Raw genomic sequence first — 57,671 nt, forward strand, 5'->3', positions numbered from 1 at the left:
CTGGTTAAAAAGAATATGGAAAACACTGGCATTGCAACACTTGAAACAGGCATGGCGTGGTGGTGGCCAAATTGGCGTATTAAGCGTGTTTATGGCTCAGTAAAAGGCCTTGAACATTTTGACCAAATTCAACAATCCGGGAAAGGTGTATTATTACTGGTACCACACATTTTGCATCTTGAAATGGCGAGTCGTGTAATGGGAATTCATCATCAAGGCGTTGGCTTTTATCGCCCTCACAATAATCCGTTGATGGAATTTTTTATGACCCGTGGCCGATTACGTTCAAACGAATATTTAATCGGCAAACGTGATGTGAAAGGTCTTTTAAAAGCACTCAAAAACAAAAAGGTTTGTTACTATTTACCCGATCAAGACTATGGTCGAAATCGCTGTGAGTTCGCTCCTTTTTTTGCAGTCTCAGAAGCCGCCACTACCACGGGTACACTCCTATTTGCTGCAAGCAAAAATTGTGAAACAGTCAGTTTAATCAGTCGTCGTGATAAACATGGTAAATATCACTTAGAAGTACTTCCTGCTTTAGATAATTTTCCCAGTAGTGATGATAAAACAGATGTAACGCGTGTTAACCAACGCATTGAACAAGCTGTAAATGCCGCTCCAGAACAATATATGTGGTTACACCGACGATTTAAAACACGCCCAGATATTAACGCGCCCTCTTATTACAAGTGACAATTTCTCGTTAATATGCTTTTATAAACAAATATCAATACAAGGGTATTAGCCATGTGGTTTTGGGTTAAGCATTTATCATTAGCTGTTATTTTAATAGCTGCAGCTATCTATTTTTTATTTGGTCATGGTCCAGTTGTCGATATAAAAGAGACACAAAATGCTGCAGCTCAAGGTTTATCACGCTTTTATGCATCTTTACGTAATCAGGTAAATAAAAGTAATGAACGTGACAAATACGTACTTACTTTGCCAACGCCTGAAATGGGGATTGATGAAGTATTAACTGATCGTGCAAAAGTGGTTGATCCCTCTTCACCTAGCTGGTCAGGAGCTGTAACTGCACGTCGCTTTGAAAACGGCTCAACATTAAGAAAAGTGCTTTCTGACTATGCTCGCAGCGAAGATATCGTGCTGTATTGGTATTTAAGCAAAGATTATGTTGTTAAAGATCATTTTCGTGTTGATAGTAATTTCAACTCGACGTTATATCAGGTTGGTCGCGCCATTAACGATGATTTTGAAAACGAAGTGTATACTTTTTTTTGTTATAGACAGCGAGCAGCGGTGATCACCGAACTGCCCTCTGAATATGTACGTCAAAACTGTAGGCGCCTAAAGAGCTAGTTGAAATATCTGCTGCCACGTACGAGTAACAAACGAAATATGTGTGGCAAACTCATCTCTTGTGACACATCGCCCTCGTTGATCTAAGCTTAATACGTGGTAGCACGAACGATAGTCAATATAGGCTGCAATAAGCCCTTCTTTTGTGTCATTGCTAATACACCCAAGGCGTGCGGCATCCGTTAAAATTCTTACATTGTCCGAATAAGTAGTCAGTTGTTCAAATGTATGGGCATTACTGAGCACCAAATATTGAGTGATAAACTCAATATCAGCCATCCCCCCAGCATCTTGCTTTAAATCAAACAGCTCACTATCACCTTTAGCCAAATGCGTGCGCATCTTTTCTCGCATGTTGATTACATCATCTTTTAGCTTTTGTGGTTCTCTTTGATCGCATAAAATACCTAATCTAATCTGTGCAAAACGTTGTTGTAACTCACTTTGCCCTAAAATCATGCGAGAACGCACCAAAGCCTGATGCTCCCACGTCCACGCTTGAGTTTGCTGGTAATGATTAAAACTCTCTAGATTGATTGCCATTAACCCTGAAGCACCCTCAGGGCGCAATCGGGTATCTAGTTCATATAAAATCCCCGATGCTGTACGTGTATTAAATAAGTGTAATAAGCGCTGTGCTAGTTTTAAATAAAATTGACGAGAATCGATAGCTTTGCTTCCGCTTGTTTGATCTGTCCCGTCATGATTATGCACAAAGACTAAATCCAAGTCTGAATCATAGCCCACTTCAAAACCACCCGTTTTACCATACGCGATTACCGCAAAGCCTTTATTTTCGTCATCTGTATTTGGTGGTATACCAAAGCGTTGTGCCATTTGATGCCATGCAATATTTACTGCTTGCTCAACAATCGCTTCTGCAAGTGCTGTTAAATGATCGCTGACTTTCATCACATCTAAGACACCCGTTGCATCAGCTGCAGCAATTCGTAATTGGTGAGTTTGTTTGAATTGTCGCAATGCTTCCATCTGTAATTCTAAATCAGCACTGTCTATACGTAAAAAGTACTGTCGAATTTCATCCTTGTAAGCAGATAAAGGCGTTGGCTTATACAACACTGCTGGGTCAATTAACTCATCAAGCAAAATTGGATAACGTGAAATATGCTCGCCAATCCATTTACTATGACAGCATAGTAAAACGAGTTGCTTTAGTGCACCTGGATTTTCATACAACAGCTCTAAATAAGCGGTTCGAGAAATCACCTTATTTAATACTTGGCAAATCATACCAAATACAGCGCCACTGGCTTTTTCGTTAGTAAGTTGCTTAAGTAAAAGTGGCATTAATTTATCTAAAATATCACGCCCACGCGTACCTATCTTTGTTTTGGTTAATCGTGATTTAAAATCATCAAGCGCACTTTGCCAATCTTCATTAGGTTCGCTAAGCACACTAATATCTGTATGTTCCCACGCGCTAACAAACGCCCCTTCACAAGGATCAACAGGCTCACTCTCATAACCAATGACATATTCAAATTCACTGTGAATGCCCGCCATTATTTTTTCAATAAAGACTAAGCAATGGCTAAAATCAACTTGATTAAGTAGATAATTTAAACGCGATTGATTAAGCTCGTCATCGGGTAGTGTTTGCGTTTGTTGATCACTGAATATCTGCAAGTACTGCTCAATACGCCTAAGTATTAAATAGTTACGCTCTAATAATTTAGCCTCAGCTTCGCCGATAACTTTTATTTGATTCAGTTGCTTTAGTGCTTTTAACAATGATTGGGTTTGTAAATTTGCATCACGACCACCACGCACCATTTGTAGTGCCTGCACTACAAATTCAACCTCGCGTATACCACCCGCTCCTAATTTAATATTATTAGTTAATCGTTTGCGGCGTACCTCTTGCGCTATCATTTGCTTCATTTTTCTTAGTGATTCAATCACTGAAAAATCAATATAACGACGATACACGAACGGCTTGAGTAGTTGATAAAACTCATCGCTATAACGAGTTTGAGGGCCAATCAAGCGACCTTTTAGCATCGCATAGCGCTCCCATTCACGCCCTTGTTCTTGGTAGTAGTCTTCTATGGCATTAAAACTCATTACCAAAGGACCACTTTCACCAAACGGGCGTAAGCGCATATCCACTCTAAATACTTGCCCATCTAACGTTGTTTGATTAAGTGCTGCAATCAGTTTTTGTGCAACTTTATTATAAAAAACCTGCGCCTCTAAAGAACGTCGCCCACCTTGGGTTTTAACACTGCGTGGATAAGAGAATATTAAGTCAATATCTGATGAATAATTAAGCTCTTGTCCACCTAGTTTACCCATTCCCAAAACCATCATGGCCAGCGGCTGCTGCTGTTCATCTAAGGGTTTACCATTGACTTGAGATACTTGCGTAAACGCCCAATTATTAGCACTGTTGATGAGTTCATCGGCTAACTTAGAAATATAACCTATACTATCGGCAATCTCATTTTTATAACATAAATCTAAGCAGGCTACTTTTAACCAATAGCGCTCACGGTAATGGCGTAATATTCGATGACACTGCGCCTCATCAACGTCGCTTAGTATTAAATCTTGAAATGGATTTGGTGCATCACGCAACGCCATTTCTGCGTCGTTAATTAACATATCACTTAACGCTGGTTGTGACTGTAGAGCACGCCAGGCAAAGTCACTCAATCCCAGTAAGTTAATAATTAACTCATTCGGTGCCTGTTCTGGATATAGCTCAAAAAAGCGCTCGCTACCGAGGGTGTAAAGTGGTGTTGGGAGTTGCTTGCCAAGTGTCATCAAATACTCTCTTTTATCTAAGCCATAACCGTACTAAAATGAATCACATAATAATAACCAACTAAGGTTTTACATGTCATATTTGTCTTTATCTAACACTAGTTTACTCGCGATTGCTATTAGTTTTATCGTTATTTGTTTAACCGTTATTTTCCTGCGCATCGTAAGTCAGCTCAAAGCGAAACAAGCGCTCAAAGAAGAGCTTGCCCAACATGACAACTTTGCAATGGGGATCAGCTTTGCATCTGAAATTACGGTCGTAATTACAACCATTGCTTTTTTATTCGATGAAATTAGCCTCAGTGCAGCACAATCCAACCCATTAAAAGTTGTCTTTTTAGTCGTATTATTATTTGCGTTTATTAAATTAGGGCACTTAATTCACCGAAAATGGATTCTCCATAGATTTAATGAAGAAGCAGCCATATTAAAACAAAACGTCTGCGCTGCTTTGGTTGATTCAGGTATGTTATTGGCTAATTGTATTATCACATTAGGCTTATACAGTTGGTCACATACTCAAGGGTATAGCAGTTTACTTATTGTGTTTGTTAGCTTCTTTTTATTACAGGGCATTTTTGCGTTAGATAGCAAAATACGTGAATATCGTTTTGCTCACGCAAATCAAGGCGCATCGCTGCAAAGTAACTTTAATTTAGAAAACACATCAATTGGGATTCGTTATGCGGGTAAATCTATTGGTCTTGCTTTAGCCGTCTATGCAGGTTTAGCAAGTGCAACGTTTCATAGCGGTAAAATGGTAGAGAATTTATTCACATTAGCTTTACATTGCGGCACTATGTGGTTATTACTGTATCTACTAACTAGTATCATTAAATTTATTTCATTGCCAAATATTGATACGGCACTTGAAATTGATCATCAAGATAACATTGGAATTGCTTGTATTGAATTTGCTGTTTTCAGCGCTATAGGCTATTTACTAATAAGTATGTTTTCAATTTAGCCATGAAAAGTTCCAAAATATGTGGGGCCCTATGCCGTTTGAAGTAAAGAATTATCTACTGATAGATAACGATAGTGAATTCAGTCGGCAATTTACTGAGTCTTATTTTGCCAAACCAAACGCAAAGGTCCCAAGCACATTAGTTATCGCAGGTGCTAATACTCGTCACTTAGTAAAGCTGATGTTTGATGAACTAATCAAAGACTATTGCTATTGCGATTTTAATAATGAAATTAGCGTATCAGAACTTGCCAGTTATCTGCATGAGCATCACGATATTGCAGGGGTATTATTTAACCAAACTGACTATTTGCTCGCCGATGAAAAGCAACGCTTTATATTTAACTCGTTACACTCAATTCGTTTTTTAGTCTCAGAAAAAGAAGGAGGTTACCACTTTGAGCCCGTCACTGACGAAGCACAAAACAACCACCTTTCTTGCCAAACTGAAATAGCGGAAACCCCTCAAGATTTAGCCAAATTATACGAAAAGCTAAATAACTAATTACAGTCACGCCGCAATAAATATTTGCACCTAAGTGGTGACTTACATACCATAACGCCATTAACCCATTCTGTTAAAGGTCATCATGCGAGTTCCTCATATTTATCAAGCAAGCGACATAGTTATTTCAACTCCTCTTACTTTAGACGACGATGCCGCAGGCCACATTGGTCGAGTATTACGCATGAAAGTAGGTGAGCGTATATCGCTGTTTAATGGCTTAGGTGGTGAATACCTTTGTGAGCTTATTGAAGTGGGTAAAAAAACAGTGGTTGCAATGCCGCTAGAGTTTCATGACAAAGATGTAGAGTCACCATTGAACATCCATTTAGGCCAAGGAATTTCTCGAGGCGATAAAATGGACTTTACCATTCAAAAATCTGTAGAGTTAGGGATCACTGAAATCACCCCTATTTTTAGCCAGCGCTGCGGTGTTAAATTAAGCCCTGAACGACTAGCAAAAAAACACTTACAATGGCAAAAAATAGCCATTGCTGCAGCAGAGCAATCTGGCCGTAACCGTATTACCACTATCCACCCACCTATTGATATTAGCGATTGGCTTGTGCAAAGTAGCAACGAAATAAAACTTACTTTACACCCTCGCGCAGAGCACAGCATTAAAACAATTACAGTGCCTAGTAGCGGCGTACGCTTTTTAGTAGGCCCTGAAGGTGGCTTTACTGATGATGAAATAGCCCAAACCAAACAACAAAAATTTGTTGATATTCGGATTGGTCCTCGCGTGTTACGAACAGAAACTGCCGCTTTAACGGTCTTAAGTGCATTACAGCTACAATTTGGCGATTTAGCTAATTGAAATTAGTAGAACTACCCTCATATCAATAGCAACATATTCAGTAAGGCAAGCGAACATGGCAATTAAGTTAGGTATAATTTCAGATCCGATCAGCGGATTTAACATCAAAAAAGACACCGGATTTGCAATGATGATGCAAGCCCAAAGCCGTGGTTATGACATTTATTACATGGAAATGAACGATCTTTCATTACGTAAAGGCAAAGCCTATGCAACCGCAGCTAAAGCAACCGTATTTGATGATGAAAACCATTGGTATGAGCTTGAAGAAAAGGCCACTATTGCCCTAGCTGATTTAGATGTTATTTTAATGCGTAAAGATCCACCATTTGATACTGAATACATTTACGCAACTTATATCTTAGAACGTGCTGAACTTGAAGGTACACTTATTATTAATAAGCCACAAAGCCTACGTGATGCAAACGAAAAGTTATTCACCGCCTGGTTTAGTGAGCATACCCCTGACACTTTAGTTACACGTTGCAAGCACCAAATTCGTGCATTTTTGACTGAGCATAAAGACATTATTCTAAAGCCTTTAGATGGTATGGGTGGCGCATCTATTTTCCGCGTGACTGAAAATGATGCCAACATTGGCGTAATTTGCGAAACACTTACAGAACACGGTAGCCGCTTTGCAATGGCGCAAAATTATATCCCTGAAATTAAGCAAGGTGATAAACGTGTACTTGTAGTCGATGGTGAAGTTATTCCATATTGCCTTGCTCGTATCCCACAAAATGGTGAAACACGTGGTAACTTAGCTGTTGGTGGCCGCGGTGAAGCTCGCCCAATTAGTGACTCAGATCGCAAAATTGCCGAAGCAGTTGCGCCAACATTAAAAGCGAAAGGACTTATTTTTGTTGGTTTAGATATTATTGGCGATAAGTTAACTGAAATAAACGTTACTGCTCCTACGTGCGTAAAAGAAATTGAAGCAGCCTATGATATTTCAATCACAGGGCGCTTATTTGATGCGATAGAGAGAAAACTGAGCCATACTTAATTTTCAACATACTAAAGGGGTATCGTTATGCAATCATTAGAAAATCATTTTTTAATCGCTATGCCATCAATGCAAGACCCTTTTTTTAAACGTGCTGTTGCGTACATTTGTGAGCACAATGAAGACGGGGCGATGGGGCTGGTGATCAACCAGCCTATTAATATAACGGTTGGGGACTTACTCGATAAAATTGAAATTGATAACGATAAGTCTACACACGCTGCAAGCGTTGCTGTTTTTGCTGGCGGACCTGTAAAAACCGATCGTGGTTTTGTATTGCACTCACCCACACCTGGGTATGCTGCAAGCCAAGAGCTTAGCAGCGATATAATGATCACAACATCAAAAGACGTGCTCGCAAGCCTAACAACTCCTGACGCACCAGAGCAGTTTATTATTACGTTAGGTTACTCCGGCTGGGAACAAGGACAACTTGAAAAAGAATTGCTTGAGAACTCATGGCTAATTATAAAAGCTGACCCTGATATTATTTTTAATACTCCCATAGAACAACGCTGGGAAAAAGCTGTTGCAACGCTCGGCTTTGATATTAGCCAACTAAGCTCTGAAGCAGGCCACGCATAACAAGCCCTTATTTGGGCTTTAATTTCATAGAGACAACATGAGTAAAAAACAACTCAAACCCAAAGGCGAACGTACCGTTATGGGTTTTGATTTTGGCACCACCAGCATTGGTGTTGCTATCGGCCAAGAACTAACCGGTACTGCAACGAGCCTGACAGCAATTAAAGCCAAAGATGGTATTCCAAATTGGGACTTTATTAAAAAGCATGTAGATGAGTGGCAACCTGATTTACTTGTCGTTGGTTTACCGTTAAATATGGACGGAACCAATCAAGAAGTCACTTTTAAAGCCAAAAAGTTCGCTAACCGTTTGCATAACCATTATGGACTACCTGTAGAGACTCAGGATGAGCGTTTAACGACCGCTGATGCAAAAGCACGTCTATTTGAACAAGGCGGCTACCGCAGCTTAGGTAAAGGTAACGTGGATAATATGTCTGCGGTTATTATTTTAGAGAGCTACTTTGAGCAGGCTTATGGCTAACGGGTAAATTTATAATAAGCTTATCAGTCAAATCTGGAATAAAACCAGCTTGACGATAAGCTTTTTCAATTAGCCCTTGTTGACGTAATAATTGCAAGCCTTGTTGAAGTGATTTATAAGCCCGCTTGCCATCAGGATGAAGTTTTGAAACTACATAATGGCGACTATCATCTAGTAACATCAGCACCTTGGGGACGGCTTTTAAATTAATATTTTCAAGTATATAGTGATTATTTATTTCAGGCATTAGTGGCATTAGCATAAAATCAATCCATTGCATTGACACCATTCTAACTTGGCTTAACCATTCATCTTCACGCGTTAAACTTTTTAAAGGCAAAGCGGATAAAGTATCCCAATCAGTACGCCAACGCGGTGTTGATACACTTGTTAATTGACTAAAATCAGATAGGTGTTTTATTTCAAATACTTTACGATTACTTGGTGATGTAAACACCCCCGAAAAATACTCTCCTTTACGTATCACTGGATCGCTAATAAACACTTTATCACTCAGAGCATTAGCGTCCTGACTCCAGTAACTATCAAAACTAAGTAATAATTCACCTTGCTCCAATAATTTAGTGTTTCTAAAGTTGACTTTGCCAATTTGATAACTAAATTGTTTATTAAATCCACCAAGTAACAGAGCTTGTTGAGCAAGAATCATATCAACAACGTCTCGACGAATAAATTGCCCACTAAAATCATTGATATCTTGGACTTTTCGACCATTTAAAAAGCGCATGTAATCATGATAGACATCATCGCGAATATAAATTACAACGTTATTATCCGTAGTTTTAAAGTTCTTTATTGCCTCAGAAATCGCTACATCATCGCGCAATGCACTAACACTAAATGGCATACTCAATAAAAATATAAGTGCCGTAAAGAATAACCATTTAATGTTATTGATCATACTATGAACCTTTTTGATCTAACCCGTCGATTGTCACACCTTGTAGAAAACCAGCTCCTTGCTGTTCGTTATTTCTAAGTTTAATCATCAAGCGTAAATCATTTGGTGAATCGGCGTGATGCAAAGCATCAGCGTAATTGATACGCTGTTGCTTATAAAGTTCAAACAAGGCTTGGTCAAAGGTTTGCATGCCCATATCCTTGGCTTTTGCCATCGCCTCTTTAATACCGCCTATATCACCTTTTTTAATTAACTCGCCGATGATTGGCGTATTTAATAAGATTTCAATTGCAGCTACACGCGAGTTACCATCAGCTGTTGGCACTAGCTGCTGAGCAATAATGGCGCGTAAATTTAACGACAGATCATATTTTAACTTATCGTGTTTTTCTTTAGGCACTAAGTGCATAATACGGTCAATTGCTTGGTTAGCATTGTTTGCATGCAATGTAGCAACACACAAATGACCTGTTTCAGCAAAGCTTAATGCGTATTCCATTGTTTCTTGCGAACGTATTTCACCAATTAAAATAACGTCAGGTGCTTGGCGTAAAGAGCTTTTTAAAGCTGATTCAAAGCTTTCTGTATCAAGACCCACTTCTCGCTGAGTGATAATGCTTTTACGATGCTCATGCACAAATTCAATCGGATCTTCTATTGTAAGAATGTGCCCACGTTGATTACGATTACGATAACCAAGTAATGCAGCGAGTGAGGTAGACTTACCCGTGCCTGTACCACCTACAAACAACACTAAGCCACGTTTAGCCATTATCACATCAGTAAGTGTTGAAGGTAGCCCTAAATCAGCTACGTCAGGGATTTGAGTAACGATTCGGCGAATAACCATACCAGCGCGATCCCGCTGCCAAAAAGCAGATACCCTGAAGCGACCTTCTTCTGTCGCGATTGCAAAATTACATTCTTTCGAGCTATGAAATTCTGCTTTTTGCTTGTCACTCATCGCTGATTCAACGAACGCAAGCGATTCTTCGTCAGATATTTTTTCATCGCCTAACGCAATGAGTTCACCATTAATTTTAGCACTGACAGGAAGCTGGCTTGAAACAAATAAATCGGATCCTTGTTTATCGATCATCAGCTGCAAAAAGTAATTAAGAGAATGTGTCATTATAGTTCCTTATCGCTTTGCCTAACTGCCAAAGTTTGTTTTATCTTGTGCTTTAACACGCGCTTCAGCATTAGTAACAACACCATGATTAACTAAATTAATTAAACACTGATCCATGGTTTGCATTCCGTGCGATGCACCTGTTTGAATTGATGAATACATCTGTGCAATCTTGTCTTCTCTAATTAAATTACGAATGGCTGGAACACCTATCATAATCTCGTGCGCAGCAACACGCCCCCCTCCTACTTTTTTAAGCAGTGTTTGCGAGATTACCGCACGCAATGATTCCGAGAGCATCGAACGTACCATGTCTTTTTCATCACCAGGAAATACATCGATAATACGGTCAATGGTTTTTGGCGCTGATGTGGTATGCAACGTACCAAACACTAAATGGCCAGTTTCTGCTGCGGTCATTGCCAAGCGAATTGTTTCCAAGTCTCGAAGCTCACCAACCAAAATTACATCAGGGTCTTCACGCAGCGCACTACGTAGAGCTGCCGAAAAGCTATGCGTATCGCGGTGAACTTCACGCTGATTTATTAAGCATAACTTATTATCATGCACAAATTCGATCGGATCTTCGATCGTAAGAATATGGTGATGCTTATTACGATTAATATAATCAACCATCGCCGCTAATGTGGTTGATTTACCCGACCCCGTAGGACCAGTTACCAACACTAAGCCACGAGGGTTATCCGAAATAGTTTTAAAAATATCTGGCGCGCCTAAGTCATCAAGCGTTAATACTTCACTTGGAATAGTACGAAATACAGCAGCAGGGCCACGATTAGAATTAAATGCGTTAACACGAAAACGAGCAAGATTCGGGACTTCAAAAGAAAAATCCACTTCGAGGTTTTGCTCATAGTCCTTGCGTTGATTATCGTTCATAATGTCGTAAACTAGGCTGTTTACATCTTTGTCTTCCAGTGCTGGTATATTAATACGTCGCACATCACCATCGACACGGATCATTGGCGCAACCCCTGATGATAAGTGTAAATCCGATGCTTTATGCTGCACACTAAAGGCCAACAATTCGGTAATATCCATTTATGACTCCACAACTAACTGATAATTATATGGTTACAATAGCAGAACGACTTAAATCCGCCTATGCTAGAATTGCCATAGCGACAAAAAAATATCATCGTAATGAGCATGATGTCTGCTTACTAGCAGTATCCAAAACAAAACCTGCTGATTTCATTCTAGCGGCTTATCAACAAGGTCACCGAGAGTTTGGTGAGTCCTATGTTCAAGAAGCTGTCGATAAAATAACCCAATTAGCAAATTATAGCGATATTGTTTGGCACTTCATCGGTCCTATTCAATCAAATAAAACGGCCGCTGTTGCCGAAAACTTTGACTGGGTGCAAAGTGTTGATCGTGAAAAAATAGCCAAACGTTTAAATGATCAAAGGCCGATAAATAAGGCCCCTCTTAAAGTATTAATTCAAGTAAATATAAGCTTGGAAGACTCCAAATCAGGTTGCCACCCAGATGATCTAGCCGCATTAGCGCAGTTCGTTAACGACAGCCCCAATTTAGTTCTGCGTGGGCTAATGGCAATCCCAGCAAAAACTGACGACCCACAGCAACAAATACAATATTTTGAGCAATTACGTGCTTGCTTTGATAGACTTAAGGCCCAATATCCCCATATAGACACCTTGTCGATGGGGATGAGTGGCGATGTAGAAGCTGCAATAGCTGCAGGCTCAACCATGGTACGCATCGGCACGGATATTTTTGGCCAACGAAGCTAAGGTGATAACTAAGATATGTCAGATAAAACAATCGCATTCATAGGCACAGGTAACATGAGCTATGCCATCATTGGTGGCATGGTAAAAAAAGGATTTGCTGCCTCCAATATTATTGCAACAAATCGTAACCAAGAAAAACTCGCTAAGGTAGCAGCGGATTTCGGGGTGAACACCACCTCAGATAATAACGCAGCGCTTCGTGATGCCGACGTGATTGTCCTATCTGTTAAACCACAAATGATGGGGGATTTATGCAAATCATTCCAAGATTCAGGTGTAGACTTAAGCGATAAGCTATTTATTTCTGTTGCCGCAGGCTTAACAGTTAAACGCTTACGTGAAATGTTAGGTCAGGACGTTAAAATGATCCGCTGTATGCCTAACACACCATCATTGCTTGGTCGTGGTGTGTCTGGCTTATTTGGCGACGGTGAAACGGCCGATGAGCATGCTTTTGTACAACAAGTATTTGAATGTACAGGTATTGCGGTTTGGGTTGAAAAAGAGTCTCAAATTAACGATATCATTGCGGTTACCGGTTCATCACCAGCGTACTTTTTCTTATTTATGGAAGCCATAGAAGAAAAAGCCAAAGCACTGGGGTTTAGCGATGAAGATGCACGCCGCTTAGTGCAGCAAACCGCGCTAGGGGCTGCTGAAATGGCAGTATCACAACCTGATATCAGTATTTCTCAGCTGCGCGCTAACGTCACATCTAAAGGTGGTACCACACATGCTGCTGTTGAACATTTAAAAGCACAAGGTTTAACAGGTACCGTCGCTGATGCCATGGATGCTTGTATTGCCCGCGCAGAGCAAATGGAACAAGAACTTTAAACTTATCACTTAGTCATCAGGTAAAAAATATGGAAGCGATTAAATTTCTAATAGAAACAGTCTTTGACCTATTTTTAATGGTCATTCTATTACGCTTTTGGTTACAAACAGCCAAAGCTGACTTTTACAATCCATTGAGTCAGTTTGTTGTAAAAGCATCATCATTTGCTGTAAACCCTTTACGTAAAATCATTCCTGGGTTTGCGGGATTAGATATAGCTTCTTTGCTATTGGCCATTTTAATAGCTGTAACGAAGGTAAGTGTTTTAATGCTTCTCTTCAATGGAATCTGGCAGGCTCCTTCTGTAATTAAGTTTTCGTTTGTCACTTTAATAGATAATGCATTTTTTCTACTCTATGGGGTATTAATTATTAGAGCAATACTTAGCTGGTTAAGCCAAGGTTATAACCCAATGGAAGCTGTTTTTCATCAATTAACAGAGCCAATGCTTCATCCAATAAGAAAAGTCATACCTCCTTTAGGCGGGTTCGATTTATCTTTCATAGTACTCTTTATTGCATTGCAATTTTTACAAAAGCTTATTATGAGCTTTCTATTCATTTGATAAAAATATCCAAATGAGGCCATTGTGGCCTCTTTTTTTAAGAGTCATTTATGAAAAAACTAGCCAGTATTTTATTCTTCGCACTTGCGGGAATTACCTTTAGTGCTCACAGCGAACAAATACAAGGTGCTCAATATAAAGACCTTGGCCCTTGGCAAGTACACTACATTGCATTCCCATCCACGTTTATTCAACCACAAATTGCAAAAGCGTATGATCTCGAACGCAGTAACTACAAAGGCATTGTTAATATCTCAATTTTAAAAAACAATGCAGATAAAACAGCGCAAATTGCGACTCTTAGTGGCACAGCTAAAAATTTACTTGGCAATAAACAAACCCTCACATTTAAAGAAGTGATTGAAGGTGAGTCTGTTTACTACCTTGCACAAGTGAAATTTACCAACGAAGAAATTTTGCGTTTTGATATTGAAATTAAACAAAGCAATCAATTTCAAAAGCTGCAGTTTCAACAAAAATTCTATGTAGATTAAATCATGACAAAAACCTTAGTTTTAGCCACAGGTAACCCTGGAAAGGTTAAAGAATTAGCACAAATGCTAAGCCCACTAGAAATAAACGTTGTGCCGCAAAGTGACTTTCACGTCAGTGATGTTGCAGAGACTGGCACTACCTTCGTTGAAAACGCGATAATTAAAGCGCGTCATGCGGCTAAAGAAACTGGCCTGCCCGCTATTGCTGATGATTCAGGGCTGGAAGTTGATGGCCTAAACGGCGCTCCTGGCGTGTATTCCGCTCGCTTCGCGGGTGTCGGTGCCAGCGATCAAGATAATATCAACAAACTTTTAAAAGAGCTTGGCGATAACCCTATTCGTACTGCACGCTTTTGGTGTGTTTTAGTATTAATGCGCCACGCTGATGACCCAACGCCACTCATTTGCAGTGCAAGCTGGGAAGGTCAAATTACATTAACGCAAGATGGCCAAGGTGGCTTTGGCTACGACCCTGTGTTTTATGTACCAGCGCTTCATTGCACCAGCGCTCAATTGACTAAAGAGCAAAAAAACGCGGTAAGTCATCGTGGTCAAGCGCTCCAAAATTTACTTATCGAGCTTAAGCTCAAAGGCGGCCTGTGAATTTGCCACCACTAAGCTTATATGTGCACGTGCCTTGGTGCGTGCAAAAGTGCCCATACTGTGATTTTAATAGCCATGGTCAAAAAGGCGAAATCCCCGAAAAAGAGTATGTACAGCATTTAATTGATGATTTAAAAGCTGATTTACACTTGGTACAAGGGCGTAAAATTCACTCCATATTTATTGGCGGCGGCACACCTAGCTTATTAACAGGTGAGGCATACGTTAACTTATTGCAGGCCGTTGATTCTTTAATAGGCTTGAGTGATAACTGCGAAATAACCCTCGAAGCCAATCCGGGTACAGTTGAAACTGGCCGCTTTAAAGAATATGTAGCCGCTGGCATTAATCGTATTTCGATTGGCGTGCAAAGCATGCAAAATGATAAGTTAAAAGCACTCGGTCGTATTCACGGTGCTGACGAAGCTATCTATGCAGCAACACAAGCACACGAAGCGGGATTAAACAGTTTTAACCTTGATTTAATGCATGGCTTACCGGGGCAATCACTTGACGATGCACTCGATGATTTGAAAAAAATCATTGCGCTTAACCCGCCGCATATCTCTTGGTATCAGTTAACCATTGAAGCAAATACAGCATTTGCATCAAAGCCGCCAACTTTACCGCCTGATGACACTTTATGGGATATTCAAGAGCAAGGCCAAGCGCTACTCAGTGCGGCAGGTTATCAACAATATGAAATATCAGGCTATGCCAAAGCCGGCTTTCAATGCCAACATAACTTGAATTATTGGCGTTTTGGCGACTATTTAGGAATTGGCTGCGGCGCACATGGTAAAATTACTGATGCAACCTCCGGCCTTATTACACGAACCATGAAGGTAAAACATCCGCGTGGTTATATGGATTTATCTAAACCTTATTTATTTAAGCAATGGCCGGTTGAACAAGACGACTTACCATTTGAGTTTTTTATGAATCGTTTTAGGCTTTTTGAAGCCTGCCCAAAAAATGATTTACATGCGCTTACAAAGTTATCACTACAAAGCCAGTCAGATGCCTTGAATCAAGCAATAAATAAAGGCCTACTGGTGGATATGGACACACATTGGCAGGTAAGCCAAAAAGGTCATCGTTTTTTAAATGACCTGCTAGAATTGTTTGTGTAATTACTTGTTCAAATTTAATGAACAATTACACACTAATAATAACGAACAACCTTTAATGGTTTCTAACAACAAAAGGGAAAACATGCGTAAACTTACCTTTATCGCCGCTGCAGTGAGTATTGCACTGCTAGGTGGTTGCCAGCAAACACCTGAGCAACAAAGTACACCAAGCGTACAAGCACAGCCTGTACAAAGCGAAATAGAAAAAGCCAATGCGTTTTTCGAAGATACCTTTAACCGCGATGTAATGAGCAGCCCGGTTTACCAAACTTATATGGGTATCAAACAAGATTACGACAAATGGGATGATGGCAGCGAAGAACGTGCCCTAAAAGACCTACAACAAACCAAAGACGATCTTGTCGCGTTAAACGCAATTAATCGTGATTTGTTAGATGACAGCACCAAAGTTAGCTATGATCTTAAAAAACAAGATCTTGAAAATAACATTGCTGATTTTAAATGGCGCTACCATAACTACCCAGTAAACCAAATGTTTGGTGTTCACTCGATGATCCCAGCATTTATGATCAACCAACACCAAATTGGTGATGTGTCTGATGCAAAAGCGTATATATCTCGCTTAAATGGCGTAACAACGGTTATCGATCAGTTAATTAAAGATTTAGAAACACGTGCTAGCAAAGGCATTATTGCACCTAAGTTTGTGTTTCCACACGTGATTGATTCAAGCAAAAACATCATTCTCGGTGCGCCATTTGAAAAAGGCGAAGATTCAACATTACTTGCTGACTTTAAACGTAAAGTAACGGCACTGGAAATTGATCAAGCACAGAAAGACAGCCTAATCAATGACGCTGAAAAAGCGCTTAAGTCGGCTATAAAACCGTCTTACTCTAAGCTAATTAATTATTTAGCGCAGCTTGAAAAGCGTGCTGACGATCGCGATGGTGCGTGGAAATTTCCTGATGGTGAAGCGTTCTACAACAACGCATTAGCACGTACAACAACGACCGACTTAACAGCAAAAGAAATCCACACTATTGGTCTTGCTGAAGTGTCTCGTATTCATGATGAAATGCGCGAAATTAAAGATAAAGTGGGCTTCAAAGGTGATTTAAAAGCGTTTATGCAGTTTATGAAAACTGACAAGCAATTTTATTATCCAAATACAGCTGAAGGTAAGCAGCGTTATCTTGATGAAGCAACAGCAATGATCGATAACATGAAGACGCGTTTAGACGAGCTTTTCATTGTTAAGCCAAAAGCTGATTTAAAAGTAAAAGCAGTAGAAGCATTCCGTGAAAAAGCTGCAGGTAAAGCATTCTATCAGCAACCTGCACCAGATGGTTCACGCCCTGGTATCTACTACGCAAACCTCTATGATATGGAAGCAATGCCAACGTACCAAATGGAAGCACTCGCTTATCATGAAGGTATGCCTGGCCATCACATGCAAATAGCTATTTCACAAGAGCTAGAAGGTGTGCCTAAATTCCGTAAATTCGGTGGCTACACAGCGTACATTGAAGGCTGGGGTTTATACTCTGAATTAGTACCAAAAGAAATGGGCCTGTATGAAGACCCATATTCAGATTTCGGCCGTCTTGCTATGGAACTATGGCGTGCATGTCGATTAGTTGTAGATACCGGTATCCACGAAATGAAGTGGACTCGCCAACAAGGTATCGACTATTACGTGAATAACACACCAAACGCGACCTCAGATGGCGTAAAAATGGTTGAACGTCACGTTGTAATGCCTTCACAAGCAACAGCCTACAAAGTAGGTATGCTTAAGATTTTAGAGCTACGTGAAGCTGCGAAAGTGAAACTTGGTGACAAGTTTGATATTCGTGAATTCCATGACGTTGTACTAAAAAATGGTGCAGTACCATTAAACGTACTAGAAACATTTGTTGACCAATGGGTTGCAAGTAAATCAGCTGCTTAACAACACCTATATAAGTATATTAAAGGCCGCAATTGCGGCCTTTTTGCTGTTTGTAAACCTAGTTAACAGCTTGACCTGTAAATGGTTTCAGCTAGGATAGAATAAACGATAATGAGGGAATACCAATGGATACATGTATAAAACAACTAACACACCAGTTACAGCACCACCAGCTACAAGCTGTTGTGGATGACTTCCCTACATTATCGTCACAGCAACAGAGCATGCAACTGGTACATTTATACCAAAGTGCACAACGGATGGATGTTAAGTACAGCTATTTGCAAAATGTAGCGACCCGAATACTTACAGAACACCCATTTCCTAAAGATTTAATTAGTGAATTTAAAAGCACTGATTTATTAAGTTTTTTCACCCCGGGGCTTAAATTTAACAATGGCTTTGCCTTGCAGAATGACCTTAACAATAATGTGATACACACCTTATTTAGCCACTGTGATGCCAATAAACTTCCCTTTAATTATGTTCGATCATTAATGCTATTTGAAAGTAACGAAAGCCTCTTACAAGCTCTTACCCAGGCAAATAGTGCCGGACTAACACCTGTTGCATGTTACATCACGTGCAATGTTGAACAAGCCAGTTTACCTAAGCACGAATTTTCCGCACTGCTCGCGCTGATGGAAGCTCAGTTTAAGCAACATGAAAATATCAATACGGCTGCATTTTTAAATGCGCTGATCAACTTAAAAAACACTCTTTCGAGCCACACACTTAATGAATACACGGTATTATTAGCAAGCGCTTACCTGCGTTGCAAAACAGACAAGATAGAAACTTACCTTCAACAACACGCTTAATGGCTAACTGTGTAATGTATAAACATTTCTTCTCGTTGAGTGCCTTTACTGCTCTGAATCATTTTAGCCGCATTATACTCACTTTATTTTTAGCGCGATTAATATCAACAGAACAATTTGGTACTTTTGCGGCATTGCTGGCCTTATGTGAAATTTTACTATTACCAGCAAGTATGGGGTTTTCATCATCTTTAATGCGTTTGAGCCACCCTCTTTTTAAAAATCAGCAACATGATTTACTTCAAGGTTTAAAGCATACTTACCTAGCTGCATCGTGCTTATTCGGCGTATTATTTGTTGCCTGCGTAGTGACTATTTTTACGCATATATCACCCCATCAAAGTGCCAAAGAGCATGTATTCTATTTGTTATTAATTGTTCCAATTGGTGCTGTAATGCAAAGCCAAGCAGCATTTTTAATTGCCTTAAATAAAACTAAACTTGGGTTGTTAACTCAGCAATGCCTTTTTGAATTGCTCACTACGGCTTTTTGTTTACTTGTTGTATTGTTTTTTAAAGAACTGTCACTTGAAGTGATATGCCAACTACTTTTTGCCGCTTTACTCTGTGTTGTTGTTTATCAATACTGGTTAATAAAACCGCTTCTTTTAGCTACACCTGCAAGCTATAAAACTAAAAGCTGGTGTAAATACTCGCTAATTATGCTTGCAAGTGGGGCCGGCACTGTAATAGTAGCAAAATTAGACGTGCTTTTAGTGCATCATTGGTTTGGTGCCACTGGAGTGAGCGTATTTTTTCCTGCAATTGTGATCGTAGGCTTATTAACCATTCTTGCCAATGCTGCAAGCCAATACTTAAAACCTATTTTACTTAGTGAACAAGCTAACGATCAGCAGATAGTTGAACTTATGAGGTTATTATGGCGAGTAAATACTATTGCAATAATTTTCTTATTACTGCTGGCTCACCCTCTACTTTATTTGTACGGTGAAAAGCAGCTTGAAGAAGGCCATCATTTATTAATTATTTTACTCATTGGTCAATTGCTATTACCCGCCAGAGTATTGGCAAGTAATATTATAAAGCTCAGGGGCAACCCTCTACATAACCTATATATTTTATTAGCAGCAACCAGTATCACACTGCTCTTGGCGAGCTGGCTTAAAAACGATTACGGTATTACCGGTGTTGCTGTTGCATTTAGTATCGGTTTTGCATTAGGCGCACTAAGTAGAATCAGCTTAGTGCTGTTTAAAATGAATACGCCTGTTGCCCTTTTACTCGGTAACAATATTCAATCTGACAAGTAGTATTCTACACTCGTCACGACACGCACTTTTTTAAGTTGTGGCGTATTTGAATCTCTGTTCGAAATACTAAACTGACCTTGGCGTGCTGTTTTAATTTTACCTAACTTTGATTGCGAATCTTTGGCAAATTTAATCGCAACTTCACGCGCTTTTTCAGTCGCCTCTTGCACCATGGCAGGTTTAACATCGTTTAACCCCGTAAATAAATATTCAATACGTGTGTCATAACTATCTTGCACAATGGCAATCCCTTGCTTAGCCAATTGCCCTACTTTCGCTAAAGCATTTTTAACTTTATCTGGCTGTGATGAATAAACGGTTACACTCGCGCGTGCTATATATCTAAATTGCTGGTTTTCAGCGCCATATTCTCTTGCTTGTTTATCTACAATTGATTGCGCGCCTCGACTAATTTCGTCATCATCAAAGCCATGTAGCTTTAAAAAAGCAATAACGGCATCATTTTTTTGCTCAATGCGCGCTACTAACTTTTCAAGGTCGTTGTCAGCATCACTAAATTGCAATGGCCAAATTACCGTATCCGCTGCCACTTCTATTTCTGCAAGCCCTTTCACTGTGACAGTACGCTCCATATTTTTTACATCAATTGCAGCACTTTTTAAGATCAAGCCCAAACCTAATAACCCAACGGCTAATACTGCAGCAGCCACAGTCAAACTGTTGCTTTGTGATTTATTCATTTATAACTCCTTGATATAGATCTAGCTAAGACTCATTGCCACTCGAAACTTCGTGATAAACAGGTTACATTAATGAGTATAGATTGGGATATTAGAGTGTAAGTATCTAAACTTAACTCGTCCTGTACAGCAAAGGAAAAGCAATGAGTGTAAAGCGCATTAGTCAGTTTTTTAATCCAACCTCCGTAGCCGTTATTGGTGCTTCAAACAATCAAACCCGTGCTGGGTTTGTTGTAATGCGAAATTTATTACAAGGTGGCTTTAAAGGGCCGATAATGCCCGTTAGCCCGTCACACTCTGCAGTGCATGGTGTGCTTGCTTATCCATCCATAACTGACTTACCAAAAATACCTGACCTTGCGGTTATTTGTACCAACAAGAACACTTTAATAAATATTATTAATGAGTTAGGTGAGCTAGGATGTAAAAATGCCATTGTTATTGCTGCGGGCTTAAATAAAGAACAAAAAGAGTCTCTGCAACAAGCGGCACTTACCGCTGGCGTTTCTTTACTTGGCCCTAATTGCCTCGGTTTGCTTATTCCTCACTTGGGGCTTAACGCGAGTTTCTCACACACAGTAGCAAGCCCAGGTAAACTGGCGTTTATTTCTCAATCAGCCGCTGTATGCTCAACTATTTTAGATTGGGCTAAGCATAAAGAAATTGGATTTTCATATTTTGTATCCGTAGGTGACTGCCTTGATATTGATTTTGCAGAGCTGCTGGATTTTTTAGGACGGGACGCCAAAACCAAAGCTATTTTACTTTATATTGATAACATTGAGAATATCCGCAGCTTTATTTCCGCTGCGCGGGCTGCGGCATTTAGCAAACCCGTTATAGCGATTAAAACGGGAAAAACAGCCGCAGGTGCACTCGCGGCTGAAATACACACCGGCGGACAACAAAGTTCTGATGCCGTGTATGATGCACTATTTCAACGTGCCGGCATGTTAAGAGTTAATGATTTAACCGAGTTATTTGCAGCAACACAAACTCTCGCCATGCACCCTAAATTATTAAAAGTTGAACAGCTGACCATTTTAACTAATGGCGGCGGCCCTGGTGTAATGGCTGTTGATAGCCTATTACAAAGCTCAGGAAAGCTCACACAACTGAGCGAGGAGACACGCGCCGCGCTTAATAAAGTCATTCCACAATCAGATATGACTTCAAATCCAGTTGATATTTTTGGTGACTCAGCCCCCGCACGCTATCAACAAGCATTAGAAATATTACTACACGCTAAAGAAGTGAAAAACCTATTAATCATTCATACACCATCGGCACTGGCACCCAGTGAAGACTATGCGCATATTATTGCGCAGACTCTTAACAAACTCCCGCCAATGGCGCGCCCTTATGTGATCACCAACTTTATGGGTGAAGATGCTGCTTATGCTGCTAGGCGTTTATGTAGTAACAATAGCATTCCAACCTATCGTACCCCAGAGGGCGCTGTCAGAGCCTTTATGCATTTAGTGAGCTATCGTCGTAACCAAAAGCATTTAACGCAAACGCCTGAGTCAAATACGGACGATGCGAAAATAAATAAGCAAGCAGCTAAAGAAACCGTCAATGAGTTTTTAGAAGAGCAGCAAAGCTATTTATCAACTCATCAGGCAAGTCAAATATTGACTCATTATGGCGTTGAATGTATTCAAACTGAAGTGGCTTACACCCCCACAGAAGCCAAAGAGCAAGCAATTGAATTAGGTTTTCCTGTCGCCCTTAAATTAATTAGTCCAAGCATTCCCTCTAAATCAGAAGTCGGTGGTGTGGTGCTGAATTTAAATGATGCTCAAGAGGTAGAGCAAACCGCATTTGCGATGTTATTAAGAATACGAAACACCTACCCCGATGCAATTATTGAAGGTTTCTCGTTACAAAAAATGGCACCGAGAGCTGGCGCGAATGAACTGCGAATTGCCGTAAAAACTGAACCTAACTTTGGTCCTGTTATACTTCTTGGTGAAGCAGGCACAGGCTTAGAATTTGCTCAAGCAGCGGTCGCCCTGCCACCATTAAATATGAACTTAGCAAAATATTTAATTGCTGCGGCACATGATAAAGGTGTGCTTAAAGATCGCATTCTGCCAGAGAAGGTTGACAAATATCGCTTATGCGCACTTTTAACGCGTATTTCTCAGTTAGTTATTGATCAACCTGACATCACTTCTGTTGAGTTAAACCCTATTTTAGCCAGTAACGGGCAATTTTTAGTCCTTGATGCAACCATGACTTTGAATCGTTATAAAATACAGTCGCACCGTAAACGACTCTCTATCCGCCCTTACCCTATTGAACTAGTTGAACATGTCACATTAAAAAATGGTAGCACCGCCATATTACGACCTATCAAACCTGAAGATGAGCAAGCCCATCAGGCATTTGATCAATCATTAAGTAAAGAAGATCGTTATAAACGCTTTTTTGGAGAACTGCCACAATTTAATCATGACCAACTCGCTAAAATGACGCAGATTGATTATGACCGTGAAATGGCCTTTATCGTCACTCAAGAGCAATCGGGCGAACACCTTACTTTAGGTGTATCTCGTGTTTTAATGGATCCTGATAAAGTTCATGCTGAGTTTGCGATTGTAGTGCGATCTAATTGCCAAGGACTCGGATTAGGAGGAATGCTTATGCGTGCTGCGATTGGTTATTGCCAAAGCCAAGGGGTGCAATTTATTGAAGGGATCACGCTGCCTGAAAATACCGGCATGATCGAGCTTGCTCGTAAACTTGGTTTTAAGATAACCCGTGATTTTGAAGAAGGCAGTATAAACATGGTACTGACACTATAAGGCGCTTTAGTTGAAAGTAACGACTTGGAGGCACTGGCCAAATATCGACTTAGATGCTGACTTACTCGCTGAGTCAGTTATTGCCTATCAAGATATTCATGATCATTGCTTTATTAAACTAAGCTGTAATAGTAATAGTGTATGCAGTGCATTTGGCATTAAACGACACTTTCAACATAACCCTTTGGGGTCAGTTGAAAAAAACAGCTATGTTTATAATTTATCAGCTTTATTAAATGATGAAAAAAGCCCTAAAAAATTAAACGATTGCCCGCAGTTACTCATAAATATTGAAGCACACAAACGTGTTAGCGAACACCCTAGCAGTACCAATAAAGCATGTTTTGCAACGGTTTACTCTCCGCTTTATCACTTAAATTCAATGTTGGGGGGAACATTAACAGCAGCCCAATTAGAGCACGCATCTTATAAAAAAATGTTATCTTTATTAACAGATATTACAGCGCAATATATTGACGCTTTACTGTTAATCAAAAATGTTAGAATTTACTACTGCAGCTTTCATTCGAGCGCTGCATTTTGCAATTATGAGCAATTTAAAACTCTCGTAGCCCCATATGATGAACAATGTATAACGCAATTAACCCACCAGCACCACCTTATTCATTATCATTGCAGTGCACCTATTTATTTTGATTTCCTTGATAGTAAGAAGTTCTCATTACTATCAATTGATGATTGTGATGATGTTATAGCTATAAAGGCTTTACTGACTCGCTTTCCTGATATTACATTTGTAGGGCTATTGGATAAATTATTATTACCTCGCCCACTTAAAGCAAAAGAAATTGAACGAATTTTTTCATCTTGCAGCCGCCATTTGGATTTTAATAGAGTCATTATCGCCCCAAGCTGCACTCTACCTTTAAGCATTAAAAACAATACATTATTAAAAACATGTTCTATTGTAAAAGGACTGTGAATTAAGTTTATGCCTACGGAAGATAAACAATTGAGTACTATACATGCCGAGTTAATAAAGGCCGTTGAGTTATACCAACAAAACCAATATCAATTAGCGCGGGGGCAGTTTGAGTATGTACTGAGCCAAGATAACTCATGTTTGATTGCACATCGTTATTTGGCCGAAATCGCACTGATAGAAGGCACAGCAAAAAATCACATAGAATCATTGATAGCTTCCTTAGCGGCACACCCAACATCAAGCGAGACTAGCCATACGCTAGGCATGTGCTACCAACAAGCACGCGAGCTGCCCCAAGCAGTTGAGCAATATCGCCATGCACTAGAGGTGCTGTTAAACACGCCACCTAATCATAGTTATAAACCAAAACCAAACGTTGAATTCGATACCGAAATACATGAAAGCTTACTATGGCAAACCCTTGCTCTTTTTCGTCAAGCAAATATTAAATCCTTTGCCACCGCCGGTAGCCTACTAGGCATAATACGCGAAGGCGCAATCCTACCTTTTGATAAAGACATTGATATTGGGGTTGATTGGGGGCAAATGGAGCAAGCCATTACACTTTTAAAAAGCCAAGGTTGGCATGAGCATATGCGATCCTATGATTTAATTAACCCTCGCTGCTTTGCCCACCCCGATGGGGTGACCATGGATCTTTGTGGCTTTGGCGTTGATACCGTCAGTCAGCGTACTATTTGCGGGCTTTGGATGAGTGATATTCCCTTTGAGTGGAATAGAATTACAGAGTATCCAACTATAAATTTAGTCGAAAAAATAACTCCCTATGGCAATGTATGGCATCTAGCCCAACCTGAACTAACGCTAAATGCACTTTATGGAGATTGGCAAACACCCGACCCACTTTTTGATACAATTTTATGTGCAAAAAACATTCGATCATTTTCGTTATTAACCCAGTGCTTTGTGTATTCAAGACTTTATAAATTATGCCTAATGAGCGAATGGGGAAAATTAGAGCACACATTAAACCAACTTTCTTTTTTTGATAAACACGACATATTAATAAATAAACTCACCGATAAAGCCAAAAGTATGCAGACATGACCCTAAACTCAAAAAATAAAAGTAACCATAATACACGCTGCTTAGCCCTGGGTGTGTTTGACTTATTTCATATTGGTCATTTAAATTACTTAAAGTTTGCTAAAGCCCAAGGCAGTGAACTATTTGTTGCTGTTGCGCCAGATGACTTGTGCTTTGAAAATAAAAAAACATTTCCCATCATCAGCCAGCATGAAAGAATGACCATAGTAAGCGCATTGGCGATCGTGGATCATGTGGCCTTAGTACCAAGTCCAATTATAAAGACCCAGAGCGCTTGTAGGTGGATAAAAGCATGGGGAATTAATAAAGTAGTTGTTGGTGGGCAATGGCAAAACAGTGAGCGCTGGAATGAAGCTGCGAATGCATTACAAGCGCATAATATTGACGTTATGTTTGCACCACAAACCCCTGATATTTCGAGTACTGATATTAAGCAAAAAATAATCACATACTGCTCAGAGGTTTTATAATGTGTATACCCAAACCACCACAAGATGCGAGGTTCTGTTGGAATTAAAAGGGGCTGCCATTATTACAACGTATCATTATTACAACGTATCATTATTACAACGTATCATTATTACAACGTATAGTCGTATATTTTTTGCATATAATAACTAAAACTGAAACAACAATATTTTTGAACACACGGATTTAATTTGAATAATTTACGTAAACGCACAGCTCTATTTTTTGAAGGCAACGGTGAATACCGTAAAGTGGGTCATTACATTGATGTATTTCTAATATCATTGATCATGATAAATGTGGTTGCGATTGTGCTTGAGTCTGTAATCAGTCTAGCGCAGCAATATAAACATGAGTTTTTATTACTAGAACTGATCTCTGTGAGTATTTTTAGCATTGAGTATTTATTAAGAGTGTGGTCGTGTGTTGAGCGTATCGAATACACGAGTATGAAATGCAGTAATTTAAAGCGCCGTATTAAATATGTATTTTCACCATTGGCATTAATTGATCTTATAGCGATTCTACCCACCTTATTAATGTTTTTTATTACTTTCGATTTACGCTTCTTGCGGGTATTTAGACTATTACGTGTTTTTAAGCTCACTCGTTACTCAAGAGCAATGCAGCTGCTTTTACAATCATTTCGTGATGAAAGCAGCTCACTTATGGCTGCATTTTTTATTATGGCGGTGGTGCTCATTTTAGCTTCATGTGGGATTTACTTAATTGAACATGATATTCAACCTGATAAATTTGGCTCTATTCCCGCTGCTATGTGGTGGGCAATGGCTACTCTGACAACCGTTGGCTATGGCGATGTGGTGCCCGTTACTCCACTAGGGCGTTTTTTTGGTGGTCTAATCACATTGCTAAGCATGGGCATGGTAGCAATACCTACTGGCTTATTAGCGTCAAGCTTTTCTGAACAACTACGAAAACGTAGGATCATGTTTAGCGATGCAGTACATGAGCGCCTACATGACGGTCAAATTGATGACGACCAAGCAGAGTACCTAGAAAATCTACGCTGTAAATTAGGTTTAAGTAAACAAGAAGCAAATAAAGCAATTAAAGTTCAACTTAGCTCTCGCTCAAAACACTTATACTGTCGCCATTGTGGTGAGCGCCAAGATTAAAGTACGTTATTTTAACCCAGTAGCGCTCGCCAATCATGCTCTAATAACATCGCAACTTCATCGCCAGGGACTGGCTTGCTAAATAAATAACCTTGGAATAAATTACATCCAAGCTTTCGTAAAAAAGCTAATTGCTCTGGTGTTTCAACCCCTTCAGCAACACATTCTTTTCCTAAACTTTTAGCCAGTGCAAGCGTTGACTCTATGATTGCTTCGTCATCACTATCCACCCCTATATCATTAACAAAGCTACGATCGATTTTTAGTACATCAATTGGAAAACGCTTTAAATAAGTTAATGAGGCATAGCCAGTACCAAAGTCATCCATATATAACTTACAGCCTAACTGCTTAAGCTTAAGCATGCTTTCTTGTGCATACGATGAATCATGCATTAACACAGATTCAGTGATCTCAAATACAACGGATTGAGGTTGTACACCTGCGGTGATCAAGGCTTGACGAATTTCGCTCACCAAGTTTTTATACTCAAAATCCAACGCAGATAAATTAATAGATATATATAGCTGCGGTGAAATTCGTCGCCATTGCTTTAGCTCAATTAAAGCCCGCGCAAGAGTTTGTAACATAATTTTAGTGATTAACCCTATCCCTTCAGCGGCTAAAGCAAACTCTTGAGTCTTATATTCATCATTCTCAGGCCAACGAAGCAATACTTCAAATCCCTCAACCTGCTGGGTATGTGCATTTACAATAGCTTGGTAGTGATTACAAAATTCATGTTCTTGATATGCTTTGGTCAACTGAGACTCTAAATGTAAGGCTTTTTGAACATGAACATTCATTTCTTGCTTGTAGAATTGGTAACATCCTTCTACGCTTTTTTTAGCGTGGTAAAGAGCGATGTCAGCCGCTTTAATTAAGCTTTTATCACTGCTGGCATCATCTGGGTAAATAGCAACTCCAATACTAAGGCTAACATTAAGTGCTTGTTCGTTGGCGACAATATTCTCACTCACGCACTGCATCAGTTTAGCGCAAACTAACAATACCTCTTCTACTTGATTGATGTCTTCAACTAGCAGCATAAATTCATCACCACTAAAGCGTGCAATACTGTCTTGAGGACGTATTGTGGCTTTCAATCGTAAGGCTACTGATTTTATAATTTCATCGGCTACGCCATGCCCTAATGAGTCATTAAAGTACTTAAAACGTTTAATATTTATATTTAGTAATGCAACTTTGCAATCATGAGATTTAGCCTGTTCAAGCGCATGCTCAACACGATCGTTAAATAATGTGCGATTAGGCAAACCTGTTAAAGCATCATAATTAGCCAACAAAAACAATTCATTTTCAGCTAATTTCTGCGCATTAATATCTGTCAAAATAATTACATAGCTTTCTAAACGCTGATCACTTCCTGCAACAGCGCTTATTTTTATGAGTACTTGGCGTGCTTCACCACTTGCTAAATATACTGTTTCTTCTGCAGAATAATGCTCACCAACCAATTGTTTTTTCATGATACGTAAGTAATTCACGCGCACAGTTCGTGCTAGCCCTAAGTTAAGCGAACGACTAGAACGGTACTCTGACGGAAAGTTAAATGCATTTTGCAGTGCTTTATTCGTTGCTAAAATTCGTAAGTTTTTATCTAAAATAAACACCCAATCTCGTGTTTGCTCAAATGCAGCACCAAATAGTCGCGCGTGCTCCTCAAAAACTAATTCGCGTGTCATATTTGTATAAGTGCCCGCAACCTTTATTGGTGTACTGCCTTGCCAAGCAACGACTTTGCCAAAATCTTTATACCAACGCCAATCGCCATTTTTGTGGCGTAAACGGTAAGTGCAATTAAAATAGCCTTTATCCGTAGAAAGAAATTCTAGCCACTCTAACCGAAATGTTTGTTTATCCTGCGGATGTATTTTTGCTAAATAATCGTCTAAATTAACAGCGTCCATATCATAATCGAGTTCATTTTTAAGCCGTGGTTGATAGATAATAGGGCTCGTAGACTGCCAATCCCAAACACCAGAATGACTTCCCTCCAACGCTAGTTTTAAGCGCGCTTCACTCTCTTGGCTTTCTCTATGTGCAGCAAGTAATAATTGTTGTATACGATTACGGCGCATATTCCAAGCACCGGCTAAAGCAAACAAAATTATCGCGTAAAAAACCATAAAGTGAGGCGCTCGCCACAGTGGATACTTCACAATAATATCTAATACTGCGGGCGTAGTATAATCTCCAGTTAAAGGGTCTTTAGCCCAGATTTTTAGTTGATACTCACCAGGATTAAGTTTTGGAAAAAGTACACGATTATTATTTCGTGTATATGATTTTTGACCATCAGAAAGCTGATACTCATAAACAATACGCTCTTGGTAATTAAACGCCATGGCTGAAAAAGCGACTTCAAGACCGATATCATCATGATTTAAAATAACCTGATTAATTGGCTGTTTTAGATCTTCAGATAACTCTCGCGACATTAGATCGATATTAGTAATATTGACCTTATCAATTAACCCATGCTGTGGATAATTTTCATTCGGGTAGAAGTAAGTAAAGCCTTTTAATGTTCCATAAACAATTTCACCGCTTTTTAGACGTGTAAATGCACCACTGTTAAATTCAGTTGAAACGAGTCCTTCTGATGTTGTGAACTGCTGAAAATGTTGATTCTGTGGATTCAATCGCCAAATACCTTTGTGGCTACTCATCCAAATCATTCCCGCCTCATCCAACACCATGTCATAGAGCAAGGTACCTAATTTATTTTTATCAAGATCTATCGTATAAAGCAGCTTATAGTTACTGGCATCTAATCCAATAAGGCCGTAATTTGAAAATGAAATCCACAATATATTATTGTTATCAACAATATATGACATCACATTGATAGCAACATTTTCATGCTGTTTTGGCACTGAGTAAATTTTTGATAACGCAAAGGTTTGCGGGTCAACGTGGTATAAAATACCTGCATTATAAAATAAAGGCGCGTCTGGTTTTGTTGGTAATGGTGGTAAAAATCCATAAACTAAGAAAGGTTCAAAACTATTAAAATCACCTTCTAATGGCGTAATAATCTGACTATCTAAATTGAAGGTAAACATACCATGATCTGAGTGCACGTAAAAAAGATCACCATTGGGCATTAGTGTTGTTCCGTGAACCCAACCATCAATTAAATGTTGTTTACTAGGTTGCGCACTTTTTGCTGGTGTTACTTCATATGTTTTTGGGTCAAAGCTAAATACCCCTCGATTACTGTGTAGCCACAACTTACCTTTATAAGGCATAACCTTGTAAATGCTAAACTCTGTTGTAAACAAATCAACCTGATAGTCCTTCAAAAACACCTGCCCTTGCAAGGTTTCTAAATCGACCGCAGTTAAACCATTATTTGTTGCTAACCATACTTTATTTTCAAACTCAGCAACTCCCCAAATAGAGGGGTGTGATAAGCCATCTCCTTTCAAAATATTGCTGTTAACATTCTTAAAATGGTAATGATCTGATGGCAAATAAAATGCACCATCACTTTTTGTTGCCACCCACATAGCACCATTACTATCTTTAACTATATCGATAATACTTGCGTCAGAAAGTGAGTAATCGCTATCATTTATTCTCTGGCTTTTAAATAACTCACCGCTCGCTAAGTCATACTTAAATAAGCCTTTGTCTGTACCTAGCTCTACTGATGAATTCTCATTAATAATTTTCCATATATTTAAATCAGCCAGTAGTGTTTTATTTTTAAAAGGGATATCCGGACGTTCAAACATGGTTGGTAAATCACTAATATCTACTTCATATAGACCGCGAACAGCCCCAACCAATAAACGGCCACTCTCGCCTAACGCAAAGGACTTAACATAGTTTTGATATACATGATCGGGGTCACCGCTTAGGTGCTCTAGTGGGCGGTATTCACCACTTAGAATATGATACACATACGCACCAATACTCGTGGCGATAAAAATATAATCTTGGTAATGGAGTAACTCTCGGATGACAGTGCTACGAGTGCGCTCTGGTAGTTCAAAAATCGTTTCTATTTGTCCACTCGCAATATCTAACCTAGCAAAATCCCACCCTCGCCCCATCCACAGTGATTTATCATCAACCGCAATCATGCTAAAAATAGATTGACTAAGTATCTCTTGTGCAGTGATGGGTTTTGATAAAAACTGTTGATAACTGTCGGTACTCGGATCATAGCGAAACAAACCAGCTAGAATGGATGAAATCCAAATATAACCATTTGAATCTTGATAAATACTATCAATGACAGCTTCATCCAATTCCCCATTAGGACCTGCAATGTGCAGCACTTGATAACCATCATAACGATTGAGCCCACCTTCGGTTGCCAGCCAAAGGTATCCATTGTTATCAATCAACATGTTACTGACGTAACTTTGTGATAGCCCTTCACTTGGTGATAATCGTTTTACTTGTGCAACAGCTAAGTGACTAATAGCGATATTGATGGCTAAGAAAAAAAAAGTCATAACCTTAAACCATTTGCTCATTCATAACCCCAAGTTTTATTTTAAATAATTACTCGACCTAATGCTCATTGCTACTATTTTTCGTTGCTGGTAAAAACAAAATAGTGTCGCTAAAGGTTCTGGTAATGTTAACACAAAGTTAAACCCAATTGACCGATAAAAATCAATTAAACTTTGGTATGCAAATGTATAAACTTCTTGCTGTTGACTTTTTATGATCTGGCTAAGTAACTGTCTTGCAATCCCTTTACCACGCCAAGGTGGCGCAACTAATAAGGTAGATAAAAATAAGTGATCACCGCGATTTTGAATTCTACATGCTGCGATTATGTCAAAGTCAGCATAGGCAACCCACACAGCATCTTGTTTGTTTGCTCGTCCTCGCGCGCCATTTGAATCATAAAATTTATTTACTAAAGGCGTTTTTACAGGATCTAAACATTCAAACCTAAGTGCCATGGTTAACTCAGCATAACTGCTAAATATTGCTCAAATTGTTGCTTAAGAAATACTTGGTCAGCAACAGGGCGGCTATGTATGGTGTTATATATTTGTTCGCGAGTGCTTTTTCCACGTTTTATTTGATACGCCCAAAACGATGCTTCATAGTCTAATTGAATTTGATATTTTTGCTCTCTAGGGAGTAAACATAAGTTAAATGACATCAATTACCCGTTATTATTACAAACCATATAAGTGAGCTTAGTATATCAAATAATAATTTAAAACGAGCAAAAAGTAGTAGCTAACCTTGCTCTTTGAGGGATTTAAACGTAAATTAGTGGCGTTTTTTCGTCCTCACCTGGAGACATGTTGATTAAATATATCTTGCAGATTTTCATATTCATTCTATTACTTTCCCCTTGCCGTAGTATGGCTGAAACTAAATATATGACTTTCAATCGACCCGCCGATACACAGCAAGCACGCTATGTTATTGAGTTAATGACGATGGCATATAAAGAGCTTGGCTACGAACTGCATATTATAGACTTCAACCATCAGAGCTCGCTTGCAGCTGCAAATAACGGTACGCTCGATGGTCAACTAGGTCGAGTTGCAAGTATCAATAAAAAATATAAAAACTTACGATTAGTCAATGTCCCATTATTTGAATTTGATTTGATTTTATTGAAAAATTGTCAACAATGTAACTTTGATCAAATAGCTAATATCGCGATTCAATCTGGTTACCCTGCAGCGCAAAACTACCTTGACCAACACCCATATATTGGCGATGTTATACGTGTAAAAAGTGTCACTGCGCAGCTTAACTTACTTACCCAAAAGAAAGTTCAAGGGGCTATTTTACTCGATTTCCTATTAGATACTGCCCACCCAAGTTTTGATGCAAATCAGTTCCACAAAGAAGTATTAATCCCAATTAAAAGCTTTCATTTTTTACATTCACGTCATCAAGCATTAATTCCAAAATTAGAAACCCAATTAAATAAACTAAATAAAAATGGCACAGTGCACTTGCTAAAAAATAAGTACAACCTTAATTAAAAATCAAAATCAGTTTGCTGATTAGGTATTATCGAATCATTCGTCATTGGCACTTTTTGCTGATAACGTTTATATCGCTGCTGGCAGAGGCTTATCACTTTTCTCTTCTGCGCATTCGTGAATGTATTCCATGTAAACCGTTCATCCCGGCTACGATAACACCCTTTGCAATAGCCTCGGTTATTCACCTCGCATATACCTTTACAAGGACTTGGAATATCAAATATTTCAATTTGTTGCATGGTTAACAGTTAATAAAAAACACTAAATTAAGTATAGCCCGTTTTTTAAACGAAAAAAAAGCCGTCTACTAAAAACGGCTTTAATCTATCTAAACGACTTGATAGAGACTTAATTTATTTATAACTTTCGCTACTGTTTAACTCGGCTTTACGTTCAAAAGGCTTTGCGTACATTGCCAACACTAATGACTTTAATTCTTCAGGAACTAACGCCATACGCTGCTCAAACTCTGCGGCATCTTTTTTATCTATAACGGCTTGTTTACACCCACCAGCAATATTATTTCCTGGGTGTAAAAAGAATGAATCAATGATTTGCTCATCGATTGTCTTTGCTAGCTGCTCAGGTGAGTCGCAACCATCTTCAACCGGCTGTCCAAATGCTAGATGCACATGCCCTTTGGCCGCACTAAACCCTTCAACGATACTCGCTATGTCTTCACCTGCTGATTTGGTGTATTTACCATGATGTAGCTTATGATAGAGCTCTTTAGCCTTGGCTATTGCGCACGGCTCATATTGGTAAGAGATAGACACAGGTACAATTTTTAATTCACGAATATATTCAGAGAATTCTTTTTTCTGCTTCCGCCCCTGTAATTGCAACATTTTCAGCAATGCAGGGTCTGTTTGATCAAATCCATCTTTTGCACGCCCTTCTTTTTGTGCAATCCAAATTGAATTACCACCGATTAATGAATCATAAATATAAGCAGAAAGGTGTGACAAAGCACGAAACATCTCTTTTGGGGCTTTAATAGAACGCTTTACAATAAAACTCTTATTTAAGCGCATTAGCTCTGTAATATAAGGGATTTGCAGTAGGTTATCGCCAATAGCAATACGCACTGTTTTCATCTTATAGCTAAATAACCCCCAATTAACTAACGCTGGGTCCAATACAATATCGCGATGATTTGAAATAAATAAATAAGCTTGTTTTGGATCTAGTTTATCAAGTCCAGAAAATGTTACCTCTGACGTTGTCCGCTTAACTAACATTGCTAAATATCTAGATACTTCTTGTTGAACTTCCTCAACAGTGGATATAGCGCCCCATTTTTTACGTAATTGACGCCTAACAAGCGCACGAGAAACAATCGAGAATGTAGATAAAAATCGCGGCAGATTATATTTAGCTAACACATCAACAAACGCATTATCATCAATTAAGCGTGCCACTGATGCGGCCACTTCATCATCATTGTAAGGTCTTATATCGGCGTACTTATCCACGAGTTCACTCATTTGTGCATCTTTAAAGTTAAAAAAACGGCACGCAATAGCGTACCGTTTATATTCTGTTGACGATTATAACTCAGGCAATTGAAAATGCGAACTAAGTCATTAACTTAGTCATCTATTGATGTTAAACAAAATCATCAAAACCCTTTAATAACAATTGGCTATGCAATGCTCTTACCAGTAGTTCCATATTTACCAATAGCAGATTTGACTACTAAACGTACCATTAGTATCAGTAAAATGACCCCACTGAGCAAAGTTAACCAATGCGGCAATACCTGATGCTCCTCACCTAGCAATGGCGTAACTACAAAACCAAATTCAGCAACAAGGTAATCAGTTAAAAAGCCAAACAGTAATGCAACGCCTATTACCCCTGTTAAATAGGCTGCAACAGCTCGCCTACCAAGTTCGTTTGCTACAACGCCAAGAGTAGCTATGTTGGTTGCAGGGCCCGCCAACATAAAGACCAAAACTGCCCCTGGTGCAACACCACTTAATAATAATCCAGCCGCAATAGGGGTTGAGGCAGTGGCACAAATATACATTGGAATACTAATCAATATCACCACTAGCATTGCCAAAATACCACTCCCCCACTGAGTTAAAAATGACTCAGGTACGAAAGTTTGAACCAATGCCGCAAAAAATAAACCAATCATGAGCCATTTCATTGTATCTGATAGCAACTTATTACAACTAAAGCTTACTGCTTGTTTAAACTTCTCCCATTGCGTATCAGTCACCGTGTCTGTCGTATCACAACAACTTGGTTCATTAATTTGTTTGGCTGTCTCTGCGCTTGGTGCGCAACATGTCTCACTTTCTACCTTTATTGAACCTGTACTTGATGAACAACAGCTAGGTTTTACTGTCGGTTCAGGTTGTTTCTTTGAGCAACAACTTGGTTTCCCCGCTAAGCCCTCATCACTTTTTAGATCAATTGGTTGCTCATCCTTTGTATCTCGCCCAACTAAAACACCTGCAACGATTGCGCTACAAATTGCTGCGATTGGACGAATAACGGCCATAAATGGGCCCAATAAAACGTATGATACAGATACCGAGTCAACCCCAGTTTCTGGCGTTGAGACTAAAAATGCAGTTGTTGCGCTTTTTGACGCGCCCGCACGTCTTAACCCTATGGCAGCAGGGATAACACCACATGAACATAAAGGCATTGGCGCACCAATCAGTGCGGCTTTAACCGTGGTCCAGAAACCTTCTTTCCCCAAATGCTTGTTAAGAAAGTTAACAGGTAAATAAACATTAAGCATGCCAGCGATCAGCAAACCAAGCATTAACCAAGGCGCAGATAATAAAAATAGCTGCCAAAAATTATTGAGTAAGTCCATCGATATCCTCCAAAGTAGTTAATATAGAGCAGTTATCTGCGGGCTCTTCACCGCCACAGCATTTGTCAGCTAAAACAGATAATGACTGATGAAAGCGCGTTAATTCAGCAATGCGCACTGCAACAAGATCTCGCTTTTGTAAGGTTAAATTTTTAACTTCGTGGCATGAATGCTGCTGTTTATGAAATTTAATTTGCAGTAACTCTTTAATTTCTGACAAACTAAAACCGACATTCTTTGCGCGTAAAATAAACTTCATTTGTTTTAAGTCTGTCTGGCTATAATCACGATACCCAGATTGTGTCCGCGATGTAGCCGTTAACAAAGCATGCTTTTCGTAGTACCTTAATGTATCTGTTGAGACACCTAACTGGCTTGCAAATTCGCCTATTTTCATCATCGTCTCCAATGAATTTTTTATCAACTTTTACTTACTATAAACCTTAGAGCACACACTAAGGTCAAGTATTTATAATTTTTATTTTAAAGGAAATAGTATGAATATCACTCTACTCGATAGCGATACTTTAGCAGGCACTTCACTTAAGCCTTTTCAAGAGCTTGGTAAGTTTAAAAGCTACCCTCTAACGAGCACTGAGCAAGTTATTACTCATAGCCTAGGTGCCGATGTGTTGATCACTAATAAAGTTGTACTTAATCGCGAGACGCTCGCACAACTCCCCGCAGTTAAACTTATTTGCGTTGCAGCAACTGGCACAAATAATGTCGACTTAATCGCAGCGAAAGAGCTTGGCATTGCAGTCGCCAATGTAGCTGGATATTCTACACCTAGCGTTGTTCAACACACTTTTGCATTAATTACTAACTTGCTCGGTAATACACATCGCTATATTAATGATTGCCAACAGGGGCAGTGGCAGCAAAGCCAAATGTTTTGCCGTCTTGATTATAGTTTTAACGAAATTGCGGGTAAAACATTAGCGATTATTGGTTATGGTTCATTAGGTAAAGCCGTTGCAACTGTAGCCAATGCATTTGGCGCACACGTCATTCTTGCTGAGCGTAAAAACCATCCCGTTAGGCAAGGCCGCACTGAATTTTATCAAGCAATAAAAAGCGCTGATATTATTAGCGTACATTGCCCTTTAACTGATGAAAGCCGAGATCTAATTAGCGCAGAAGAGCTAAGTATGATGAAGCCCTGTGCTATTTTAATTAATACAGCCAGAGGCGGTATTGTAAATGAAGCTGACTTAGCCCATGCACTCGCTGAGAATCAAATTGCTGCAGCTGGGGTTGATGTGTTAACGAAGGAGCCTGCCACTGACACTAACCCGCTAGCAGGTTATCAAGGCCACAACTTAATTTTAACCCCTCACATTGCATGGGCCAGTGAAGAGTCAATCATTCGCCTAGTTAAACAGATAAGCTTGAATATCAGTGCATTTAGCCAAGGTGAGAGCCGTAATAGACTGGTCTAATAGACTAATTATTAGTTATAAATACCATATACGATATGCTATTCACACATGGTATATGGTTTCAAAAAACCTAACACACTGATTTTAAACAAGCTAAAAACTTGGCCAGCTATTTGCTAAATATTCAATAATAAATACCGTACTTAGCATCAGGGCAAATATAATGAAAAAAACACTTTTAATCGCAGCACTTACAATACCATTTTTAACTGGATGCGTTATTGCAGTATCAGATGGTGAAGCAGAAACACATTGGGCAGGCGGTGATACATCTAGCTGGGAAAAGCACCACAAATATAATCGAGAGGCTATTGCAAATATTGATTTAGATAGCAGTTATCAATCTGTTTTAAGTAAACTTAAAACGCCTAACTTCTCTGAGCTGTTAAAAAAGAATGATGATGTGTATCAGGTGTTATTTTACGCCACTCACAGCATTCACTCTGACGGTAAAATGACCAAAGATGAGTGCACTGCGCTTGTATTTAAAAATGAGAAACTCATTGGGGTGGGCGATACCATCTATAAATCACTTAACTAACATTTATACCAATCTGCGTAGATATGGGGTCTATTTAACGACAAGAAAATTGCGCTATACCTAGGCAGAAATTTTTATATCTAGGGCGTGTTGACCTTTCGTGATTAATTTTGCAGCAGTATGTTTGGTATTTAGGCAAGACAGCGCCTATGCAGTGTGGTTGTTCCCCATAAATAGGCGATAACGCAGTATAAATGCCAAACATGCGCTGCCCAAAGGGTTCTTCCTAGGGGCGATTGACTCTTTGTTGCTCGGTTTTGACTTAGCCCGCTGGGTTACAAACCTCACGCCGCGATTAAATCGCCCCTAGATTGAACAAATTTCAATCCACAAAGGTCAACACGCCCTAGTTGTTCTAAATAAAAAATTTTTAACGACGTTATAGCGTGATTTAATTCGTTAAATTGTTCAAATATTTATGCAGATTGGTATTATCTGCCTAAACCACCTCAAGATGCGAGGGTCGTTGGAATTAAAAGCGATTTAGACAAGACATTAGTTGCAAGTAATAGTGGTTCTATTTTTAAAATCAACCCCTTATAAAAGTAACGCAGTATAAATCGCTTTTAAACTAACCCATTGGGCGGTTCACAGGCACCTGTGAAACGCTGAATTCTGCATCTTGAGGTGCCTTGGGTATATTGCGCTGGGTAGATAACAATCTACCCATGATTTTATTTTAACTAACTACAACATTGAAAGCTTTTAAAAACCTAACTCGCTCTTTTATTATTGCGTTCGAATGACACGCGCAACAATGATATCTCGACCAGCATCTTTCGCTTGATATAACCCTAAATCAGCCTCTTCTAACAGTGTATGTTCGCCATATACTTGGCCGCACTCTGTTGTCGCAACACCAATACTTATTGTTATATGATCAGCATTTAATGATGCCTTATGCGGAATATTCAATCCGTTGACTGCATCTCTTAACTTATTTGCAAACTGCAACGCTTCATTTTTTCCCATATCGGGTAAAACTGCAGCAAACTCTTCTCCCCCATAACGCGCAACAAAATCACTTGCACGCTCACATTCGCCCACTAATGCATGCGCAATACGTTTCAAGCAGTCATCTCCAGCACGGTGGCCATAACAATCGTTGTAACGTTTAAAGTGATCTATATCCATAAGTAAAACTGATAATGGGGTTCCAGCTCGGCGGCTTCGTCGCCACTCCCGAGATAAGTTTTCATCCAAATAACGCCTATTTGGGATTTCCGTCAAACCATCAATGGATGCTAGCATTTCAAGTAAGTCATTTTTCTGTTTTATAAGTAATTGATTTCTGACACGAGCTTTTACAATTGTAGGGCTAAAAGGTTTTGCAATATAATCCATAGCACCTAGTTCAAACCCTTTAGCTTCATCATCATGACTTGTATTGGCCGAAATAAAAATAACGGGGAGAGCTTGAGTTGATGGATTTTCTTTTAACTGAATTAATACCTCATAGCCACTAATACCAGGCATCACTATATCAAGTATAATTAAATCAACCGCTGTCGATTTTAAAAAAGTGAGTGCTTTTTCACCATTTTCAACCAAGAAAGTATCATGCTCACTTGCAAGTGTTTTCTCCAATACCAATCGATTTAGAGGATCATCATCAACAATAAGTATTTTAGCTCTTTTTAACATCTGCTAGTCCTTGTATCTGGATATAAGCCATGGCTTGTTTTAACTCCTGTATAAGTTGATCCTGTAATAATGGATCGGCTTCTTTCAAGGCGCGTAACTTATACTCTAGTTGCTTAGCCAACTCTGAGAGCCTGCAAAATCCTAGGTTTCCTGATACGCCTTTAATGCTATGCACTAACCGTTCCAGTTCTCTTGGTTGATTATATGTTATTAATTTATTTAGGTGATCATTACATAATTTAGCAAACTTCCCCAGCATAACCAGTAATAAATCACTATCACCGGAGAATTGTTCCAATGCAAAAGATCCATCATAAAAATTGGGGATTTCAATTTCAAGATCATTAATTGCTTGCAATAAAGTAGGGGCTATTACGGGCTTTGTTAGGTGTTTATTCATTCCTGCAGCTAATGAACGATCTTCGTCTGCTTGTTCACAATGGGCCGTTAGCGCAAAAATCGGCAACTGCTGTTGATCATATTGCTTACGCAGCAATTGCGCTGCCTGTAAGCCATCCATTTCTGGCATTTGTATATCCATTAGAATGAGATCTGGCATTATTTTCTTGACTAACTCCAAGCCTAACAAAGCACTTGTCGCCGTAAGTACATTAATATTAGCTTGAGTTAAAACATTACTAATAATATCGATATTAAGCTGATTATCATCAATCACAAGCACTAACATCCCTTTAATATTTAGGGGGGGAGCTTGTATCGGCGCTTTTATTCCGGCATTACTAAATAATGCCACTGGTTGCATAAGACGCTGTACTAATGCACTACTTTTAATAATGTAAATAGGAATATTAGCAATAGAGGACAGTGTTATCGTTTGGCTAGTTTGAATAACGTAAAGGGATATATTATGTGTGATTATTGCAGTTTTTTGGTATTCGCAGCTCAGTAACGTTGATACGTCAACATCGCTGATTATAACTTTCTGGTAATCAGTGAGCATTACATTTTTACCTACGTCCGCGATACGGCTAAAATGTAAGTCTGTCATTGGTGCAAGCGCATTCGATAAATTCGTTTCAGCCAGATCGTAAACAACTAAGGTGTTACGCCACAGAGTTGGCACCTCTGTATCAGGAGCATTGAATGCAATGCTGAAATAAAACTCGCTCCCCACTCCTTTTGCACTTTTTAGCGCAATTTCAGAACCCATTAATGCAATTTCGTGCTTTACGATGGCTAACCCTAAGCCTACACCTTGGTGGGTGCGTGTCAGTGATTCATCACCTTGGGTAAATGCGTCAAATAACCGACTTTGGTCAGCTTTACCAATACCTATTCCGGTGTCAATCACCCTAAAGCAAACATGCTGTAGTGCAGAGCCAGTCTCTCTACTTTGCAACTTGAGAGTGACGCATCCTCGCTCTGTAAATTTAACTGCATTTGTCAGCAGATTACCCAGAACTTGCTCTAAACGAATATAATCACCAATCAATTGCGCTGATATATCAGGGTCAACTTCGATCTTAAATGTCAATCCTTTTTGCTGGCATAGCCCGGTCAATAAGCTTTCGCAGCTATCAATTAATGTTACGAGATCAAACGTGACCATTTCTAGGCGGACTGAGCTATTTTCTACACGAGCAAAATCGAGCATTCGATTTAACATCGTTAATAAGCTTTGTGCTGAATTCTTTGCTTGCACTGCATATTGCTGTTGTTGGTTTGTGATCCCCTGCTGAGTGATCATGTCAATCAACCCAGTAACTGCGTTTAGAGGCGTACGTATTTCATGGCTCAAATTAGCGATAAAGCGACTTTTAGCTTCGGTTGCCCGCTCAGCATCCTGTTTAGCTTGTGTCAAAGCGCTAATATCTTGAATATGAATAACATAATAATAAGGAGCTTGCTGAGCATCCCACACTAACGACACACTGAGTTGCCACCAGCTTTGCAGCTCTTGTTGCGCAAGAGTAAGATGGTAAACCTTCTTTTTTTCACTCAATAATAATGCAAGCAGTGACTCAATTTCCTGCCATTGGCCTGCCCCAAATAAATCAGCTAAAGGCATTGCCTCCTCAGCTTGCTCAATCTTAAAAAGCTTACGGGCAGTTTTATTCAATTGTAATACGGTATGCTCAAGTGACAGCAAAATAACACCGTTTGCAGCATATTCAATAGCGCTTCTAAACTTTGATTCAGAAGCCCTTAATGCTAATAAAGCCTGTTGCTGCGCTGTAATATCACGGCCAATTCCCATGGTCCCCAATAAATGGTTTTGATCATTATAAAAAGGCGCGATTGTTAATTGAAACGTTTGCTGCGGTGTTTCTATTCGTTGTTCTGCTTTACTTCTCGTTTTTAAAACATGCTGCTCTAACTCATTAATATGATGGCTATCATCGCTGATATCACAAAGCTGCTGGCCCACCAGCTGACCTTGCTCAATGCCTATGTATTTTTCATATGCACGATTACACCCTAAAAATGAACCGTCGATATTTTTAAAGTAAATTAAGTCAGGTACGCTATTTAGCATAGTATTAAGTAATGCTAAATGGCGTTCTTTTGCTTCATAACTACGTGCCAACTCTCTCGTTTTTATTTTTACTTGAGCATCTAGTTCAGTATTTGCTAGCTGTAAGGATTCTACTAATTGCTGATTTTCATTAAGCACTCGTTTTATTCTGCTAAACCAAGGCTGCCAATTTATGGGTATACGATAATCTAAATTGTCACTATAGCGCTCATCATTTTGCTCAAGGAAAGCCATTAAATACGTCATTGGCTTAACAAAAATACGACGACTTAGCCAAAACACCACACTGAACATCATCACTAAAAAAACACTTAAAAAAACAAACTCTATAATGACCTCATAGCGAATAGGCGGCACCAACTGGTAATGAGATTCAAAATATGCGGCATAAACGGGTTGCCGTTTTTTATCTTGAAAAACAACTAAATTATCACGACTGTCCCACTCTCCTTGCATTGGTTTTACCGGTCTTGAAGATGACCAATACTGATCAAGCTCAGAGACATTTCCAATCTCATTCACAGAGCTGGCAATAACCGTATTCGCCTCAGTTAAAAATATATACTCACCGTTTTTTGATGATATTTTTCTTAACCAATCAGAAACAGCCCCCAGATCATAGATTAAAATTATATAGTCTTGACTACCTTGCTCTCGCTGCTTACCTATCGCAAAATACTTTTTATCATCAAGCTTAATAATGCGGCTTGAGGAAAGCATGTTTTCTCTAAAATCAGGACGCAAACCACCATCAAGTATCTGTGTTAATAAGATACTGCTATCGTCATCCCGACGCTTAACATACGCAAAACCTTGCTCATTTACATAAGCAACAGCCGCCAATGACTGAATTAATGACAGCGCTGTATTAAAAGCAGGCCCTAGCGCAATTACATGCTGCCATTTTGCGAGCGCATTAGGTGTTGAGGAAAATTTTTCTTGGCCTACAATCTCCCCTCCACCAGAGGGAATTTTGCGATAATAATAGTTTTCTAATTGATTAACGTCTTCTAACCACTGGCCGTCAAATTGATAAGATAAGGGTTGTTCATATTGTAAAAATAAAGTGCTGACTAAGTCTTCCGCAGCTTCCATACGATATTCAAGTTGTGCTGCCAGTGTAATAAAGTCTGCTTCACGTTTAGCAACCGTTCGATCTAATTTAATAGTATATAAATGTAAGCAGAGTAAAAAAGCCACTAGCAGTGGCACTATAAGCGCAACGGCTAATGAGCGGTAGTAGTGTTTTAATGGTAAAAAGTCCAACAGACTGCCTATTTCTTGACCCAATAATCAGAGTTTAGATTATCGAGCCAAGTACATTCACGCAAGTTATAAATTTTCTTCCGCAAATGAAGCTAAGCGACTTCTTACTACGCCATTCAAGTTAACTGTGGCGCTGCCCTCAAAGTCCTTAAAGCGCTCGACAATATAGGTTAAGCCCGATGTCACTGGGGTTAAGTAGTTACTATCTATTTGTGCCAGATTACCTGAACAAATTAACTTTGTCCCTTCACCACAACGGGTGATAATCGTCTTTAGCTGTGACGCAGTCAGGTTTTGACTTTCATCTAAAATAACCACTGCATTTTGAATGCTACGACCACGCATAAAGTTAACTGATTTAAACTGTACATTCGCTTTTTCCATAATGTAATTACGACTTGATATTGGGTTTTCATCCCCTTTATGGAGCACTTCTAACGTATCTGTAATTGCAGCTAACCATGGCGCCATTTTCTCCTCTTCTGTACCTGGTAAAAAGCCAATTGATTCTGCGATTTCAGGGGTGTTGCGAGTAACGATTACTTTATCGTAAATACCTTTTTCAATAATCATTTCAAGAGCGCTGGCCAGTGCTAATAAGGTTTTACCGCATCCTGCTGGGCCAGTTAAAATGACTAACTCAATATTAGGGTCTAGCAACGCATCAAGGGCCATACCTTGGTAAATGTTTTTTGGTTTAACACCCCACGCAGATTGATGCATCAAACGTTCAACACCAATATCTTTGAGCATTATGTGTTGATCATCATACGATTTAACTCGCGCTGCAAAATGGCCGTTGTCATCAAATAAATACTCATTACAAAACACACCTGGAATGAGGCTTTTTGCTACTTTATGAAAAGTATCTCTACCATGTTGCTGCGTTTCACACTCGCCAACATGTTGCCAAAAATCACCGGTGATTTTTTGATAGCCACTGCTTAAGAGTGCAATATCATCAATGAGTTGGTCGGTGCGGTAATCTTCAACGTATTTAAGCCCTGCCCCCTTGGCTTTCAAGCGCATATTGATATCTTTAGTGACCAATACAACTTTGACATGTGCGTGCTGCTTTTGTAAATGCACGGCACAATTAATAATACGATGGTCATTTTCATTTCCCGGTAAACCAGAGATCGAATCTGCAAATAAATGGTCGTTAACAATGATTAGTGTGCCTGCAGATGACGCTTTAGCCTTTTTATTACTAGGTAACGCAACGCCTTTGAGCATTTGTTCTGGGGTTGCATCTTTGAGTACTTCATCTAAACCGCGAATGGCCACACGTGCATCGCGGCTAACATCATGCTTACGGTCTTTAATATGATCCAGTTCTTCTAGAACGGTCATTGGAATAACGACGTCGTGTTCTTGGAATGATAAATACGCGAGGGGTTCGTGAAGCAATACATTGGTATCTAGCACATACATTTTACTATCAAGGTTCGAAGCTTTTTCCATAGCACTTTCCTTACGTTTTATGATTTTTATGCTATACCCAACTAACTAAGTAAAACGAGTTAACGCTAAGCTCATAACACTTAATTGCTAAGGTATATTGTAAGTTTAGCTTAGTTGTCATAAAAGACCCTTTTATGACAAAGCTTTTTTAGTTTGAAATTAGTCAATTAAACATGTGCGTTAATAGGAATAATGCGCAGTTACTAAATTAATTAAAAGTGAGCTAGTTAGCGCCTTGCAGTGGTGTTAGGTTACAGGTAACATAGCCGCCTTTTTCTTCATAGACGAGACATACATGAATTTTTCCTTAGGTCAGCGTTGGATCAGTGATACAGAGTCAGATTTAGGATTAGGCACAGTCGTTGCCCTTGAAGGCCGACAGGTCAGCATTTTATTCCCAGCCAGTGGCGAAAACCGTGTTTATTCAATGCAAGAAGCACCGGTTACTCGCGTGGCATTTAATCCTGGTGATGTGATCAAAAGCGTTGAAGAATGGGAACTTGAAGTCGAGTCAATTGAACCTATCGGTGATCTACTTTGTTATCATGGCACTCGTGTCGATAACGGTGAAAAAGCACAATTAAAAGAAACTTTTTTAGATCACTTTATAAAATTTAATAAACCACAAGACCGCCTATTTGCCGGCCAAGTTGACCGTTTTGATCGTTACACATTGCGCTACCAAACCTGGCAACATCAATTTGAACGCCAACAATCCCCCATTAAAGGACTGATTGGCCAAAGAGCAAGCTTAATACCGCATCAGCTTTACATTGCTCAAGAAGTAGGCAAACGATTTGCACCACGCGTATTATTGTCTGACGAAGTGGGCCTTGGTAAAACTATTGAAGCAGGTATGATTTTACATCAACAAATCATCAGTGGCCGTGCCAGCCGTGTATTAATCATAGTACCTGAAAATTTACAGCATCAATGGTTAGTCGAAATGTTGCGCCGCTTTAACTTACACTTCTCTATTTTTGATGAAGAACGTTGCGACGAAGCATTTGCTGATTCACCCAATGTATTTGATACCGAACAATTAGTGCTTACCAGCCTTGAATTTATAACCAAGAAAAAACGCTGGTTTGAACAAGCAACCATGGCAGATTGGGATTTACTTATTGTTGATGAAGCGCATCATTTAAGTATTGCCAATGGCAAGCAAAGTACTGAATATCAACGTATCGCTGAATTAAGCCAAGACATTCCTGGGTTAATATTATTAACCGCAACTCCTGATCAATTAGGTCACCGTAGCCATTTTGCGCGTTTACAGTTACTCGACCCTGATCGTTTTTATGATTACGATGCCTTTGTAGAAGAAGAAAGTAATTACAAGCACACTGCAGAGGCAGCCAATCAATTACTTCAAGACAAAGCGCTTGATGATAGCGCCAAAGCCACATTGATTGAGCTGTTAAAAGAAACCGATATCACAGGTGTCCTTGAACAAGCACAAAGTGGTGATGAAGCGGCTCGTAAAGAAATTTTAGCCATGCTATTAGATCGCCACGGCACAGGCCGTATCTTATTTAGAAATAGTCGCAGTGGCATTGATGGCTACCCTAGTCGTAAGCTCCATGCTTACCCAATGGAAATACCAAAACAATATAAAACAGCAATGTCTGTACTTGGCAATATGAGCGGCATTCAAAATGCTCAGTTAAGTGCACAACGCGCACTCTTTCCTGAAAAAATATTTCAAGAGTTTGAAGGCGAAAGCGCAAGCTGGGGGATGTTTGATCCTCGCGTAGATTGGCTGATCAACACCCTTAAAACTCTCAAACACGAAAAAGTATTACTGATTTGTGCTAAAGCAGAAACGGCGATTAGCTTAGAGCAAATATTGCGTGAACGTGAAGCGATTAAAGCCTCAGTATTCCATGAAGGTATGTCGATTATTGAACGCGACCGCGCTGCTGCATTTTTTGCTGACGAGTACGACAACGCACAAATATTGTTATGCTCTGAAATTGGCTCTGAAGGTCGTAACTTCCAATTTTCACATCATTTAGTCTTATTTGATTTACCGCTAAACCCTGATTTATTAGAACAACGCATTGGCCGTTTAGACCGTATTGGTCAAACGCAAGACGTCAATATCCATGTGCCGTATTTTGAAAACACTGCACAAGAAGTGCTACTGCGCTGGTATAACGAAGGCCTAGATGCCTTTGAGACCACGTCAACCACAGGCCAAATGCTCTATAAAGAATTTAGTGAAGATCTGCTTGAATTTATTTCAGCGCACAACTGCGATGAAGATGAACTTGACCCATTACTTGAGCAAGTTGCCAGCCAAAATGCTAAATTGCGTAAGCAAATGGAAAGCGGCCGTGACCGTTTACTTGAGCTACATTCATCAGGTCAAGGTGCCGCTGATTCATTAGTAGCTGATATTGAAAAGCTTGATAACCAGTTTGAATTGCCAAGTTATATGATCAATGTATTTGATACCTTTGGCGTCAGCCAAGAAGATAAAGGTGAAAATACCATAATCCTAAAGCCAACAGAACACATGCTAAATCCATCGTTCCCAAGCTTAAAAGATGACGGTATAACCGTAACATTCGACCGTGATACCGCGTTATCACAAGAAGATGTTCACTTTATCAGTTGGGATCACCCTATGGTGCAAGGCACCTTAGACATGATTTGTGATGATGACTTTGGTACCGCCTCTGTTGCGCTTCTTAAAAACAAAAAGTTACCACCGGGAACTTTCTTTGTTGAGCTAATTTTCTTAGGCGAAGCGATGGCACCAAAAGCTCTACAAGTAGGTCGTTTTTTACCACCAACACCGATTCGTATTTTGCTTGATAAAGCGAGTAATAATTTAGGTGAAAATGTTGGGTTTGATGGATTTAATCAGCAGCTCTCTGCTGTTGGCCGTCAAACAGCAAGTAAATTAGCCGGAGCATTACAAAGCGCAATTCATCCAATGATCAAAACCGCGCAAGCAATGGCGCAAACAAAACTTGAAGTGATCCGTGCCGCTGCCCTTGAGAAAATGCAACATTCACTCGCTGAAGAGCAAGCTCGCTTAGCGGCGCTGAAACAAATTAATCCAAACATTCGTGAAGAAGAGCTGACTTTTTACGACAAGCAACGCACTGAGCTAACCACGCATATTGAAAAAGCGCAGTTAAAACTTGATGCTATTCGCTTAATCGTGGTTTCTCACTGATCATAGCTTTAGCTCGAAGTTATAAGTTATAAGCTATAAGCTATAAGCTATAAGCTATAAGCTTTAGAAAAGCGCGGTGTATTAATTTATACCACGCTTTTTTAACCTTCAAACAAATATTGTAGCCAACATAAACGCTTACTTGAAAAGGAATCAAGCCTAGTGATTGTGAAATAAGGACGACTACACTAAAATGCAACGCTTGTGAATCGCTGAGGTCTATCGTGTTACTTAATTACAACCCCCCGCTCGATCCGTATTTAACCATCGTATATCAAGATGATGATTTACTGATTGTAAATAAGCCCAGTGAGCTATTAACAGTACCCGGCAAAGATCCTAAACACGCAGACTGTTTAATTGCCCGTGTTAATCGTGTATTCCCCACCGCTAAAATTGTTCATCGTTTGGATATGGCAACCTCTGGGATTATTTGTTTAGCGATGAATAAAGCCGCTCATCGCCATGTAAGTATGCAATTTCAAGAACGTCAAACAGCTAAGCGCTATATTGCTCGTGTGTACGGCAAGCTTAAACCTGAAACTGGATCTGTAGATTTACCCCTTATTTGTGACTGGCCTAACCGCCCAAAACAAATGGTTGATCATGATAATGGTAAGCCTTCCTTGACGCATTACAACGTACTGGAATATGAAGCACACGCAACGCGCGTAGAGTTAACGCCAATTACAGGTCGCTCTCATCAATTACGCGTCCATATGCTATCGTTGGGTCACCCTATTTTAGGTGATAGGTTGTACGCTCACCCTGATGCCTTAAGTGCAGCACCACGCTTGCAGTTACATGCGCAAATGTTACAACTCACCCACCCTATCACTGAACAAACTATGATCTTTGAAGCTGAACCTGATTTTTAATTGCATCGTTTGATTGATAGAAATTGCGCTAAACTTTTTACAATTAAAGCCGATAACCATATATTGATTCATTGCACGTGGTTACTATGATTATTGGCAAAAAATTAAAAAACCATCAATTAATCAGCTTTGTCGGCTGTTTAATGTTGGCAGCGCCCCTCCTTGCGGCCGATTTCATTGCGCCAACACCATGGTCAACTATTGCTAGCAGTGATTTAGCACGCTTAATGCCAGATGATGAAGTAAAACCCCTACTCGCTGGCGAAACAGAGTTTACAACGTTATACCGTCAACATATGAGTGCTCAACAACGTGGTGTGGTTTTAATTATTCCTGATTGGCAGCATTTACCAACGAATAATGACGGTGTTAATTTTTTGCGTACTGAGCTAAATGATTTAGGCTACGCAACTATTGCAATGACAGTCCCTGATATAGATTGGTACGCCAACGATAGCACCGTCAACGATAGCGCCATCAACGAAACAGAAGCCACAACACCCGATCCCCAAGAAAATACCGAAGCACCAACTAATACTCCTGCAAATGATGCGCTAGAACAAGCCCCTGCACCAATGGCTTCACCCAAGCATGTAGATGCAATTCCTATGATCAGCAACGCGATTATTGATAACTATAAGCTTAACCTTATTTCGCGATTTAACGCCTTGTATGAAAGTGCTTTAAATGAAGATGGGAAAATAGTCGTAGTGGCTCAAGGTGCCAGTGCTGGGGTTTTATTAGAGCATTATGCAAGCTTTCCAAGCACAAATATTGATGCATTTATTAGCCTTAGCAGCTACTTGCCAAACACTGAGCGAAATAAAAAGCTCAATGCAACAATATCAACGATTAGCCCACCACTGCTGGATGTTTATTACAGCGTTGATAATTCCAACTTGTTGTTAAGCATTGCCCAAAGAAAGCGTTGGGTAAAACGTCATAGTAAATATGATTACCGCCAACGTGAGTTATTTGGTTTACGCTCAGCGCCGGAGCAACATGAGCGATTAACCAAAGAGGTGGACGGTTTTTTACGCCGCCTTTTTTAAGTACTCATAAGCCGATTGAATATCTTGGCTTTTTTTCACAGCCAGTTCCATCATATGCTTAGGTAAGCCTTGAGATACTAATTTATCAGGATGATGTTGCGCCATTAATTTACGATACGCTATTTTTACATCACGCTCACTCGCTTCATTATTTAAACCCAACAACGCCAAGGCTTGAGTGCGGCTCATGCCATTATTGGGTGGAACATGATGACCTGAGCCTTCTCGATAGCTACTGCTTTGACCTTGCTGACGATTTTGCTGTTGTTGATAGCGTTGTTGCTGCTGGCGGAATGAAAACTCAGCCTGATACCGCTTAAGTACAAACGCAAAATGTGTTTTTGAAATACCCAAATGCTTGCTGACTTCTTGTAATAGCTCTTTTTCTTGAGCGGCAAGCACACCGTCAGAAAATGCCATTTGGATTTGAATTTCTAAAAAAAGCTGCAGTAAATCATGACGACGAGCAAAGCGCTCTTTAAAATCATAAACCGTTTCTTTTAATGAAAAGTCAGCTTCTTTACCTGCTTTAAATGCACCTTGTGCTTCTTTACGGTCATCACCCTTTAAACCCATCTCATCCATAAATAGACTGGCAGCACGAATATGAGTTTCACTGACTCTCCCATTTGATTTCGCTATATGCCCCATAACAGCAAAACAGCTTGAAAAGAACAATGCTTGGCGTTGATTTATATCATCATCACCTTTAAATAAGTTTGAAAAGCCACCCGCTTTATCAAAATTTTTCTTGAGGCTTTTATCAAACATATGCCCTAAATATAGGCCTATAAACAATCCAACAATACGCCCAAACATAAAACCAAAACAGGCACCTAAAATTTTACCCCACATGAGGTGCTCCTCTTACATGTTCATTTAATTGCGCTAACCGTTGCGGGGTACCGACATCATTCCACATACCAATGTACAACTGTGTCGATACATCACATTCGTTCAAACGCATGCGTAATAATGGCCCTAAAGGCAATACGCCGCCTTGTAAACCATCAAAAAAATGACGCTGAAACCGACTAATACCCGAAAAAGTATACTTTTGACTTTCAGGGCCCAAGTGACGCAAAGTAAAATCCCCATCAGGGTTATGCGCAGGGTTTTCAACAAGTACGATATGCCCTTCACCAATATCTAAATGTAATTGCGCTAATGAGCTTATATCGTAATCGGTAAATATATCCCCGTTAATAACGATAAAGTCATCACCAAGCAAAGGTAATGCATGGATGATCCCGCCGGCAGTTTCAAGCCCCCCTTCAGGCTCGTGGCTGTAAATAATTTTTACATCAAATGCGCTGCCGTCACCAAAGTAATCACTAATTTTATCACCTTGCCATGCAAGATTAATTACAATTTCTGTAATTCCCGCGCTTTTCAGACGCTCGATATGGTGTTCTATAAGCGGCATACCTGCGACCTGTAACATCGGCTTGGGCAATTTCGCTGTCAGTGGCATCATTCTTTGACCACGCCCCGCGGCTAAAATCATCGCTTTCATTTATTAATTACCTAATTTTTCTTTTATCGCGACACGCGTAGCAGGAATGATGGTATTGGCAATCCATAACCCTAATGGTTGCAGCGTTTTATGTTCTTGTGCCACATCCGCAATATAGCGTAATGTCGGAAGTACGTTTTCCATATAGCCCAGCTTGCCATCACGTAAATTTAAACGACAAAAGATACCTGCGGCTTTTAAATGCCGTTGAATACCGGTCAAATCAAACCACTGCTTAAATTGTGCAAAACTTACGTTAGCACTGATCAGACCTTGCTCCTTAAACTCTTTATAGGCGTGCTCAAGTAAATATTCGAGTTCATCATGGGGCAGTTTAAAATAGCAATCGCGCAATAATGAAACAAGGTCATAACACACAGGGCCTTGAACCGCGTCTTGGTAATCAATAATCGCCCATTGCTGGTTACTCCGCATAATGTTACGACTATGAAAATCTCGATGTACTGTAACACTTGGCTGGGCAAGTACATTTTCAATAAGCAATTCCGCGCTGCGTTTCCACAGGGCATCAATTGCGGGTGTCACTGTCAGCCCTAAAAATCCTTCCACTAGCCACTGTAAGAAAATACCGAGTTCAAGCTCTAAAAATTCACGGTCAAAATCTTTCATGTATGCTACAGGCGGCATTTTAGCCCATTGTGCACTGAGTTTTATGAGGTGCTTATAGTGGCTAGTCCGTTCTTTGTCCTCTAGCATATCAGCGAGGTGTATATTGCCTAGATCACTTAATAAGAAGAATCCTTGTTTTTCATCGGCATGTAATATTTTTGGTAGTTTGAAGCCATGCTCGGAAAAAACTTTATTAAGTTCAATATAGGGGGTGTTATCGAGTTTAGTTGGATCAGAGTCCATAACAATGTAACTATCTTGACCGCGATTTAAACGGAAATAACGGCGAAAACTCGCATCCCCCGTGATCGCAGCTAACTGGTATTCTTCATCACTAAAGTGGGGATTTAAAAACTGCTGTAAACTTTTATAACGGTTCATTTTACAAGATATCTATTTTTCACTAAGTCAATTACTGTATTTGCCATTGTTTTCCTTTATTATGTGAGGTCTATATTCAACGACACCATATTAAGGTTAATAAATGAGCAAAACCTGGGGCATAATGATGCTAAGTGTGATCAGCGCACCATCGCTTGCCGAAACTGAACTGGCACACAATCTTTGTGGCAATTCAATGCAAACCAGAGCTTGGCAACCGCTTGCTGGCCTTGACTTTGGCATGGTCGATATCAAATCAGATGATATTGAATTGCTTGGTACTCAAAGCGCAGAATTTACCGGTAACGTTGATATTAACACCCTTACTATGAGTTTGTCCGCACAAAGTGCACTTATTGATAAACAGCGCGGGCTCCTTAATGCTACAGGCCCAATTACTTATCGCGATCCAATTAGTGAAGTAAAAAGCTCAGGTTTAAATGCTGATTTAAATAACTCTCAAATTAGTTTATTGGGTGCTGATTACAAGCTTACTGACCAACAAGGCCATGGCGGTGCTGAAAAACTCACTGTTAACAAGTCTGGCTTAAACCTGCTGAACGCAAGCTTTACTACCTGCCCAGGCGAAACGCCATTGTGGGCAATTCAAGCTGAGGAAATTGCTCTTTCTCGTGAAGAAGGCTGGGGAGAAACACATGACATGGTATTGCGTATTATGGATACCCCTGTGTTGTACTTGCCCTATTTCACCTTCCCTATTGATGAGCGCAGAAAGTCAGGGTTATTAACACCAAATATTTCGAGTTCTGATCGTTATGGTATTGAAACAGTCACGCCATACTACTGGAATATTGCCCCAAACTACGATGCCACCATCACACCTCGTTATATGTCTAATAAAGGCTTACAACTGCAGGCTGAATTTAGATATTTAAGCGAAACAAGCCAAGGATTACTTGGTCTAGAGTATTTAAATAAAGATGAATCTGAACCTGAACTAAACGATCGCTTCCTATTTCACTGGCAACAACAAAGCTATTTTGGTGAAAATTGGCGCGCAAATATCGACATTACAAATGTCAGCGATGATAACTACTTAACTGATTTAAATTCAGGCTATGCTGCAAGTACCGACACACAACTATATCGCACCGGTTCTTTATCTTATTTAGGAGAACTGTGGCGAACAGATATTCAAGTACAAAACTTTGAAGTGCTTGGTGATCACGTAGAATCTTACGCAGCACTGCCGCAAATTACGTTTACACAAACAACACCATTTCAATTTAAAGCCGTTGATTTAACCTTAGATGGTGAATTAAGCCACTTTACTAACGACACTGAGGTAATTGAAAAGGCTACTCGCTTACACATTGAACCTAAAGCCAGCTTTGGTTATCAAGAACATGCATGGTCATTTTTGTCTGAACTTAGCCTTCTACATACTAACTATAGGCAAGAAGGTGACTTAAACGGTACTGACTACGCTAAGTCAGTCTCTCGTACGCTTCCTAAAGTTCGTTTACACAGCCAATTAAATTTTGAACGTGACACAACAACGTTTACTGATAACGGCATTCAAACCTTAGAACCACAAATACAATATTTATACACACCAAATAAAGATCAATCAGATATTGGCTTATACGATACAACTAAGCTACAAGATGACTTTTTTGGTCTGTTTCGCGATAGCCGCTTTTCAAGCGTTGACCGTATTGCTGCAGCGAACCAATTTACACTCGGTGCAACAACCCGGTTATTTAATAATAAAAGCGAGGAATTGTTTAATTTCAGTGCAGGACAAATCTTCTACCTGAGCGATTCAGCTAAGCCAACATCGCAAGGGTTAAACTCCGATACAAACTATAATGCCTTGTTTGCCGCGCAAACCATGTTACATTGGCACCGTCGTTGGTATTTATCCGGTGGCATACAATATGACACTGATGGCAAGCAGATTATCCAATCAAATGTTACTTTAGACTATAAAGGTGACGATAATCAGCTGATACAATTGAACCATCGCTATGCAAACGATGTCTCAGGCAATACAATCGAGCAAGTTGGCTTGTTTACTAGCATACCGCTAAGTGATCAATGGCAGTTTGTAAGTAGCTACCACCGTGATTTAGAAAGCGGTCGTAGTATTGAGGCATTCAGTGGATTGCAGTATGAATCCTGCTGTTGGGCCTTTCAAATTACCGGTCGTCGTCAAATCGAAACTGATTTAAATCAGGCGATAGGCCTAGAACAAGCCACCTTTGACTCAAGCATTGGTTTTAACATTGTCTTGAAAGGATTAGGTAGTAAAAGCCGTTATGATGCACAAAAATTATTACAACAAGGTATTTTTGGCTATCGTAGACCGTATTTTCTTAATAACTAGTATTAGCAAGAGTATTAGAAAAAGTATGAATTTAAATAAATTATTAGCATCAGCATTATTAGGCTTAAGCCTATCTCACAGCGTTTTCGCAGCCCCTGTTGAAATCGATAAAGTTGTCGGTATTGTCAATCAAGGCGTTATTTTAAAAAGCGAAGTTGACACCATCGTTAACCGCGTAAAACTGCAAGCAAAAGAACAAAAACAAGAGCTTCCTTCTGACGAAACTTTACGTATCCAAGCGATGGAGCGTTTAGTTAACCAAGCACTTATGATGCAGCTTGCTGGGCGTATGGGTTTAGAGATTTCAGATAGTCAACTTGATCAAACATTGGTTGGTATGGCAAAAGAGCAAGGCGGGTCGATTGCTGATTTACGCCGAACTATCGAGGCATCAGGTGAAAGCTTTCAAGTGTATCGTGAAGAAATTCGTAAAGAAATCACAACGCAACAAGTTATGCGCGCCAATGTTGATCGCCGTATTTATATAAGCCCACAGGAAGTGGACAACTTATTAAAAATAATGGAAAGCCAAGGTCAAAATACTGAAGAGTATGATATTGGTCATATTCTTGTTGATATTCCAAACAACGCTACAGCAGATGAAATAGCCAGTGCAAAAACTCGTGCAGATAAAGTCATTGAGTTTTTACAAGAGGGTAAAGAATTTAAGCGTATTGCTATTTCATCTTCAAGCGGCTCTAAAGCACTTGAAGGTGGCCAGCTTGGATGGATGAGCATCAATGAAATGCCATCGCTATTTGCTGAAGCAGTTAAAGGCGCGAAGAAAGAAGCCATTGTTGGCCCACTTCGCTCAGGCGCAGGTTTCCATATTATTAAAGTTCAAGATATTCGTGGTCGTCAAGTAGTGGAAACCACCGAAGTACGCTCTCGCCATATTTTGATCAACCCATCTATAATTTTAAGTGAAGAAAAAGCCCGTAACATGCTTAATGGTTTTGCCAAAGACTTACGTGCTGGTAAAGCAGACTTTGGCGAACTTGCGAAAGAATATTCAGAAGATCCAGGCTCTGCGCTAAAAGGCGGCGAGTATGATTGGACAGATCCAACAACGTATGTACCTGCATTTAGAGATACACTTTTATCATTGGATAAAAATGAAATTAGTGACCCTTTTAGAACAAAATTTGGTTGGCACATTATACAGTTGCTAGATACGCGAGTGGCTGATAAAACTGAGCTAGCTAAACGTAATCGTGCTCATGGCATGCTGTTTAATCGTAAATTTAAAGAAGAAAGTTTTAACTGGCAGCAAGAAATGCGTGAACAAGCCCATGTTGAAATCTTTCCATTGGATCAGTAAATGACCCTACGTATAGCAATAACTCCCGGTGAACCTGCCGGGATTGGCCCTGATTTACTTTTAAAGCTAATCCAGCATGACTGGCCGGCTCAATTAATCGCAATTGCTGACGCTAAATTATTACAGCAGCGTGCAGAACAGTTAGGTTTAAATATCAACTTAATTCCATTTGATGAATCATCAGCGCCTGCGATTGCACCTGCTGGCAGTATTTATATTCATCAAGTCGATTTAGGGGCTGATGTTGAGCTTGGTGTTTTAAATGATGCAAATGGCCAATATGTGTTAGATACCCTGCGTATTGCTTCTGAAAAAAATATGGATGGTACATTTGATGCTGTCGTTACAGGTCCTGTTCATAAAGGGATCATTAACCAAGCAGGTATTTCATTCAGTGGTCACACAGAGTATTTCGCTCAACAATCAAATACTGCCGATGTAGTCATGATGCTTGCAACCGAGGGACTACGTGTTGCACTGGTAACCACACATATTCCGCTTGCTTATGTATCACGCGCAATTACTGCCGAACGTTTGACAAAAGTTGCGGGGATACTAAACCATGACTTACAAACTAAGTTTGGTATTGAAAAACCACGAATTTTAGTGTGTGGGCTCAACCCGCATGCAGGTGAAGATGGCCATTTAGGCCGTGAAGAAATCGACACGATAACCCCAACAATTGAACAGTTAAATACCGATGGTATGAACCTAATTGGCCCATTACCTGCTGATACATTATTTCAGGATAAATACCTATCACAAGCGGATGCGGTACTGGCAATGTATCACGATCAAGGCTTACCTGTGCTAAAATACAAAGGGTTTGGCAAATCAGTGAATATAACTCTTGGTTTGCCGTTTATACGCACTTCAGTAGATCACGGTACGGCACTCGATTTAGCCGGTACAGGTGATGCTGAGGTTGGCAGTTTTGAATTAGCGATCCGCGAAGCAATTAAGCTCGCCCATGAAAAAGCACAAAATCAATGACAGATAAAGTACATTTAGGACACCGCGCCCGTAAACGTTTTGGGCAAAACTTTTTATTTGATGAAATGATCATCGATAAAATCGTCACCGCGATTGATCCTAAACCTGAAGATAATTTAGTTGAAATCGGTCCTGGTCTTGGTGCAATCACTGAGCCTGTAAGCGAGTTAAGTGGTCACTTAACCGTTGTTGAGCTAGATAAAGACTTGGCTTTACGCCTAACCGAACATCCATTTTTAGGTCCAAAGCTCACCGTACACCAAGGTGATGCGATGAAGTTTGATTTTTCTACTCTCATTAATGATGAGCGAAAATTAAAAGTTTTTGGTAATTTGCCATACAACATTTCAACACCTTTATTGTTTCACTTATTTGAATTTGCTGACAACATTGAGCACATGCACTTCATGCTTCAAAAAGAAGTTGTAAAGCGTATGGTTGCAGGTCCAGGTAGTAAAACATTTGGCCGTTTAAGTGTCATGACGCAATATTATTGCCACGCAATGCCAGTGGTAGAAGTACCACCTGAGTGCTTTAAACCTGCACCAAAAGTAGATTCTGCGGTTATTCGGTTAATT

50 protein-coding genes (2 of these 50 running past the window's edge) are annotated in these 57,671 nt (G+C 39.7%); 32 read left to right on the forward strand and 18 right to left on the reverse strand.

Annotated features, from left to right (window positions below):
- Positions 1-696: the 3' portion of an LpxL/LpxP family Kdo(2)-lipid IV(A) lauroyl/palmitoleoyl acyltransferase gene (gene lpxL / locus A7967_RS13315; RefSeq protein ID WP_054454529.1), read on the forward strand. 231 nt of this gene lie to the left of the window's left edge; only the last 696 of its 927 coding nucleotides appear in the window; its start codon lies beyond the left edge, outside the window; its stop codon occupies positions 694-696.
- 54 nt (positions 697-750) lie between these two features.
- Complete coding sequence (locus A7967_RS13320; protein WP_054203150.1) at positions 751-1,323, forward strand: TcpQ domain-containing protein; 573 nt, start codon at positions 751-753, stop codon at positions 1,321-1,323.
- Here the strand turns inward: A7967_RS13320 and glnE are convergent.
- Positions 1,312-4,110 carry a bifunctional [glutamate--ammonia ligase]-adenylyl-L-tyrosine phosphorylase/[glutamate--ammonia-ligase] adenylyltransferase gene (gene glnE / locus A7967_RS13325; protein WP_064435783.1) on the reverse strand — a complete coding sequence of 933 codons (2,799 nt, stop codon included), beginning with the start codon at positions 4,108-4,110 and terminating at the stop codon, positions 1,312-1,314. The genes A7967_RS13320 and glnE overlap by 12 nt on opposite strands.
- A 73-nt stretch (positions 4,111-4,183) precedes the next feature.
- Between glnE and A7967_RS13330 the strand changes: the two genes are divergently transcribed.
- The 6 genes from A7967_RS13330 to ruvX all read left to right on the forward strand — a co-directional run bounded on the left by A7967_RS13330 (position 4,184) and on the right by ruvX (position 8,480).
- Positions 4,184-5,077 carry a DUF350 domain-containing protein gene (locus A7967_RS13330; protein WP_054203148.1) on the forward strand — a complete coding sequence of 298 codons (894 nt, stop codon included), beginning with the start codon at positions 4,184-4,186 and terminating at the stop codon, positions 5,075-5,077.
- 31 nt (positions 5,078-5,108) lie between these two features.
- The gene (locus tag A7967_RS13335; RefSeq protein ID WP_054203194.1) at positions 5,109-5,582 is read left to right on the forward strand and encodes a hypothetical protein; all 474 of its coding nucleotides are present in this window, start codon (positions 5,109-5,111) and stop codon (positions 5,580-5,582) included.
- Between the two features lie 85 nt (positions 5,583-5,667).
- Entirely contained in the window at positions 5,668-6,402 is a 735-nt protein-coding gene (gene rsmE, locus A7967_RS13340; protein WP_064435784.1) for a 16S rRNA (uracil(1498)-N(3))-methyltransferase, read from the forward strand.
- A gap of 55 nt (positions 6,403-6,457) precedes the next feature.
- On the forward strand, positions 6,458-7,411 hold the full coding sequence (gshB, locus tag A7967_RS13345) for a glutathione synthase (RefSeq protein ID WP_054203146.1): 954 nt from the start codon (positions 6,458-6,460) through the stop codon (positions 7,409-7,411).
- Positions 7,412-7,438: 27 nt separating this feature from the next.
- Entirely contained in the window at positions 7,439-7,996 is a 558-nt protein-coding gene (locus A7967_RS13350; protein ID WP_054203145.1) for a YqgE/AlgH family protein, read from the forward strand.
- A 37-nt stretch (positions 7,997-8,033) separates the two neighbouring features.
- The gene (gene ruvX / locus A7967_RS13355; protein WP_054203144.1) at positions 8,034-8,480 is read left to right on the forward strand and encodes a Holliday junction resolvase RuvX; all 447 of its coding nucleotides are present in this window, start codon (positions 8,034-8,036) and stop codon (positions 8,478-8,480) included.
- On the opposite strand, the gene A7967_RS13360 is transcribed toward ruvX, so the two are convergent.
- The 3 genes from A7967_RS13360 to A7967_RS13370 are packed head-to-tail and all read right to left on the reverse strand — an operon-like array spanning position 8,443 to position 11,596.
- Entirely contained in the window at positions 8,443-9,402 is a 960-nt protein-coding gene (locus A7967_RS13360) for a hypothetical protein (RefSeq protein WP_244507101.1), read from the reverse strand. The two genes, ruvX and A7967_RS13360, sit on opposite strands and share 38 nt — an antisense overlap.
- 1 nt (position 9,403) lies before the next feature.
- Positions 9,404-10,534, reverse strand: a complete 1,131-nt coding sequence (locus tag A7967_RS13365) for a PilT/PilU family type 4a pilus ATPase (protein ID WP_054203143.1) — start codon at positions 10,532-10,534, stop codon at positions 9,404-9,406.
- A gap of 21 nt (positions 10,535-10,555) precedes the next feature.
- A complete protein-coding gene (locus A7967_RS13370) occupies positions 10,556-11,596 on the reverse strand; it encodes a type IV pilus twitching motility protein PilT (protein WP_054203142.1) in 1,041 nt (346 codons plus the stop codon).
- A 2-nt stretch (positions 11,597-11,598) separates the two neighbouring features.
- Here A7967_RS13370 and A7967_RS13375 point away from each other — a divergent pair, with 2 nt between their 5' ends.
- The 9 genes from A7967_RS13375 to A7967_RS13415 all read left to right on the forward strand — a co-directional run bounded on the left by A7967_RS13375 (position 11,599) and on the right by A7967_RS13415 (position 19,952).
- Positions 11,599-12,312: a YggS family pyridoxal phosphate-dependent enzyme gene (locus A7967_RS13375; RefSeq protein WP_054203141.1), complete on the forward strand. Its 714-nt coding sequence runs from the start codon at positions 11,599-11,601 to the stop codon at positions 12,310-12,312.
- A gap of 15 nt (positions 12,313-12,327) precedes the next feature.
- Positions 12,328-13,149 (forward strand): pyrroline-5-carboxylate reductase, encoded by an 822-nt coding sequence (proC, locus tag A7967_RS13380; protein WP_054203140.1) that lies wholly within the window; start codon positions 12,328-12,330, stop codon positions 13,147-13,149.
- 29 nt (positions 13,150-13,178) lie between these two features.
- Positions 13,179-13,715 (forward strand): YggT family protein, encoded by a 537-nt coding sequence (locus A7967_RS13385; protein WP_054203139.1) that lies wholly within the window; start codon positions 13,179-13,181, stop codon positions 13,713-13,715.
- Between the two features lie 50 nt (positions 13,716-13,765).
- A complete protein-coding gene (locus tag A7967_RS13390; RefSeq protein WP_054203138.1) occupies positions 13,766-14,209 on the forward strand; it encodes a DUF4426 domain-containing protein in 444 nt (147 codons plus the stop codon).
- A gap of 3 nt (positions 14,210-14,212) precedes the next feature.
- Positions 14,213-14,812, forward strand: a complete 600-nt coding sequence (rdgB, locus tag A7967_RS13395; RefSeq protein WP_054203137.1) for an RdgB/HAM1 family non-canonical purine NTP pyrophosphatase — start codon at positions 14,213-14,215, stop codon at positions 14,810-14,812.
- On the forward strand, positions 14,809-15,945 hold the full coding sequence (hemW, locus tag A7967_RS13400) for a radical SAM family heme chaperone HemW (RefSeq protein WP_054203136.1): 1,137 nt from the start codon (positions 14,809-14,811) through the stop codon (positions 15,943-15,945). Before rdgB ends, hemW begins: the two co-directional genes overlap by 4 nt.
- A gap of 82 nt (positions 15,946-16,027) precedes the next feature.
- Complete coding sequence (locus A7967_RS13405; RefSeq protein ID WP_054203135.1) at positions 16,028-17,860, forward strand: DUF885 domain-containing protein; 1,833 nt, start codon at positions 16,028-16,030, stop codon at positions 17,858-17,860.
- A gap of 125 nt (positions 17,861-17,985) precedes the next feature.
- Entirely contained in the window at positions 17,986-18,681 is a 696-nt protein-coding gene (locus A7967_RS13410; RefSeq protein WP_064435785.1) for a hypothetical protein, read from the forward strand.
- 14 nt (positions 18,682-18,695) lie between these two features.
- Positions 18,696-19,952, forward strand: coding sequence for a lipopolysaccharide biosynthesis protein (locus A7967_RS13415; protein WP_157756413.1), 1,257 nt, complete (start codon positions 18,696-18,698; stop codon positions 19,950-19,952).
- On the opposite strand, the gene A7967_RS13420 is transcribed toward A7967_RS13415, so the two are convergent.
- On the reverse strand, positions 19,937-20,653 hold the full coding sequence (locus tag A7967_RS13420; RefSeq protein ID WP_064435786.1) for an SIMPL domain-containing protein: 717 nt from the start codon (positions 20,651-20,653) through the stop codon (positions 19,937-19,939). The two genes, A7967_RS13415 and A7967_RS13420, sit on opposite strands and share 16 nt — an antisense overlap.
- A 143-nt stretch (positions 20,654-20,796) precedes the next feature.
- Between A7967_RS13420 and A7967_RS13425 the strand changes: the two genes are divergently transcribed.
- The 5 genes from A7967_RS13425 (at position 20,797) to A7967_RS13445 (ending at position 27,084) form a co-directional block, all read left to right on the forward strand.
- Entirely contained in the window at positions 20,797-23,463 is a 2,667-nt protein-coding gene (locus A7967_RS13425) for a bifunctional acetate--CoA ligase family protein/GNAT family N-acetyltransferase (protein WP_064435787.1), read from the forward strand.
- 10 nt (positions 23,464-23,473) lie between these two features.
- Positions 23,474-24,406, forward strand: coding sequence for a uroporphyrinogen decarboxylase family protein (locus A7967_RS13430; RefSeq protein ID WP_054454543.1), 933 nt, complete (start codon positions 23,474-23,476; stop codon positions 24,404-24,406).
- A 30-nt stretch (positions 24,407-24,436) separates the two neighbouring features.
- Positions 24,437-25,477 (forward strand): tetratricopeptide repeat protein, encoded by a 1,041-nt coding sequence (locus A7967_RS13435; protein ID WP_157756414.1) that lies wholly within the window; start codon positions 24,437-24,439, stop codon positions 25,475-25,477.
- Entirely contained in the window at positions 25,474-25,947 is a 474-nt protein-coding gene (locus tag A7967_RS13440; RefSeq protein ID WP_064435789.1) for an FAD synthase family protein, read from the forward strand. The genes A7967_RS13435 and A7967_RS13440 overlap by 4 nt, the downstream gene beginning before the upstream one ends.
- A 189-nt stretch (positions 25,948-26,136) precedes the next feature.
- Positions 26,137-27,084 (forward strand): ion transporter, encoded by a 948-nt coding sequence (locus A7967_RS13445; protein WP_054203127.1) that lies wholly within the window; start codon positions 26,137-26,139, stop codon positions 27,082-27,084.
- Positions 27,085-27,095: 11 nt separating this feature from the next.
- Here the strand turns inward: A7967_RS13445 and A7967_RS13450 are convergent, their stop codons facing one another.
- Genes A7967_RS13450 through A7967_RS13460 form a run of 3 tightly spaced genes read right to left on the reverse strand, consistent with a single transcriptional unit; the run spans position 27,096 to position 32,242 of the window.
- Complete coding sequence (locus tag A7967_RS13450) at positions 27,096-31,598, reverse strand: EAL domain-containing protein (RefSeq protein WP_054454548.1); 4,503 nt, start codon at positions 31,596-31,598, stop codon at positions 27,096-27,098.
- Between the two features lie 15 nt (positions 31,599-31,613).
- A complete protein-coding gene (locus tag A7967_RS13455; protein ID WP_054454550.1) occupies positions 31,614-32,036 on the reverse strand; it encodes a GNAT family N-acetyltransferase in 423 nt (140 codons plus the stop codon).
- A gap of 2 nt (positions 32,037-32,038) precedes the next feature.
- Positions 32,039-32,242, reverse strand: a complete 204-nt coding sequence (locus A7967_RS13460) for a DUF3283 family protein (protein WP_054203124.1) — start codon at positions 32,240-32,242, stop codon at positions 32,039-32,041.
- Between the two features lie 208 nt (positions 32,243-32,450).
- Between A7967_RS13460 and A7967_RS13465 the strand changes: the two genes are divergently transcribed.
- Positions 32,451-33,086 (forward strand): transporter substrate-binding domain-containing protein, encoded by a 636-nt coding sequence (locus tag A7967_RS13465; protein WP_244507102.1) that lies wholly within the window; start codon positions 32,451-32,453, stop codon positions 33,084-33,086.
- On the opposite strand, the gene A7967_RS22415 is transcribed toward A7967_RS13465, so the two are convergent.
- The 4 genes from A7967_RS22415 to zntR form a co-directional block, all read right to left on the reverse strand.
- Entirely contained in the window at positions 33,083-33,328 is a 246-nt protein-coding gene (locus A7967_RS22415) for a DUF1289 domain-containing protein (protein WP_054454553.1), read from the reverse strand. The genes A7967_RS13465 and A7967_RS22415 overlap by 4 nt on opposite strands.
- A gap of 114 nt (positions 33,329-33,442) precedes the next feature.
- Positions 33,443-34,576, reverse strand: a complete 1,134-nt coding sequence (locus A7967_RS13470; protein ID WP_064435790.1) for a 1-acyl-sn-glycerol-3-phosphate acyltransferase — start codon at positions 34,574-34,576, stop codon at positions 33,443-33,445.
- 158 nt (positions 34,577-34,734) lie between these two features.
- Positions 34,735-35,928 carry an SO_0444 family Cu/Zn efflux transporter gene (locus tag A7967_RS13475; protein ID WP_064435791.1) on the reverse strand — a complete coding sequence of 398 codons (1,194 nt, stop codon included), beginning with the start codon at positions 35,926-35,928 and terminating at the stop codon, positions 34,735-34,737.
- Positions 35,912-36,325: a Zn(2+)-responsive transcriptional regulator gene (gene zntR, locus A7967_RS13480; RefSeq protein WP_082378981.1), complete on the reverse strand. Its 414-nt coding sequence runs from the start codon at positions 36,323-36,325 to the stop codon at positions 35,912-35,914. The genes A7967_RS13475 and zntR overlap by 17 nt, the downstream gene beginning before the upstream one ends.
- Positions 36,326-36,425: 100 nt before the next feature.
- Between zntR and A7967_RS13485 the strand changes: the two genes are divergently transcribed.
- Entirely contained in the window at positions 36,426-37,370 is a 945-nt protein-coding gene (locus A7967_RS13485) for a D-2-hydroxyacid dehydrogenase (protein WP_064435792.1), read from the forward strand.
- Between the two features lie 163 nt (positions 37,371-37,533).
- The gene (locus tag A7967_RS13490) at positions 37,534-37,911 is read left to right on the forward strand and encodes a DUF3192 domain-containing protein (RefSeq protein WP_064435793.1); all 378 of its coding nucleotides are present in this window, start codon (positions 37,534-37,536) and stop codon (positions 37,909-37,911) included.
- A gap of 729 nt (positions 37,912-38,640) precedes the next feature.
- Here the strand turns inward: A7967_RS13490 and A7967_RS13495 are convergent.
- The 3 genes from A7967_RS13495 to A7967_RS13505 all read right to left on the reverse strand — a co-directional run bounded on the left by A7967_RS13495 (position 38,641) and on the right by A7967_RS13505 (position 44,782).
- Positions 38,641-39,555, reverse strand: a complete 915-nt coding sequence (locus A7967_RS13495; protein WP_054454561.1) for a diguanylate cyclase — start codon at positions 39,553-39,555, stop codon at positions 38,641-38,643.
- A complete protein-coding gene (locus A7967_RS13500) occupies positions 39,539-43,318 on the reverse strand; it encodes a PAS domain-containing hybrid sensor histidine kinase/response regulator (protein ID WP_064435794.1) in 3,780 nt (1,259 codons plus the stop codon). Before A7967_RS13500 ends, A7967_RS13495 begins: the two co-directional genes overlap by 17 nt.
- A gap of 66 nt (positions 43,319-43,384) precedes the next feature.
- Positions 43,385-44,782: a PhoH family protein gene (locus tag A7967_RS13505; RefSeq protein ID WP_054203115.1), complete on the reverse strand. Its 1,398-nt coding sequence runs from the start codon at positions 44,780-44,782 to the stop codon at positions 43,385-43,387.
- Between the two features lie 295 nt (positions 44,783-45,077).
- Here A7967_RS13505 and rapA point away from each other — a divergent pair, with 295 nt between their 5' ends.
- The 3 genes from rapA to A7967_RS13520 all read left to right on the forward strand — a co-directional run bounded on the left by rapA (position 45,078) and on the right by A7967_RS13520 (position 49,902).
- Positions 45,078-47,972, forward strand: coding sequence for an RNA polymerase-associated protein RapA (gene rapA, locus A7967_RS13510; protein ID WP_064435795.1), 2,895 nt, complete (start codon positions 45,078-45,080; stop codon positions 47,970-47,972).
- Between the two features lie 224 nt (positions 47,973-48,196).
- A complete protein-coding gene (rluA, locus tag A7967_RS13515) occupies positions 48,197-48,850 on the forward strand; it encodes a bifunctional tRNA pseudouridine(32) synthase/23S rRNA pseudouridine(746) synthase RluA (RefSeq protein WP_054203113.1) in 654 nt (217 codons plus the stop codon).
- An 86-nt stretch (positions 48,851-48,936) separates the two neighbouring features.
- A complete protein-coding gene (locus tag A7967_RS13520) occupies positions 48,937-49,902 on the forward strand; it encodes a DUF3530 family protein (RefSeq protein ID WP_064435796.1) in 966 nt (321 codons plus the stop codon).
- Here the strand turns inward: A7967_RS13520 and djlA are convergent.
- Genes djlA through A7967_RS13535 form a run of 3 tightly spaced genes read right to left on the reverse strand, consistent with a single transcriptional unit; the run spans position 49,885 to position 52,429 of the window.
- Complete coding sequence (djlA, locus tag A7967_RS13525; RefSeq protein ID WP_064435797.1) at positions 49,885-50,757, reverse strand: co-chaperone DjlA; 873 nt, start codon at positions 50,755-50,757, stop codon at positions 49,885-49,887. The genes A7967_RS13520 and djlA overlap by 18 nt on opposite strands.
- Entirely contained in the window at positions 50,747-51,418 is a 672-nt protein-coding gene (murU, locus tag A7967_RS13530; protein ID WP_054203110.1) for an N-acetylmuramate alpha-1-phosphate uridylyltransferase MurU, read from the reverse strand. The genes djlA and murU overlap by 11 nt, the downstream gene beginning before the upstream one ends.
- Positions 51,419-51,421: 3 nt before the next feature.
- The gene (locus tag A7967_RS13535) at positions 51,422-52,429 is read right to left on the reverse strand and encodes an aminoglycoside phosphotransferase family protein (RefSeq protein ID WP_054203109.1); all 1,008 of its coding nucleotides are present in this window, start codon (positions 52,427-52,429) and stop codon (positions 51,422-51,424) included.
- 103 nt (positions 52,430-52,532) lie between these two features.
- Here A7967_RS13535 and lptD point away from each other — a divergent pair, with 103 nt between their 5' ends.
- The 4 genes in view from lptD to rsmA are tightly spaced (at most 25 nt apart) and all read left to right on the forward strand, a layout consistent with a single transcriptional unit that may run on beyond the window.
- On the forward strand, positions 52,533-54,779 hold the full coding sequence (gene lptD / locus A7967_RS13540; RefSeq protein WP_064435798.1) for an LPS assembly protein LptD: 2,247 nt from the start codon (positions 52,533-52,535) through the stop codon (positions 54,777-54,779).
- Between the two features lie 25 nt (positions 54,780-54,804).
- Positions 54,805-56,100, forward strand: a complete 1,296-nt coding sequence (gene surA, locus A7967_RS13545; protein WP_054203107.1) for a peptidylprolyl isomerase SurA — start codon at positions 54,805-54,807, stop codon at positions 56,098-56,100.
- On the forward strand, positions 56,101-57,093 hold the full coding sequence (gene pdxA / locus A7967_RS13550; RefSeq protein ID WP_054203106.1) for a 4-hydroxythreonine-4-phosphate dehydrogenase PdxA: 993 nt from the start codon (positions 56,101-56,103) through the stop codon (positions 57,091-57,093).
- Positions 57,090-57,671, forward strand: the 5' portion of a protein-coding gene (rsmA, locus tag A7967_RS13555; RefSeq protein ID WP_054203105.1) for a 16S rRNA (adenine(1518)-N(6)/adenine(1519)-N(6))-dimethyltransferase RsmA. The gene runs 225 nt beyond the window's last position; only the first 582 of its 807 coding nucleotides appear in the window; its start codon is at positions 57,090-57,092; its stop codon lies off the right edge, out of view. Before pdxA ends, rsmA begins: the two co-directional genes overlap by 4 nt.

Source organism: Pseudoalteromonas neustonica (assembly GCF_001653135.1).
GTDB lineage: Bacteria > Pseudomonadota > Gammaproteobacteria > Enterobacterales > Alteromonadaceae > Pseudoalteromonas > Pseudoalteromonas neustonica.

Excerpts from the sequence above, each read along its gene's own strand:
- A7967_RS13320 (WP_054203150.1), top strand. The coding sequence starts at position 751 with ATGTGGTTTTGGGTTAAGCATTTATCATTAGCTGTTATTTTAATAGCT.
- glnE (WP_064435783.1), bottom strand. The coding sequence starts at position 4,110 with ATGACACTTGGCAAGCAACTCCCAACACCACTTTACACCCTCGGTAGC.
- A7967_RS13330 (WP_054203148.1), top strand. The coding sequence starts at position 4,184 with ATGTCATATTTGTCTTTATCTAACACTAGTTTACTCGCGATTGCTATT.
- A7967_RS13335 (WP_054203194.1), top strand. The coding sequence starts at position 5,109 with ATGCCGTTTGAAGTAAAGAATTATCTACTGATAGATAACGATAGTGAA.
- rsmE (WP_064435784.1), top strand. The coding sequence starts at position 5,668 with ATGCGAGTTCCTCATATTTATCAAGCAAGCGACATAGTTATTTCAACT.
- gshB (WP_054203146.1), top strand. The coding sequence starts at position 6,458 with ATGGCAATTAAGTTAGGTATAATTTCAGATCCGATCAGCGGATTTAAC.
- A7967_RS13350 (WP_054203145.1), top strand. The coding sequence starts at position 7,439 with ATGCAATCATTAGAAAATCATTTTTTAATCGCTATGCCATCAATGCAA.
- ruvX (WP_054203144.1), top strand. The coding sequence starts at position 8,034 with ATGAGTAAAAAACAACTCAAACCCAAAGGCGAACGTACCGTTATGGGT.
- A7967_RS13360 (WP_244507101.1), bottom strand. The coding sequence starts at position 9,402 with ATGATCAATAACATTAAATGGTTATTCTTTACGGCACTTATATTTTTA.
- A7967_RS13365 (WP_054203143.1), bottom strand. The coding sequence starts at position 10,534 with ATGACACATTCTCTTAATTACTTTTTGCAGCTGATGATCGATAAACAA.
- A7967_RS13370 (WP_054203142.1), bottom strand. The coding sequence starts at position 11,596 with ATGGATATTACCGAATTGTTGGCCTTTAGTGTGCAGCATAAAGCATCG.
- A7967_RS13375 (WP_054203141.1), top strand. The coding sequence starts at position 11,599 with ATGACTCCACAACTAACTGATAATTATATGGTTACAATAGCAGAACGA.
- proC (WP_054203140.1), top strand. The coding sequence starts at position 12,328 with ATGTCAGATAAAACAATCGCATTCATAGGCACAGGTAACATGAGCTAT.
- A7967_RS13385 (WP_054203139.1), top strand. The coding sequence starts at position 13,179 with ATGGAAGCGATTAAATTTCTAATAGAAACAGTCTTTGACCTATTTTTA.
- A7967_RS13390 (WP_054203138.1), top strand. The coding sequence starts at position 13,766 with ATGAAAAAACTAGCCAGTATTTTATTCTTCGCACTTGCGGGAATTACC.
- rdgB (WP_054203137.1), top strand. The coding sequence starts at position 14,213 with ATGACAAAAACCTTAGTTTTAGCCACAGGTAACCCTGGAAAGGTTAAA.
- A7967_RS13405 (WP_054203135.1), top strand. The coding sequence starts at position 16,028 with ATGCGTAAACTTACCTTTATCGCCGCTGCAGTGAGTATTGCACTGCTA.
- A7967_RS13410 (WP_064435785.1), top strand. The coding sequence starts at position 17,986 with ATGGATACATGTATAAAACAACTAACACACCAGTTACAGCACCACCAG.
- A7967_RS13415 (WP_157756413.1), top strand. The coding sequence starts at position 18,696 with ATGTATAAACATTTCTTCTCGTTGAGTGCCTTTACTGCTCTGAATCAT.
- A7967_RS13420 (WP_064435786.1), bottom strand. The coding sequence starts at position 20,653 with ATGAATAAATCACAAAGCAACAGTTTGACTGTGGCTGCTGCAGTATTA.
- A7967_RS13425 (WP_064435787.1), top strand. The coding sequence starts at position 20,797 with ATGAGTGTAAAGCGCATTAGTCAGTTTTTTAATCCAACCTCCGTAGCC.
- A7967_RS13440 (WP_064435789.1), top strand. The coding sequence starts at position 25,474 with ATGACCCTAAACTCAAAAAATAAAAGTAACCATAATACACGCTGCTTA.
- A7967_RS13450 (WP_054454548.1), bottom strand. The coding sequence starts at position 31,598 with ATGAGCAAATGGTTTAAGGTTATGACTTTTTTTTTCTTAGCCATCAAT.
- A7967_RS13455 (WP_054454550.1), bottom strand. The coding sequence starts at position 32,036 with ATGGCACTTAGGTTTGAATGTTTAGATCCTGTAAAAACGCCTTTAGTA.
- A7967_RS13460 (WP_054203124.1), bottom strand. The coding sequence starts at position 32,242 with ATGTCATTTAACTTATGTTTACTCCCTAGAGAGCAAAAATATCAAATT.
- A7967_RS13465 (WP_244507102.1), top strand. The coding sequence starts at position 32,451 with ATGGCTGAAACTAAATATATGACTTTCAATCGACCCGCCGATACACAG.
- A7967_RS22415 (WP_054454553.1), bottom strand. The coding sequence starts at position 33,328 with ATGCAACAAATTGAAATATTTGATATTCCAAGTCCTTGTAAAGGTATA.
- A7967_RS13470 (WP_064435790.1), bottom strand. The coding sequence starts at position 34,576 with ATGAGTGAACTCGTGGATAAGTACGCCGATATAAGACCTTACAATGAT.
- A7967_RS13475 (WP_064435791.1), bottom strand. The coding sequence starts at position 35,928 with ATGGACTTACTCAATAATTTTTGGCAGCTATTTTTATTATCTGCGCCT.
- zntR (WP_082378981.1), bottom strand. The coding sequence starts at position 36,325 with ATGAAAATAGGCGAATTTGCAAGCCAGTTAGGTGTCTCAACAGATACA.
- A7967_RS13485 (WP_064435792.1), top strand. The coding sequence starts at position 36,426 with ATGAATATCACTCTACTCGATAGCGATACTTTAGCAGGCACTTCACTT.
- A7967_RS13490 (WP_064435793.1), top strand. The coding sequence starts at position 37,534 with ATGAAAAAAACACTTTTAATCGCAGCACTTACAATACCATTTTTAACT.
- A7967_RS13495 (WP_054454561.1), bottom strand. The coding sequence starts at position 39,555 with ATGTTAAAAAGAGCTAAAATACTTATTGTTGATGATGATCCTCTAAAT.
- A7967_RS13505 (WP_054203115.1), bottom strand. The coding sequence starts at position 44,782 with ATGGAAAAAGCTTCGAACCTTGATAGTAAAATGTATGTGCTAGATACC.
- rapA (WP_064435795.1), top strand. The coding sequence starts at position 45,078 with ATGAATTTTTCCTTAGGTCAGCGTTGGATCAGTGATACAGAGTCAGAT.
- A7967_RS13520 (WP_064435796.1), top strand. The coding sequence starts at position 48,937 with ATGATTATTGGCAAAAAATTAAAAAACCATCAATTAATCAGCTTTGTC.
- djlA (WP_064435797.1), bottom strand. The coding sequence starts at position 50,757 with ATGTGGGGTAAAATTTTAGGTGCCTGTTTTGGTTTTATGTTTGGGCGT.
- murU (WP_054203110.1), bottom strand. The coding sequence starts at position 51,418 with ATGAAAGCGATGATTTTAGCCGCGGGGCGTGGTCAAAGAATGATGCCA.
- A7967_RS13535 (WP_054203109.1), bottom strand. The coding sequence starts at position 52,429 with ATGAACCGTTATAAAAGTTTACAGCAGTTTTTAAATCCCCACTTTAGT.
- lptD (WP_064435798.1), top strand. The coding sequence starts at position 52,533 with ATGAGCAAAACCTGGGGCATAATGATGCTAAGTGTGATCAGCGCACCA.
- surA (WP_054203107.1), top strand. The coding sequence starts at position 54,805 with ATGAATTTAAATAAATTATTAGCATCAGCATTATTAGGCTTAAGCCTA.
- pdxA (WP_054203106.1), top strand. The coding sequence starts at position 56,101 with ATGACCCTACGTATAGCAATAACTCCCGGTGAACCTGCCGGGATTGGC.